Source organism: Legionella sp. 16cNR16C (genome assembly GCF_021297775.1).
GTDB classification, from domain to species: Bacteria; Pseudomonadota; Gammaproteobacteria; order Legionellales; family Legionellaceae; genus Legionella_C; species Legionella_C quinlivanii_A.
In genome coordinates this window covers 806293-863963 of the sequence record NZ_JAJTMX010000003.1, presented here as the reverse complement: position 1 = coordinate 863963, position 57671 = coordinate 806293, and the positions used below count along the sequence as shown (strand labels likewise).

Sequence of the window (57671 nt, the reverse complement as noted above, 5' to 3'; positions counted from 1 at the left end):
GCGCCAAATACCGCGGTGAATTTGAAGAACGTTTAAAGGCCGTTTTAAATGATCTCTCCAAGCAGGAGGGCCAGATCATTCTCTTCATCGATGAATTGCATACAATGGTAGGAGCGGGTAAAGCAGAGGGCGCCATGGATGCCGGCAATATGTTAAAACCCGCCCTTGCGCGCGGCGAGCTTCATTGCATTGGCGCCACCACTTTAGACGAATACCGTCAATACATTGAAAAAGACGCAGCTCTTGAGCGCCGTTTTCAGAAAGTGCTGGTTGACGAACCGTCCGTAGAAGATACGATCGCAATACTTCGGGGCTTAAAAGAACGTTATGAAGTTCATCATGGGGTTGAAATTACCGATCCGGCAATTGTTGCCGCCGCCACCCTCTCCTATCGCTATATTACAGACCGGCAGCTGCCCGATAAAGCCATTGACTTAATCGATGAAGCGGCCAGCCAAATCCGCATGGAAATTGATTCCAAGCCAGAAAGTCTGGATAAGCTCGAGCGTCGCTTGATTCAATTGAAAATTGAGCGTGAAGCCTTGAAAAAAGAACATGACGAGGCCTCCAAAAAGCGTTTACAGGATTTACAAACCAATATTGATGAGCTTGAAAGAAATTATGCTGATCTGGAGGAAGTATGGAAGTCTGAAAAAGCCTCCTTGCAGGGTGCGACCCAAATCAAGGAATCTTTGGAACAGGCCAAAGTGGAACTGGAAACGGCAAGACGTGCAGGAGATCTGACCCGAATGTCCGAGCTTCAGTATGGACGAATTCCTGAATTGGAAAAACAATTAACTAAAGTTAATGAAGCCGAAAAAACAGAAAATCGACTGGTACGCAACAAAGTCACCGAAGAGGAAATTGCGGATGTCGTCTCCAAATGGACCGGTATTCCTGTCGCTAAAATGCTCGAAGGGGAGAGAGAAAAGCTTTTACATATGGAAGACGCCCTGCACAAACGTCTGATTGGACAGAATGAAGCCGTTGACGCCGTAGCTAATGCCATCCGACGTTCGCGTGCCGGTCTGTCAGACCCCAACCGTCCGATTGGTTCCTTCTTATTTCTTGGACCTACCGGAGTTGGTAAGACGGAGTTATGCAAGGCACTGGCAAGCTTTCTTTTTGATACCAGCGATGCAATGGTGCGTATCGACATGTCCGAATTTATGGAAAAGCATTCAGTCGCTCGTCTTATCGGCGCGCCTCCAGGTTACGTAGGCTATGAAGAAGGCGGTTATCTGACTGAAGCTATCAGACGACGCCCCTACTCGGTCATCCTGCTGGACGAAATCGAAAAGGCCCATTCGGACGTCTTCAATATCCTGTTGCAGGTCATGGACGATGGACGTTTGACCGACGGACAGGGACGAACTGTTGATTTTCGCAACGCAGTAATCGTCATGACCTCCAATCTGGGTTCTCATCTCATTCAGGATATGGCTAAAAAACTGAGCTATGAACAGCTAAAAGCCGCTGTCATGGAAATTGTCACCCAGCATTTCCGCCCTGAATTCATAAACCGCATTGATGATACAGTGGTATTCCATCCCCTGAACAAAGAGCAGATAGCTACTATCGCCGCTATTCAAATCAGTTACTTACAGCAGCGCCTGCAGCAGCAGGATATTCAGCTTTCAGTAACTCCGGATGCCCTTGCACATCTGGCGGCAGCAGGCTTTGATCCCGTCTATGGAGCCAGACCCTTAAAACGGATCATTCAACAAAAGCTTGAAAACCCGCTAGCTCAGGCCTTATTAACCGGGGAATTCAAATCAGGTGATACCATTAAGGCAAGTTGGGAAGACGACAGCTTGCAATTTCATATTGCTAATTGATTTTAAGTTCTTCCCGCTCAGCGGGAAGAACTTTTGTTGATACAGGAGCTTGAACCCTAACTAGGCACCATACTGCTGCGTTTTTCCTCTGCATTTTTTCCTTGCAGCAGTAGCTGGTATTCCTCGGTCAAATTATTAAATTCATCATTGAGCACTTTTATTCCAAGCTTTTCCCAAGGTGTATTTTTTAATACTGGAGCATAGACCTCACCCAATTTACTCCTGAAAGTCGCAAAAATCTCCAGTGCATCATGAACCGATTCAGGGTCAATTAATCCAAGTCCTGAATGTATAGCATGATGGCAGAGTTTATAAAGAATGGATTCTTTGAGATCTTTTTTCTTCATTTGCTCTGAGCACATAATATAAACTGCCAATAGAGAGTGACTCAACATACCGTTCAATCGGCTAAGTATATGCTCCACAAACCTTGCCACGTTGTCAGCATCTTCTTTAAACTCAAAGCGTTCAGCACAATATTCAAACACACTCATCAATTCCCTCGGCACCAGGGTTCTAGCCCAGGCTAGTATTGCATCTTCATCGTTAAACGGACCAGCAGACGCTGCCTGAATTTTTAACTGATTAATTATTTCTGAAATTCTGGTTTGACAACTGACCAGAGAATTTTTCATGGATAACACAAAATGAACATAAGGAATCTGCTTTTTTATATCATGATAGGTTTTATCTTTATTTATTTTTTCTTTTGCGTTGGATATAAATCCCTCTAATTTGAAAAAATATTGTGCCTTCTGATCACGGACATGCGGCAAAGCTTGCCAGGTAAATTCAGTTCCTTCCGTTTTGTAGGCCTGATTTAAAAATCGATGATAGGCTTTGAGATATTCTTTCAAGGCATAAGGATGTTTCTTGAAATACTCGGACAAAGTCCTGGCATCTGTGATTGTGTTCTTTTCTATATCCAGAATTTTTCGTAATTTTGTATATAAAACACTATTTTCGCGATCCCAGAAATACCATGAACTATATCCTGTATTCATTCGAAAGAATCGATCGAATATAGCCCCCATCAAAATATCTCTGCACTCCGCCTCATATTCATCACGATCAACATTTTGCGCCTTTGCTCTCTCTTCAATTTCCTCAGGTCTGGGTAGTAAGGCCATCGTTTGGATGAGCAGCGTTACATATTCTTCATTAGTCTTATAGCTTTTAGCCGCGGCTTCCGCATAATCTTTTTTTAATTTATCTAATTGCTCAAACAAATATTGATAAGTAGGCGGAGTATAGCCTCTGGCTTTTTGAACAAAATCCTTCTTTAGCGAAGCTGTTTTCTCTAACAGATGCGATAAGGGTGGCTTACGATATCCCATGAGAGCTCCTTTTAACAATAATTAAAAATGCCGCAATTCCAGCTAATCTTTTCTTCCTCGGGCTCCGCGCATAGCAATGCATGAATTAAACTTTGGGTATCCAGTGGGAAAGCTAGCCAGGTAGGGTTTAATTCCACTGTGTTTTGATTATCATTTAGCCAGGTAAAATAATGCCGCAGGGACAGCAGTGCGCGCTCATAATACTCTTTTTCGAGGTTGTGGATGTCATCCACTCCCAGGTGATTTCGCATTGCGTTAAATAAAGATTTATCCCAAATCCACTCTACCGGATTGTCGTGACGCTCCCATATAAATATATACATGCCCACTAAGATATCGAATTTCAGCTTTTCGCTGGCGGCTTTATAAAAATTCAGGCTTTCTGCGACCAGCTTCAGAAGTTCTGCATCATTCAGATGTTGAATATTGATTCGATTTAAAGGTAAACAGGAGCCGAAAAATGTACCGAACAACCCAGTGTTATTGCTTTGAGTTAAATCCGCAGGGAGTTTTATTGCTTTTTTTTGCAGAACTTTAAAATCTGACATGGCATCCCTCCACAAGCATCCACTCGCAGCTAAAAATCAGCGACGTTGCTAATCCCAATCCATAGTTTCCTTGGGAACCTTTTTTTTTATAACAATCTGTTAAAGATTTTGCAATATAAATAGTCGATTAACTAAGTTTTTATAGGTGCAAAAAGCAAGCCAGGACTTCCGACGAACCGCTTCGCCCCACGCTTATGGGGGAACGCAGCGGTTGAGAGTTTTTGGCATATCGAACAGACAGCGTCAACCACGTTGGGCAATAGCTGCGGTCAATTGCTGATGAATATTGTCAAACCCGCGATTACTCATCACCAGAATGGCATCGCCAGACTGACTGTTAATCGCTACTTCGTTGACAATTTCAGTGCTGGTAGGAAGAATTTTATAGCTAAAATTCCAGTTTTTAACCAAACCGTCCAGATTAAAATGCTGCGGCTTTAAAATAATAACCTTGTCAGCCTCTTGTAAAGCGTCTCGAATTTTATCGCCATGTACACCCATTTTCATGGTGTAAGAAGCAAATTCCAGCACGACCGTGATGCGCTTATGGCGCTGACTGTTCTTCAAAGCCTGAATGGTTTTACTGATTGCGGTCGGATGGTGGGCAAAATCATCATAAACGGTTATGCCATTCTGATCGGATTTTACTTCAAGCCGACGCTTGACTGGACGAAATGATTCGAGTGCCCTGGCTGCAACCTCGGGATTAACACCAGTATGAGAACTGGCCGCAATGGCTGCCAGGCCATTTTCGACATTGAAGCGGCCTATCAGCGGCCAATTCACCTCTGCTACGATTTTGCCATGATGCCATACACGAAAAGCACGCCCGGTTTCCTCGAGTAACTCGGCACGCCATTGTGCATCGCCATTCAAAGCTAATTCTTCCAGTCGTGAAAATACCCCTCTTTCTACAACAGCATTCAGCGCTGCATCATCGCGAGGTTTGAGAACAACTCCTTTGGCAGGGATTGTTTTCAAATAATAATGAAATTGTTGTTGAATAGCCTCCAGATTGGCATAAATATCGGCATGATCAAATTCAAGATTATTTAACAAGGCGATTTCGGGACGATAATGCATGAGTTTCGGGCGTTTATCAAAATAGGCACTGTCATATTCATCAGCTTCAATAACAAACCATTTACCCTTGCCCAGACGATTGCTGGTATTAAAATTGGGAGCGACCCCACCAATCAGAAATCCTGGCTCCAGACCGGCCTGATCCAGGATATGAGCAAGCATTGATGTGGTTGTTGTTTTTCCATGAGTTCCTGCAACTGCAAGTACCCGATATCGGCTGAGAATATGCTCTGCAAGCCACTGAGGGCCAGAAGTGTAAGGTTTATCTGCATCGAGAATCGCTTCCAGTACAGGCATACCGCGTTTAATTGCATTTCCTATGATAATACAATCTGCCTTCAATGCCATTGATGCATCATCATAGCCCTCAACCCAGTCAATTCCTTTGGCTTCGAGCAAATCACTGATGGGCGGATAACAATTGGCGTCACTGCCAGTAACGGTAAATCCCGCTTCCCTGGCCAGTAGTGCCAAAGCACTCATAAATGTACCGCTAATACCAAGTATATGTAGATGCATTTTTTCACCGGATAAAAGAAAGAGTTAGAAGGCTGAATGCCATTAATCCAAGGCAAGCTAGAATACCATTAACAAAGCTTAAATCCAAAGCATGCCGATAGATATTGGCAGTCACTAAAAATTGCCAACCGGTTAGGAAAAGTGCCGCCACTAAGTAAATTAACAGCAGAAGCAGCATAAGAAGATTATTAATTTGCTCGCCAAGCATAATTTGCGAGAAAAAAATCAAGGGAAAGGCAAGTAAATGAATGATTAGATAGGTCACATAGAGTGAGCTGACCGTTTGGACAAGTCGTTCTGATTTTCCAGCCAGATATAAAAGAAATAAAGTATAGATAAAATAAGTCCCAAGAAGGATGGCTGCCGCCAGAAAGGGTACCTGAAAGGCCTGCTTTTTTGGGGCCACTAAAGACCACTGGACACTAACGACAATAAAAAAAAGAAGCGTCAAAATCACTAGTAAATACAATGAATACGGCGTTTGGGCCGGTGATTCTTTTAAAGTAGTTACTTTCCAATATCGCTGCAAAATATGTTTCCACATGATCATCCATTAATTCTGCGCCAAAGTCCTGATCTCGAAAAGTTTAACAGCTGAGCAGATACTTAAATTATAAGCTCTGATTAGACTATTGGGTGAACAAATCCGACTAGGCCTGTTGTTTCTTTTTTCTGAAAATTTTGTCCTGAGCGACCACCGGCTGCTTCCAGGGACCTGAAATCTTGTAGGTATAGCCGCTGATTTTCTGCATTCCCTGATTAATAATTTTACTGGCCACCCAAGTCGCCAAACCAACAACCGGCCCTCCGGCAATGGTAGCGACAATTGGCAGGCTTGCAGTGATATGCGGAGTCACCCGCAAATCGAGATTATAAAGCTGACGGGAAATATCGAGATTCCCTTTCATGCTCGCATAAGCTATGGGACCATCGATATAACTGTCCTGAGTCGTCATCATCCCCTGGGCAATGTTGAAATTGCCTTCAAATATATCAAAACTATATCCATCATTCGACAAATCACTAAAATCCAGTTTTAATCTTCTTGGTATGGTTTGCAAACTGAGAATGCTTAATAGTTTACCCAGTCCCAGTTTTTCTTCTGTATCCGAACTCAGATGAGTTATACGTCCGTTTTTGAGAATAATCGACATATTACCTTTGAGATTATCAATGGAAAAATCCTGAAAACCTCCTGTCCAGTTTCCTGAAAAGCGGATAGCTCCCTCCTGTCCCTCAACCACCGGACTAATATTAAACTGTTCCAGTCCTTTGGCCAGGTCGGTAAGTTCCACATTGCTTTGAATTTCGGTTTTACTGCCATTTTGCTGAGGGGACCATAATCCCTTTGCCGTCATTTGATAAGCAGGTGACTTCAAAGTACAAGAATCGATTTTCCAACCGGATCGTGTTGAAATCGCCTTCAAAGTCATTTTACCCAAACGCCAGTCGGCAAATCGTAAATCGTTAATGCTCAATTCCATATTGGGCATATCACTGATATCCGGATTACAGGAAGCTCCTTCAACTTTTTTATTTTGACCCAGAATCAATCGGTTGAAACTGCCTTTAATTAAATTGAATTTGGGATCATAGTTCAGGCTGGCATCCATCTCTTTCTGATTAATTCGGATAGCCCAGCTATCCTCTGGCGTTTTGCTTGCCTTGATGCCAAGATCATTATATTCATAACTACCCACAATTGCTTTTTTCAGGCGAACATTAATAAAAGTCACTAGTCCGGCTATTCCCTTTTGATTATCCGCTTTGGTTTTAGCCAACAGGTTCTGCCACTGCTGCAAATTAAACACGGGCAAAGTGCCCGCAATTTGCAGGCCATTGATCTTCTGGTCAGCACGGCCGTTGCCAAATAGAATACTACCCTTATCCAGATGAAACTCTTTTTTCTTTCCGGCAAAATTCAAACTCGCCGACAGGCGTTTGTCATAATCCATATTCAGTTTAACGGCTTTTTCAGGATTAAACTGAACATCCAGTGTAAGCGGTGCTTTACTCATCGAGGTTTTGCCGAACGGCGCAGGAAGATTAATACCAACACCCTGGAGATTTGTCTTGATTAGCAAATGATCCAAATCACTTGGATCGTCAGTAAGAGTTAGTGTACTTTCCAGCCAAAGATCACCCTGCATCAATGAAAATAAGGCCAGATTCAATTTATTTTTAAGCAATTCAATGCTCGTCTTCCCTTTCAGTCTGACTTCGGTATAAGGTTTACCCTTGCGTACGGATTTAATTAAAATACTGACCGGATTTTGTAAAAGCGAGGCTTTCAAGTTACTATCCAGAATGCCTTCCTGATCAAACTGCAGATTCCCGCTGACGCCGCTTAACTGCAAATTCTCCAGACTGTGATGAACTGTAACCTCATTATTATCAAAGTCCACATCGCCCAACACCAGGATCTCGTCATTTTCCGGATATAGTGGCGCTTCCAATCGAAAATCGAGGCTGAGATCACCGCTCATCTGCAGCATTTTCAATGTGGCGAGTTTCTTTTTAAGCGGAGAAGCCAAAACATAGGCCAATCCTTTTCTGGAATCTGAATTGACTTTGGCATGCAGGAGCAGGGTTTCCCGATCATGGCCAATATCATTGACACGAAGATTGGCCTTATCCAACATGATACCGCGCAAATTGGCATGCACTACATCGACATTAAGCGAGCGTCTGTCAATAGAAAGATAAGCCTCGACATTGCGGGTTATAGGCCAATGCCTGGCATAATACAGGTCGACTCCCCGCAGATGACCTTTAACCAGAAATTCGCCGTTATTCTGATCAAATGGAAACTCTGCGACAGGGCCATGAAGATGAACTTCAGCCACCATATGATCAATTTGTTTAATTCCCTGCTTCAGCCATAAATCCAGCTTCGGCTTTAGCTTGCCTGAGGGGATGTATTTCAACCATTGCTCACCATTGTTGCCCTCCAGCTCTGCAGTCAAATCCAGATTTCCCCTGGATTGATCACTTATCCCTGACCATTTACCCTCGAGCTTAAGCAGCAGATCAGGATGCTGCAGTACCATTCGGTCAATATCAATCGTTGTTTCCTGATCTACCGTTTTCCAGTCAAGAGCCGCATTGGCCAGCAATAATTTGACCGGAGGCTTATCTTCCACGCGTATCACCGCATCTTCACTATCCAGTTCAAGACGACCTTGTCCTGGCTGCCATTGAAGGACACCAGAAAAATTATCAATTCCAGGCACTGTTGCCGAATTTTGCCAACCCAGCTTACTAAAACGAGATAGAAACCAATCCGGTTGGCCCTGCTTTATCACCAGCTGTGTATCGCTCATAAAACCAATCGGATTATAGGATCGGATACTGGAAAACTTTTCAGTCAGCTGATTTGGCAAGCTTTCCAAAGCAGAGGCGATATTGAGCTGTTTAATATAGGTCTTATAAGCGTTACTCTGCGTATCATAGCTGATTTCAAAAGAGTTTTTTGGCCACTTAGTGCCATTTAAACGTAAAACCACTTCATCGCCTGTTAACTTCCAGCCGGACTTGGTTAATGTCCAGGCGAGGCTGGCTTTAAATTTCTGAATTGTATTTGTTTTGTCATTCAGCAGTTCTCGCCATTGAATCTGCTCTAAATTCAGTTTGGCCTGAACGGTTTGCACCTGTCCTTTTTTGATATCAATCCAGGATTTTAAATCGCCGGATCCTTTAAGGTCTTGCTGCAGATTTTGTGGCAGCAAACTGGTCCACTGTTCAAATTTCCAATCCTCTGATGCAAAATAAATTTGGCCTTCGGTTTGCGCAAGATGATAAGGATCAATGGATAAATCAGCAATCAACCGGAAACTAGTCGGCATATTCTGTTCAAGTGCCGCCTCACCGCGGATGCGGTAGCGATCTGCTTTTCTGGAAACTACCAGATTAAAGCGTTTCACTGGAATGACGCTGCCATTTTGCAGATGAATCTGGGTGGAGAAATGCTTGATAATAATTTTTTGCTGATTAAGTATCCAGGCCAGAACTGGTGTATAGACAGCAGGATCCAGTTTGAACTCTCCATTGCCCAGGTTTAAGCCTTCTATTGACCATTGATTATTGTTTTGACGGATATCCAGATTCAGATCATCGACATAGAGAACACCGGGCTGTATCTGCCAATGCCACAACGAGCCCAAAAGATTAATACCTACCAGCAGATTCTTTAAATGAATAGCCCCCTCTTTGCCATCTGAAACGCTGACCTGCTTTAATTTAATTACCGGCTCAAACCAGTACCATCCCGTCTCCATTGTCTGGATATGAACAGGTTCTCCTACCAGGGCCGACAAATGCTTCTCGACTTCTGTTTTATACTGCGAGGCCCAGGGAGTCAGAGCGCGAAACAGGCTGGATATCACTGCCGCAGCAATAATCAATATCGCCAAGGGTAAACGGCAGCGTTTTAAAAGTTTAGTCACCAGTTTTTTTTGAATGGGTTATTGAACCCTTACTATACCATTGCTTGAGCGCGTACTCATCACTTTCTTTCTGATCCAGACGTTCTTGCTCGCTTTTTTTCTCGTCATAGAGCTTTTTCAGCAGCTCAAGCACTACATCCTGTTCTGCTTTAGCCTGAAAATAGGTTTTTTCAAGTTGCGATCGCTGTTTCGCAAGAGAAGCCAGATGCTGATTCATTTGCCCTAAGGCCTGATCCAGTTGCGTGATAAATTCGATACGGTTTCGCATACGTCCGATTTCGCAACCAGCATTGCCCAACTGATGCAACTGCTCCACATAATCCTGACGATAAACCAGTAATTGCTCATGTTTGGTTTTGCCGGCATGAAACTGATCCCGAGCCAGCTGCCAGTTTTTTGCAGCTTCCAAAACTGCCTGCTCTCGGATTTTAAGAATTTGCAGCAGCTGATTTATAGGTGCCTGACTCATAGTTTATTTTTCCAAAATTGCTGCCAACTCCCTTAGCTTTGATAAACTTTCCTCTTGATTAACACACTGATTCATATCCTGAGAAATATAGTCTCTTATCTGATCGCGGCAAAGTATGGCCTTATCCAATTGCTTGTCTGTTCCCTTTGTATAAGCCCCAAGCAGGATCATATCCTTATTTTTTTCATAAATGGACAGATATTTTTTTAAAACAAGCATAGCCTTTATCTGGCTTTGCGGCACAATGTTTGGCATAACCCGGCTGATGGATGCCTCAAGATCAATTGCGGGATATTGCCCTGCTTCCGCGAGGCTTCTGTTTAATACAATATGTCCATCCAGAATCGCACGGGCGGCATCCGCAATGGGATCCTGCTGATCATCCCCTTCCGTAAGAACAGTATAGAATGCAGTGATCGAACCTCCCCCTGGCATGGCATTTCCTGCTCGTTCGATCAATTGGGGGAGTTTGGCAAATACCGAAGGTGGATAGCCTTTGGTTGCCGGGGGTTCGCCTATAGACAATGCAATTTCCCTTTGGGCCTGTGCAAAACGAGTCAGAGAATCCATTAACAACAATACATGCTTGCCCTGATCCCGATAATATTCCGCGATACTGGTAGCAACCATTGCACCATGCAGACGCATCAAGGGACTTTCATCAGCCGGTGCAGCGATCACAACTGCCCGTTTTAAACCCATTTCGCCAAGATTAGTTTCAATGAATTCTTTTACCTCGCGCCCGCGCTCTCCAATTAAACCGACCACCACCAGGTCAGCAGCAGTGAATCGGCTCATCATGCCCAGCAATACTGATTTACCGACGCCGCTGCCGGCAAACAGGCCAATTCGCTGACCTCGCCCAATGGTTAGCAAGCCGTTAATTGCTCGAATCCCCACATCAAGTACTGTATCAATATTAGCTCTTTTTAAAGGATTGACTGGGGCACTAATGAGGGGATAATTCTCAATAATTTCAAGCTTTTCCCCGCCATCAATCGCTTCTCCCGCCCCATTCAGAACTCGGCCCAACAGCTGGGCTCCTACTCTTACCTCAGCAATCCGCCCGGTGGGCGTTATGAGCATGCCAGGAGCAATTCCCTGGGTATGACTAATCGACATAAGATAGGAGGCATCATCATCAAAACCAACAATTTCTGCCTCAACACGCTCTGAAGCAGACAATTTGACCCAGCATAATGCTCCTACAGGTTGTTGAAATCCGCGGGCTTCAAGAGTTAAGCCTACCGCGCGGCTTATTCTGCCGCGTCGAAGCAAACCGCTTGCAGAGCGTTTTCTTAATCGTTTTAAAAGTGGAACCAGGCGGGATTCATAATGAATCATAGAAATCATCCAGGGAATTATCATCACTTGAAGGGATGCTCATTTCCAGACTGAACTGCTCAGAAAATAATTGTGCAAATCGCGCTTTAAGCCGCCCATCAAGCTCAGTGTAGGCACCCTTTAAATAGAAATCCCCGCGCATCAGATTAGCATCTTCTTGTAAAATATCGGTGATTACTGCTACTTTTTGCTTATCCAAATGATTTTTTAACCATTCAACGTCCAAAGGATGCATGGTCAGCTGCTTATTTCCTTTAACGGAAGGCAATTCCTTCTTAATCTCTTCAACCAGGCACAAGACCTTCTCAGGATTACAGCTCAACTCAAGCCCAATGCAGGATTCACAAATCCAGAAAATCGTTTGAACAATTTCGTCACAGACTTCCTTATCGAGCAAACGGATGGGGTTTTGAAAAAAATCAATCCATTCCAGTAATCTGGATTTGAGCGACTCTATTTCAGAAACAGCATTTGCCATGCCTTCCTTATATCCCGCCAAGCGAGCCTCTTCCCGTAAACGCTGACACTCCGCCTCAAAAATTGCCTGTGTATCAACCGGTGAGGGCGGCGACTCGGATACAGGTGCTTTTAAATCCCAGGGGCAAAATTCATTTGGACTGGCGTTTTCATGGAAGGGTTCAAACTCTTTTTCCATTCGCTGTTTTCCCTAACTCCAACAGACATGCGGGCTAGTATCACAAAAAAAACCTTTGAAAACAAATTAATTTTATTGAATGCAATTGCATGTAGGTTGTGCCCTTGGCACAACATTGAGTTCTGGAGTGGTTCAACCTTTTGCGTGGGTAAAGGGCAAAACCTATAAGGATTCCTTAACTTAATGGCAGTGAGGGTTAGGGTGAGGGGGCTATATACAAGGTCGCGTAGCGATTCATTAATCATATTTCTGTGGCGATGGTTTATTGCCACAACAAAATGGAATCACTAACGTGATAAATTTTTTAACCCCCCTCACCCTACCCTCTCCCCCACGCTGCGCGCGGTGGAGAGGGGATAACATTACTTCTTAGCCTGACGGCTATGGGACCGTGGCCCAACCTATAATAATTCCTACTTAACGAAGGAATGAATCATTTCTGATCTTTATCGAATCACTTAAGCAAATATTAAGCATTGAAAGCTTATAATAATTAGAAGCGGTTTATAAGCACTGAGGGGACAATGGCTATTACGCTCAAAAATCTTGAGTCCATTGACCAATCTATTCAAAAAGAATTTGAACAATGGATTAAAAGCCATGTGCCTGAAACTGTCAAAGATACCGACCAGATAAAAACATCCCAGTATAGCATCTTGAACTACCCTGCATTATGGTCCGGCGCACGGTTGTTTGAAACACGAATCAACGCAGCTAAAAGCAAGGAAAAACCCGCTTCTGAATCAATTGAAGAACTCATTGAAAAATCTAAAAAAGCAAACAAGAAAGACGAGAAGGCTTTAAAAGAGATCCTTGCTTTTGAAAAATTATTCAAAAAGCAATCTGAATATTTTAAAGAAAAAGCACTGATTCAATTTGTTAACAAAACCATCGATGATCTATCCATCGCCAATGACGATGCAGCCAAATCAATTAATCAGATTAAAGATAAAATACGAAATCTTTTTTCAGCCAATGCCTTACTGAAATTACAAAGACGATATGATTGCCTTCAAACGCATCGACAAATCAGTTTACTTTGTCAGGAATTGCGCACTTTTGCGGATGCAAAAAATAAAGACGCCTTCGAAACGATTATTCAGCTGGAAGTCTTGGGAAAACGAGTCATCGATGGACAATACGAACATGCCAAAAAAATGACCCTGACGGAGGCTATTGGCTACGATGTGGCTACAGCAACCTCTTTAATCGGATGGGTCACCAGCTTTCCAGCGGCCATTCTCGGTTTGGCAGGAATCTTTTTTCCACCCTTGCTTGTACCCGCCGGGATCATCGGTACTATAAGCTTCATATCCTATGCAGCCTCTATTATCTCAGTTGCCAATATGGCGCATCAGGCCTTTGCCTATGGCCGCTCTCCCCACCCCAGAGACTTTTGGTGGATGGTCATGGATGTGGTTCTGGCACCGGTAAACCTGGCCGGTGGTGCTATCTTTTCCTCATTCGCCAATTTGGCAAAACCAATTAAGCATTTACCAAATGTGATCAATGTAGTTGGCGACTGGTGGAATAATGTATTTTCCAATATTCTGCCTGATGTGTTTTTTGTTAAAGACTCCTATGAAGATAGCAAAAAGATTGGGGCTACCTATACTGCTCGCGGCCAGTTACGAAATTCGCCCACGGCCAGTTCGTGGAAGCAAATGGGAAGCGCTCTTTCGCAAATGGAAAGTGACGCAGCGTCAAAAATCCGAAATACCAAAGAAGAAATTGCTCTGGTAAAAGCAGACAGCAAACTCAGACCTGTAACGTCAGAAGTGGTTAAGGACAAGGAAGCCTTGTTAAAAAATCTCAAAGAGCAGCTTGAGGATACTCCTGATTTTAAGAATATTCATCAGGCCCTGGACGATTATTTCGGCCTGGAAAGCAAATTACCCAAGTCACATCAGTATGTTAATACTAAAGAATATCGGGAAGAAATTTATCGCAAATCCTGTGCCTTGGTTAATCTCCTGGAAGCCTGTAATCAACTGAGCAGCGGTAATCAGGAACTGGCTGAACCCCAGGGGCTTATCAATCAAATTGCTCAGAATGCCAGAGTGATTGAACAGCATTTGAATAATACTTATCAGAAATTACTGAGTTCCAGACCCACTGGCGAAACCGCAGCTCACAGCAGAGATTTTGCCTTCGTCAGATTATCCAGTCCTGCAGAAAGTCTGCAGTTTACGAAAAGTCATCAGGCGGGGATTCTTCTTTGGGATAAGGGATTCATGGGCACTAGAACCTCCAGGGAGGCTGAGGCTGTTTTAAAGGCAGTAAAAGCTTATAAAGAGTTAGATCCTGATGTGTCCAGAACTCTGCGGTTATCTGCATTAAATGCTATTGCTGAGCAATGCAAAAATTATATCGACCTCAATAAAGCTAATCCAAAGAAAGGTCGACTCCAGTATGTGGAAAAACTTGCTGAAACAGTGAAGAATGAAAAAGCAGCCCTGGAAGAGTTTTCAGCAGAAGAGCCTGTTTTGGTGGAATTTAAGGCGAAATAAATGCCTCTTCTCCCAGTGTAAGACTCTAAATCATCTCATCCCCGCCTTTCGTTCCCAGGGCAATTTTCCCTTCTTCAGCAAGACTTCGAGCCAGGGCAAGTATATCGCGCTGTGCTTTCTCGACCTCACTAACCTTAACAGGGCCTTGCATTTCCAGATCATCTCGTAATAAATCAGCAGCCCGCTTTGACATATTACCAAATATTTTGTCCTTCACCGGTTCTGTAGTGCCTTTCAATGCCAATAAAAGTTGCTCCGAGGGTATATCACGAAGAAGGGTTTGCACGCTGCGATTATCCATATCTACAAGGTTTTCAAAGACAAACATTTTGTCTTTTATCTTCTCACAGATTTCCTGATCCCAGGCGTTTATTTTTTCGAGCACTTCTTCTTCTACGGAGCCTTCCAGAAAATTGATGACATCAGCTACTGTTTTAATGCCTCCTACTGAAGCTGTTTTACTAATTTTTTGTCCGCTTAATTGCTTTTCAATCACTTTACCAAGCTCAGAAATTGCCTCTGGCTTGACGGTATCAATCGTGCACATGCGCAAAAGCACCTCAGCGCGTTTCTCGCCCGTGAAATAGCTGACCACTTCGGCAGCCTGCTCGCTATCCAGGTGAATTAAAATGGTAGCGATAATCTGTGGATGTTCGTTGCGGATTACATCTGCAATAGATCGTCCATCAAGCCATTTTAATCGGTTCAGACCGCTATCTTTATCAGAAACTAAAATCCGGTCGATAAAGGGCGTGGCTCTCTCCTCACCCAGTGCATTGATTAATACCGTACGCAGATAGTTTTCCGCATCGACGGTGAGGCTGGTTTGTTCTTCTATGGCGTTTAAAAATTCCCCCAGCACATTTTGCATTTTTGCCTTACTGACACTGCTTAAAGTCGAAATTGCCATTCCGACCTTTTGAACCTGACGAGGCTCCAGATGTTTTAACACTTCAGCAGCATTTTTTTCCCCCATGCCGAGTAATAAAATGGCCGCTCTTTCTATTCCATCCATAACATTATCCTCGATCTACCCAGGTCTTGACCACCTGCGCAACCCGCTTTGGTTCTTTATCCACCACCTGGCGCAATAAAGCCAGTTGCGTTTCATAGTCATTGGCATTTGAAGGCAGCATGCCTTGCCCCTGATAGGTCAGTTCACTTTGCTGCTCTTCCTCCACCTCTTCAGAACGGTTGCTTGCAAGGGTTTTGAATAAAGGACGAAACACTCCGAAGACCAGAGCAAGAACAAATAAGCCCCCTAAACTCTGCTTTACAATGGACCAAAATGTGCTGGTCTGCCAAAAATGGGGTTCAGGGATAGGTTCAATAGGATCAGGTTTTACAAAATTACTATTCACTACATTAAGACTATCACCTCTTTCGGTATTAAGACCGATTGCGTCTGAAACCAGCGCCTTGACCTGATCCAGCTCTTTAGCCGTTAAGGGCTTTAATACCATTTTTTTGGTTTTCGGATCCAGCACCGGGCGGTTATCAATCAACACAGCCACTGTTAAACGTTTAATACTGCCAGGCTGATTTTTGGTGTGGCTCACAGTCTTGTCCAGCTCAAAATTCTTGACTACTTGTTTCTGCATATCATGGGAATCGGCTTGCTCTTGATTAGCCGTGGTTGGGGTGTTGGGCGCATTTTTATTTTGTCCTTTGCCCTGTAGATTAGCGTTCTTAGGAGGAGAGTTAGAGAGTGAACCGGCAACCCCGCCTGCATTGGCTGTTTTGCGCTGCTCTTCTACCAGCTGCTCACTACGTACCGCACCGCCATCAGGATTATAGAGCTCCTGAGTCTGCTCGAAATCGGTAAAATCAATATCCGCTGAAACTTTGGCCTTCACTTTTCCAAAACCAAGCAAGGGAGTTAAAATGTCCTGTATTTTCTGAGCGTATTGCTGCTCCAGAGTCTGACGGTAATCAAGATATTTTTCGGAACTGCTAAACACAGAACCGCCACCGCCCTCATTTAATAATTGCCCATTTTGATCAACAACAGTCACTCTGCTTGCCGACAAGTTGGGAATACTCGAGGCAACCAGGTTAATAATGGATGCAATCGCCTGTTTTTTTAACTCCACACCGGGATAAATATCAATGAATACTGAAGCGCTGGGTTCGCGGCTATCGCGTACAAAAGCCGATTCCCGTGGAATGGCTAGGTGAACACGCGCCGATTTAATATCATGCAACTGGCTGATGGTTCTGGCTAACTCGGCCTCCAGTGCCTGTTTGTATCGGGCATTTTCCATGAATTGGCTGGTGGTAAATGTATTTCCATTAGCAAATAATTCCGAGATTGGATTATTACCACGCGGCAAGCCTTCGGCAGCCAGTTTTAAGCGGGCAGTCTGCACATCGCTGCTGGGAACCATGATGGTGCCATAGGTTTCATCCAGCTTGAAAGGAATCGCGTTACGTTGCAATGTATCCATCACATCGGTTGAATCACGCGGACTTAACTGGCTGTACAATGGCATATAACTCGGCGTGCGTGACCAGAGAACAACAGCAACACCAATTGCCACGCTCGCTGCAAGCCCAATCATCAGGCCTAATTGTTTGGCAATGGGTAAGCGGGTAAACTTTGTGGCCGCATTGGCCGCAGTATCAGCCAAGGCCATGACATACTCCTGTCATTATTTACTTACTTCCTGTATAGATTGTCCGGGATTAAACCGGCATATTCATAATATCCTGATAAGCCTGAACCAGTTTGTTTCTGACTCTGAGTGTTGCTTCAAAAGCAATATTCGATTTTTGGGCTGCTATCATAACATCCCCCAGACTCACATTGGCAGCGCCTACCTCAAACTGGTTTCGCAAATGATCAGCCGTCTGACTCAACTGATTAACCTCTCCCATCGCATTGTGAAAAATGTCACCAAAAGAGGTCGTAGCAGGAGTCAGTTCAGGGGCTTTTCCCTGCGCTTCAGCGGCCATGACTCGCATTTGATTGAACAGTGAAACCGTATTCACATCAGTCATTTCTTTTTACCTGCGTTTTTATTTAACTGATACAACCTGGGCTTGTGCCAGATTACACCTCATATCCTTCTTCTCTCATCCTGGCTAATTTGTACCTTAATGTTCTTTCGCTGACACCAAGCGCTCCAGCGACCTGCTGACGATTACCATTATAATCTTTCAATGTTTTTTCGATAAGATCATATTCGTGATTCTGAAGGTTTTTTGTCTCTGTCTTTTTAACCGGTTTGTCCTTGTTTAAATCCGGTAATTGCAGGTGAGCTATTTCAATCACCCCATGCGTTTGCAAGACAAGCGCTCTTTGCACCACGTTGTCAAGCTCTCTGGCGTTTCCTGGCCAGGAATAATGCAGTAAAGCCTGTCTTGCTTCTTCACTCAACACAGGAATTACGGGGAAGTTATCCTGACAATGGCGTCTAATCAAATAATTTGCAAGCGGAATAATGTCGCAAATCCGTTCCCGAAGCGGCAGCCAGTGGAGGGGAAACACATTCAGGCGATAATAAAGGTCTTCTCTGAAGCGCCCCGCTTTTACTTCTTCCAATAAATGACGATTGCTGGTAGCAAGCACTCTCACATCAAGATTGATCATCTTGTTGGAGCCTATGCGTTCTACCTCTTTTTCCTGCAGAACACGCAGCAATTTGGCCTGCAGAGCAAGACTCATCTCACTGACTTCATCGAGTAGCAGCGTGCCTTCCTGGGCCTGTTCAAATTTTCCGGGTGTTGATTTATAGGCTCCGGTAAACGCCCCTTTTTCATAACCGAACAAAGTAGCTTCAAGCATTTGCTCGGGAATCGCAGCACAGTTTATCGCCACAAACGGTTTTTGTGCGCGCGGTGAATGATCATGAATGAAATGGGCAAGAACTTCCTTGCCCGTTCCACTTTCTCCACTAATCATTACGCCCACATCCGACTGCGCCACGCGTAAAGCCATAGAAAGCAAGGCCTGGCTCTTAGGATCCATCGCAATGGGCTGGGAATCATCTTGCATAAAGGCTGGTTTAATATAGCGATTGATTTTTTCGGCCAGTAAATTAGCGCTAAATGGCTTTTGAAGATAATCAACGGCGCCATTGCGCATAGCACTGACCGCGTCTTCAACAGACGCATAGGCGGTCATCAGAATCACCGGAACGCCAGGATTGCGCCTTTGTATCTCCGCAAGAAGCTGCTGTCCGTCAACCCGATCCATTCGTACATCACTGAGTACAATGGCGGGACTATGTTTTTCCAGCATGGCCAGTGCTTCTTTACCGTCTTTGGCAGACAAATAGGAATGACCTGCCAGGTTCATTGTTTCCGCCAGTGCTTCCCGCAACACTGGGTCATCTTCTACAATTAACACATCGCCCATACCTATTCCTCAATTAATCGTTACCAATAAATGATGACGATATCTGTTCATAGAATCTAAACATGTCATAAAAAACAAGATGCTTCAATAACTAAATGAAAGTAATCATTATTTACCAGGGGATATCCAACTCAATCGTCGAACCCTCTCCCTCTGATGTCTGTATTGTTGCCCGCCCCTTATGAGCGGCCGCAGCTGCTTTGACAATGGCTAAACCCAGGCCTGTACCCTGAGCGCGCGTGGTAAAAAAGGGCGAAAAAACCTGAGCTTTGACTTCCTCAGACATCCCCTTACCATCATCATTTACTCTGATTACAAAGCCGGAGTTTCCTTCATTCGGCAGCATATCGACTCTAATATGCCGAGCTTCTGCCTGAAGACTGTTATTTACCAGATTTAATACAGCTCCAATCAGGGCTTCTTCGTGCAACAGACATCGGCGTGCAGGTAGTTGGTTATTTATTTTCCATTGTACCGTTTTATCTTCTAACAAGATATATATTCTTTCCTCTAATACCTTGCCCCATTGCTGAAGATCAAGAGACTGCTTTTCCAGCCGCTCTCCACGGGCAAACAGCAATAACTCCTCAATTTGCTGCTCAATAGCACTATGGCAGGCCTGCAGCCTTGATAACCACAGCTGGCTGCGCTCCTCAAGTTTTTGCGTAGTACTCAGATGTTCGGTGTATAACATTGCTGAAGCCAGAGGGGTTCTAATCTGATGGGCAAGCTGCGCAGTCATCCGTCCGAGCGTTATAAGCTGATTCTGATTTTCCCTGGCATGTTCATATTCGCGGGTAGCGGTGAAGTCGGTAAGAATAATTAACTCCCCTGGCGGGGTTGAAAGTGACGAAATGGACAGATGTACGCGGCGGCCATTGACAAGAGAGACTTCCAGGCCATCATCTTCTTTGGGGGAAAACACCTTATCGATAACACCTCGCCACTCTTGCCCGGTCATATCGGCTTCAAGAAGATCAATGGCAGCCTGATTCATCCAGGCAATAAGACCCTGACTGTTCAGAACAATTAATCCTGTAGGCACACAGGATAGAATTTCTTTGATTGAGATTTCGGATAACATGCGCTGATTTGCGTTGATGATTAATTATTGAATGTATCAAAACTTAATTAAACTAAACAGAGCTTTGGAAATTATCCTTTTTTCCTGTACTCCTCATCCAGCTGGCGGAGAAATTTAAGCTTTTCTGCGATTTTAATTTCTAAGCCTCTCGGAACCGGAACATACCAGTGCGGTTCTTTCATTCCTTCAGGCAAATAACTTTCACCTGCTGCATACCCATGCGGCTCATCATGCGCGTAACGGTATTGCTGACCATAACCGAGCTTCTGCATAAGAGCTGTGGGCGCATTGCGGATGTGCAGTGGAACTTCCCGCGATTTATCTTTTTTAATAAAATCTCTGGCTTGATTATAAGCCATATATCCTGCATTGCTTTTTGCTGCAACAGCCAGATAAATTACGGCTTGCGCCAGTGCCAGCTCTCCCTCGGGAGAACCCAGACGCTCATAAGTTGCCGCTGCGTCATTGGCAATCTGCATGGCTTTGGGATCGGCAAGACCAATATCCTCCCAGGCCATGCGAACAATACGTCTTGATAAATAATAGGGATCCACCCCTCCATCAAGCATACGGCACAACCAATACAAGGCCGCATCGGGATGAGAGCCGCGTACGGATTTATGTAAAGCGGAGATCTGATCATAGAAATTTTCCCCACCCTTATCAAAACGCCGCGCCGCAGGGGTGAGCATTCTCAGCAACTGCTCATGGTCGATTAAAGAATGGCCTTCCAGTTTGGCAGCGGAATCAATCTGCTCGAGAAAATTATACAAACGCCTGCCGTCGCCATCCGCCATTGAAGTGAGAGCCGCCAGTGCTTCTGCATCAAATTGAATCTTAATAAAGCCCTTATCCTGTGCACGCTTAACCAGCAGCCCGAGTTCCTCTTCACTTAAGGATTTCAATACATAAACCTGTGCTCGGGAAAGCAAGGCATTATTGACTTCAAACGAAGGATTTTCAGTAGTCGCACCAATAAAAGTGACCAGACCTGACTCAGTGAAAGGAAGCAAGGCATCCTGCTGTGATTTATTAAAGCGATGAATCTCATCAATAAATAAAATAGTCTGACGCTGGTGATATCGATTTCGTTCGGCTTGTTCGACTGCCGCCCTGATATCTTTCACACCGGCTAATACCGCTGATAAGGCTATCCATTCACAATCAAAGGCCTTCGCTGCGAGGCGGGCAAGGGTGGTTTTACCCACTCCGGGCGGTCCCCAGAAAATCATGGAATGCGGTTTGCCTGAGCTAAAAGCGAGACGCAGCGGCTTGCCTTCCCCCAGAAGATGGGTTTGGCCAACAACTTCTTGCCAAACTTCAGGCCTCATTCGTTCGGCAAGCGGGGTATGGGATTGCTCTGAAAATAAGTTCATTGTTCGACTACGTCAACACCTTTAGGCGGCTTAAATTGAAACAGACTGCTTGCCAAACTGGGATTATTTTTAATATTAGACAATTGAACGCTGGTGTGCTGCCCTAATTGATCAAATAATTCAATATTAGTTAATTTATCGCCCTTGAAAACCAGTTTAAGCTGTTGAAAATTCTCCTTCGGCGATTTAGCTTTAAGACTATAGACCTGTTTACTGCCGTCAACAGCGGCGCTCACATCAAAATCACGGGTAACGGTATTATCATAACCGCTTAAAAATAAACCGGCCGTACCGCCCAGCCCCTTCTGTTGTTTTTTTACAGTGACCTGCTCAAGATCGACATCATAAACCCACATTCTTTTACTGTCAGCAATGACTAACTGCTCCATTGGATCCTTGGTCTCCCAACGAAACTTGCCGGGTCTGGACAACGCCATTGTGCCAGAAGTCTGTGAAACTTCTCGCTTACCTGCTTTTACTACCTGATTAAAACTGGCGCTCATAGTTTTTAGAGCATTCAGTTTTGCCTGCAGTTCCTCACCGGGTGATTGACTAAAGGCTGTGTTCATTAAAAAGCATAATGCAATACCCATTAATTTTTTCATACTTATTCCTCATTGACAGACGATACCAGGACATCACGAAATCCCCCTTCAAGAGGACCAACTATGCCTGTTCTTTCCATTTCTTCAACCAGCCTCGCAGCCCGGTTGTAACCTATCTTCAAACGGCGCTGAACCGAGGAGATGCTGGCTTTACGGGTTTGAAGCACAAACTCAACTGCCTGATCATAGAGCGGATCAGAATCCTCTGTATTCTGACCGCCTCCTTCTTCCCCTGGCCCTTCAGAAGGATCGAAGGTTTGAGTAATTTCATCGATGTATTCCGGTTCGCCGCGTGAGCGCCAGTCATCTGCGACACGATGCACTTCCATATCATCGACAAATGCTCCATGAACACGCAGGGGTGCCCCGGTTCCAGGCGCGAGATATAACATATCCCCATGTCCCAATAACTGCTCCGCTCCCTGCTGGTCAAGAATAGTGCGCGAGTCAATTTTTGAAGACACCTGAAATGACATTCTGGTCGGAATATTGGATTTAATCAAACCGGTTAACACATCGACAGAAGGCCTTTGAGTCGCCAGAATCAGATGAATTCCTGCCGCTCTGGCCTTTTGAGCGATCCGGGCGATTAATTGCTCAACTTTTTTACCGACAACCATCATCATGTCGGCGAGCTCATCAATGACCACTACAATATAGGGCAAAGGCTGAAGCGCGGGAGCCTGTTCATCCACTGAATCGCTGGGTTTCCAGGTAGGATCTGTCAGCACTTCACCGGCTGCTGCAGCCTCAGTAAGCTTGTTATTAAAACCTGCGAGATTGCGAACGCCCATAGCCGCCATTAAACGGTAACGGCGCTCCATTTCGGCAACGCACCAGCGCAGGGCACTGGCGGCTTCCTTCATATCGGTCACCACTGGAGTCAATAAATGAGGAATACCGTCATAAACTGACAGTTCCAGCATTTTGGGATCCACCATAATGAGACGTACCTGATCGGGAGATGCTTTGAAGAGCAGACTTAAGATCATGGCATTTATTCCCACTGATTTACCTGAGCCAGTGGTTCCTGCAACCAGAAGATGAGGCATTTTTGCCAGATCTACGACCATGGGATGCCCGGCAATATCCACACCCAGGGCTAAAGCCAAAGGCGAATGAGCCTGCTGATAGGTGTCGGATATTAATACGTCAGATAAACGGACCATGTCGCGGTGCTGATTTGGCAATTCAATACCCACAACGGTTTTGCCCGGAATCACTTCAACAACCCGCACACTGGTCACTGATAATGAGCGAGCCAAATCCTTGGCCAGGGCACTCAGCTTGCTCACTTTAATGCCTGCAGCCAATTGCAATTCGAAACGGGTAATAACCGGTCCTGGGTGCACAGCAACCACATCGGCCTGAATGCCAAAATCGAGTAAATGCTGTTCTACTTCCCGGGACAATCCTTCCAGCTCCTGATGGGTAAATCCTCCCATTACTTTGCCTGGCTGTCCCTTATCCAGTAAAGATAGTGAGGGCAATCCAGGTGTAACCGGCGGTTTACTGGCCTTGGGCTCTCTGGCTGCTTTAGTCACAGGTAATGTATCCAGTGCAGGACCAGAAACTGATGCAGTGGCTGGAACAGAACTGAATGCCCCTACAGCAGCAATGGAGGGCTCGACTGGTTTTTTTTCTTCTACAGAGACAGATGACGGCATTAACACAGGTATATTTTTATCTCTGGTCTCTCTTTTTTCTTTCTTTTCTCTAATCAGAGAGCGGCTGACTACAGCTTGTCCGGCTGATTCTTCGGCTTCCTTGCGAGCGGGTAAATAGTTTGTCAGCGATCTCAGGCCGGCAATCATTCGACTGATTGCCCGACTGCTTGTACCAAGCCCTCTCACTGTTTTTCTTCCCAGCTCAAGCGTGTAATATCCCAGTGATTCTACTGTCTGAATCCAGGAAATGCCGGTGAGAAATGTAACTCCCACCAATAAAATCGCTAATAAAAGTAATGTCGCTCCATGCAAATTCAAGGCATAGTTAAACCCATCGGCAATGAAGTTTCCAAGCACGCCCCCTGCGCTTTGTGAGCCGTCAATAGCAGTAATACCGGGTTCCAGACTTAGCAGGCTGCACCCGCCAATCATCAGAAAAATCAAACCGCTGCCTCGAATCATCAGACTAAAACGGCTAATTGCTTTAAACGCTTTCTGATCCTGCATAATGGCCCAGGCCAGGTAGGCAATACATACTGGCAGGATGTAGGCAAAATAGCCAAAAAGAAGATAAAGAGTATCTGCAATATAGGCGCCTACCGTACCGCCGGCATTGGCAATCGGCACATGGCTACGGGGCACATGCGTCCAGCCGGGATCAGTCACACTATAGGTTGCAAGTGAGAGCCAGATAAACAGCGAACAGGTTAATACGAGAATAAAACTACCCTCGCTAATCCGATTTCGTATAAATGGTGGCAGGTTTTTTTTAAGGGCACCAGTTTGCCGCCCGGATTCTTGTTTTGCCATAGCTATTTTAAAATCTGTGTTTTTGTCATACCATTTGCCATCTTACCATAATTCGCGAGGAAGGCAGAGATGATTAATCGCAATCACCATCGCCTGATAATTCTTGGCTCAGGCCCGGCAGGCTATACCGCGGCTGTCTATGCAGCACGCGCCAATCTGAACCCTGTATTAATCACTGGCATGCAGCCAGGAGGACAGCTTACCACAACTACTGATGTGGACAACTGGCCAGGAGACATCGAAGGCCTGCAAGGCCCGGCACTGATGGATCGCATGCAAAAACACGCAGAGCGCTTCGACACCAAAATTATTTTTGATCACATCGTGAAGGCGGATCTTGGTCAAAAACCCTTCCTTCTCCAGGGGGATAGTGAATCCTATACCTGCGATGCGCTGATTATAGCCACTGGCGCCTCTGCCCGCTATCTGGGTCTCGAGTCGGAAAGTACCTATCAGGGACGCGGCGTTTCCGCTTGTGCGACCTGCGATGGATTCTTTTACCGCAACAAAACTGTTTGCGTCATAGGAGGCGGTAACACCGCTGTTGAAGAAGCACTTTATTTATCCAATATTGCGGCTTCTGTTACGCTTATCCATCGCCGCGACAGCTTAAGAGCAGAAAAAATTCTTCAGGATCGTCTGTTTGAAAAGGCCGAGCATGGCAATATTAAATTACTTTGGCATAACACACTGGATGAGGTTATCGGTGACGGTATGAAAGTAACCGGCGCTCGTGTCCGCAATGTCGACACCGGTGAAATTCAAACGCTCAATCTTGATGGTGTCTTTATTGCGATTGGTCATGATCCCAATACCAGCCTCTTTAAAGGCCAACTGGATATGAAAGAAAATGGGTATCTGATTATCCGCTCAGGTTTGGAAGGCATGGCCACGGCAACCTCTATTCCCGGCGTGTTTGCCTGTGGGGATGTGGCTGATCACGTGTATAGACAAGCCATTACGTCTGCCGGATTTGGCTGCATGGCGGCCCTGGATGCCGAAAAATATCTGGATGATCTGGGAGAATAATTATTTCTGATTTTTCTGAAGACGGTGAAGACTATTCATTCCCTGATCCGGAAAGCAGTGATAAACAGGGATTATTAGCAATTGGCGGCGATCTGTCGCCTGCACGATTGCTATCTGCCTATCGCCAGGGAATATTTCCCTGGTACGAACGTGGATGCCCTATTCTTTGGTGGTCTCCTAACCCCCGACTGATTCTTTATCCCCAGCAATTCAAGTTAAGCCGCAGTCTTAAAAAGAGTCTGAGACAACCCCATGAATTGAAAATTGATTCTGATTTTAAAGCGGTGATTCAGGCCTGCGCAACGGTAGAAGCTCGCGAAAATAACACATGGATAACCAAGGAGATGCAAGCGGCCTATATCCATTTGTCTGATATGGGATTTGCTCACAGTTTTGAAATCTGGCGTGAAAACCGCTTAATTGGCGGGCTCTATGGCATTAGCATTGGAAAAGCCTTTTTCGGTGAATCAATGTTTCACTACGAACAGGACGCCTCAAAAATGGCGATGTATTATCTTAGCCAGATCCTTTTAAATCAGCATTTCGATTTTATCGATTGTCAATTACCAACAGCTCATCTGATAAGCCTTGGATGCACGATTATCAGCCGCAAGGAATTTCTGCACCGGCTTAAAGAGGCCATGCAACATCCGACACTTCGGGGGAGCTGGGCTAAATTGGCCAGTAACGATTCAACCAGCCCATTTGAGTAAGGAAGAGGCATTCGCAAGCAGTTTTGATTGCCATTTTTTTTATTTTAGTGCACTATCTTGCTTTTATTTGTTTGAAGCAATTTTGAGAGACCTATGGCAAAAGAAGATCATATTGAAATGCAAGGCACAGTTATTGATACATTGCCTAACACCATGTTCCGAGTGGAGTTGGAAAACGGGCATATCGTTACGGCTCATATTTCCGGACGCATGCGAAAAAACTATATCCGTATCCTGACCGGCGACAAGGTAAAGGTTGAGTTAACTCCATATGATTTGACCAAAGGCCGTATCATTTTTCGCGATAAAAATTAGAAAAGCAGATTCGCTTCTCCAGGTAACTCCCTTCTTCTTAAAAACCTGCCTTAAATCCTCTCTCCCTCAGGGAGAGAGTTAGAGAGTGGGGGCTTAATATCAACCCTCACCCTAGCCCTCTCCCAACTTGGGAGAGGGGATTTCTATTAAAAGGAAACCTTCCTTAAATCCTCTCTCCCTCAGGGAGAGAGCTAGAGAGAGGGTGCTTAGAATATCTTCTACTTTCCAGCAACCATCATATTCTCAATTAAAATCGATCCACAACGTGTGGCAATATTCGGATTCATGTCACTGCCTACTGCCGCGATGTTTAAAAACATATCCTTGAGGTTGCCTGCAATGGTTACTTCTTCGACTGGGAATTGAATTTCTCCATTTTCAATCCAGAAACCGCTGGCTCCGCGGGAATAATCGCCAGTTAGCCCATTAACTCCCTGCCCCATCAGCTCTGTGACTAATAATCCCTTATCCATTTGCTTAATCAGCTGCTGTAAATTACCTGCAGTGGAGTCAAGCGTCAGATTATGGACGCCGCCGGCATTAGCCGATGTTTTAAGGCCCATTCGGCGAGCTGAGTAGGTACTCAGTGCATACTGTTTAACCCGTCCATCCTCAACAAACACGTTATCGCGGGTAGGAACGCCTTCACTATCAAAAGGAGAACTGCCCAGAGCACGCAAGAGATGAGGTTGTTCGTAAATTTTAAATCCTTTGGGAAAAACCTGCTGATCAATCGAGTCCATTAAAAATGAATTTTTCCGATAAAGATTTGAACCGCTGATTGCATTAATAAAACTGGATAACAGCCCGCTGGAAATACGGGAGGAAAACAGGACTGGTACTCGCTGCGTACTGATTTTCTTCGCACCCAGTCTGCTGATAGTTCTCTCCACTGTATTAGCAGCCAAATATCTGAGATCTGCAAGATCGCCAGCATGCCGGGCCGTTGTATAATCATAATCCCTTTGCATGGCTTCATTTTCCTGAGCAATCAAAGAGCAGCTTAATCCATGCCGGGTTCCAACCAAAAATCCTTCTCCGCCGTGAGAATTGGCAAAACCATGACAGAATTCATAGGTGGAGAGATTGACGCCATCTGAGTTACTGATGCGCTTATCCAGAGCTAAGGCGTGGGATTCGCAGGCTAATGCCATTTCAATAGCCTGAGCAGGCGTTATTGACCAGGGATGATGGAGCTCGAGGTTGGCATACTGATTAGTCATCAACTCGCTGTCAGGCAGTCCAAAACAGGGATCAGCCGCACTGACTTTAGCGATTTCACAAGCTGCAGCCACCAGTGAATCAAGTGCTTCAGGCGAGGTATCGGTGCTGCTTGCGCTTCCTTTCCGATGCCCGAAATAAACGACCAGGCTCACCCCTTTGTCATCATTGAAAGCGACGGTTTCAACTTCCCCCATCCGCACATCGACCGAGAATCCGTTATCGTGATTGACAGCAACCGAAGCATCAGAAGCGCCCAGGGCTTTTGCGCGATCCAGGACATCTTTCATCAACTCCGATAACTTCTCGATTGACTTTTGTTGTAATTCATTGCTATTTTGCGTTGTTATTTGCATGGCGGTTTCCACTGCTGAAAAATATTTTTGCTCACAAGGATACAAGATTACTATGCCCAGTCAAACCATTGTAAACAGAAAATGGCTGACGCGGATCTGGAAATCCCTGCTCACCGTTTCATTATTGGCCTTACTGCTTAATTATGCTCTTGCTTCCAATAACTGGCATAAACTAACATCGGGCGTTGAGTATCAGGAGCTTAAAGAAAGTTATTTAACGCCCTGGGCTCATGTGTACGCCTTCAAAATCAATTTAAAGTATAATCAACTTTCTTTAGTCTTTGCCAAAGATATGGCAGTCAAATACGCGTCAGCTGACGAATATGCACAGCATAGTAATGCCTTAATCACTATTAACGGCGGCTTTTTTGATCAGGACTTTAAGCCTCTGGGTCTTCGGATAAAAAACAGACAGTTAAAAAGCCCTCTGAAGCAAATCAGCTGGTGGGGAATCTTTTATATCAGAAACGATAAACCCTACATCACCAATGTGCGTCAGTTCAAACGAGACAGTCAGATAGAATTTGCAGTTCAAAGCGGGCCTCGCCTCTTAATTAATGGTCAAATCCCTCCGCTAAAGCCGGGACGGGCGGAACGCAGCGCCTTAGGCATTACCCGTGATGGAGAAGTTATTATACTGGTCACCGACAATGCCGCGCTGTCTACCATTGAGCTTGCGCAAATCATGAAAGCACCCCCGCTGAATTGCCTGAATGCACTGAATCTCGATGGCGGAAGTTCCAGCCAGCTGCATGCGCAAATTGATGCCTTCCGCCTGAATGTTCATGGCTTCTCCAATGTTTCTGATGCAGTGATTGTTAAAAAGAAATCCTGACCGAGTATAGCGCATCACAATACTTCGTCAGTGCCGCTTTAGCATTGGTAAAAGCAGCAGATCCACGCTGTTTATAACCCTGTGGATAAAATGTAAATATCCTCCAAAACCCTAATAAACTTCAGGCTTTGTTCTCTTGTGAATTCTGGGGATAACTTGCAGATAAACACTATATGTACTAAAATTTAATTAGCACCAACACAATATATTGGGTTTTTAACTTGAGTATGAAATTGAGTATGTTAGAATATTCTGCTCTGAAAAATAAAAACACAATAATTCTGGAGCTAATATGTCAGAACTTCTTGAGCCGGTAAAAGATGTGCCGTACATAAGTCAACTGGAATTGACCGCCAACGCCCCTGGTGCGATTAAAACCATTAAACGCAATGGGAAAGTGGTTGATTATGACGCGAGTAAAATCAGAATTGCCCTTACCAAAGCCTTTCTTGCAGAAGAAGGCGCTGCCGCTGCAACCTCCGATCGTATCCGGGAGCAAATTGAAGAACTGACTAATCAGGTTACTCAAGCCTTTAAGCGACGCATGCCCACTGGCGGAACCCTTCATATTGAAGACATCCAGGATCAGGTTGAGTTAGCCTTAATGCGCAGCAGCCATCACAAAGTGGCGAGAGCCTATGTGGTATACCGCGAGAAACACCGGGAAGCGCGTGAAGCCAAGCTGCAGCAACAGGCCAAAGACAGCAAGGTTCCTTTAATTGTCATGCCGGATGGAGAAAGCAGACCGCTTGATATGTCGCGTGTGCAGACTATTGTCGAGGAAGCCTGTCGAAATCTTTCCAACGTTCAGGCCGAGCCGGTCATTAAAGACGCTCTGCGTAACTTATACAATCAGGCTAAACTGACAGAAGTTCATAAGGCCCTGATTATGGCTGCCCGTGCGCTGGTTGAGCGTGAGCCTAATTATACTTATGTCAGCGCACGTCTGCTGCTTGACAGCCTGCGCAGTGAAGCCCTGTCTAAATTAGGTATGCAGACTGAGGCCACTTTTGATGAAATGAGCAACCTCTATCCTGCTTATTTCAAAGCCTATATTGCTCAAGGCATTAAACAAGGCCTGCTGGATCATAAACTGGGTGAATTCGATCTGGAAAAACTGGCAAAAGCCTTATTACCGCAGCGCGATATGCAATTTACCTATCTGAGCCTGCAAACGCTTTATGATCGCTACTTCCTTCATGAAAAAGGCATTCGCTACGAATTACCGCAAGCCTTTTTTATGCGTGTCGCGATGGGGCTTGCTACTCGTGAAGCCAATCGTGAAGCCAAGGCCATTGAGTTTTATCAATTGCTATCCTCATTCGATTATATGGCCTCAACTCCTACTCTGTTTAATTCCGGTACAGTCCGTCCACAATTATCGAGCTGCTATCTGACAACAGTTCCTGATGATCTGGATGGCATTTATGGCGCAATCAAAGACAATGCCTTACTGTCCAAATTTGCCGGTGGTCTGGGCAATGACTGGACACCAGTTCGTGCAATGGGTGCTCATATCAAAGGCACTAATGGCAAATCACAGGGTGTTGTTCCCTTCCTGAATGTGGCTGACGCGACCGCAGTAGCAGTGAATCAGGGCGGCAAACGCAAAGGCGCTGTCTGTGCGTATCTTGAATGCTGGCATCGTGATGTTGAGGAATTTCTTGAGCTTCGCAAAAATACCGGTGACGACCGCCGCCGTACTCATGACATGAATACTGCCCTGTGGATTCCTGATTTATTCATGAAACGTGTCCATGAAGAAGGCGAGTGGACCCTGTTTTCTCCTGATGAAGTACCCGGCTTGCATGATCTCTACGGTCAGGCGTTTGAATCAGCCTATAAAGAGTATGAGAGCAAGGCGCGTCTTGGTGAAATTCACAATGCCAAAACTGTCCCCGCGATTAAACTATGGCGGAAAATGCTTTCCATGTTATTTGAAACTGGCCACCCCTGGCTAACATTTAAGGATGTCTGTAATCTTCGCTCACCACAACAGCATGCGGGCGTCGTTCATAGCTCCAATTTGTGTACGGAGATCACTTTAAATACCTCCAATGAGGAAATTGCGGTTTGTAATCTGGGCAGCCTTAATTTACCAGCTCACATTAAAAACGGCAAAATCGATCGTGAAAAATTAAAACGAACCATTACGACTGCTGTTCGTATGCTGGATAATGTGATCGATATTAATTATTATTCCGTGCCTCAGGCTCGAAACTCCAACTTAAAGCATCGCCCAGTCGGTATGGGTTTAATGGGCTTTCAGGATGCGCTTTATGAAATGAAGCTGGATTATGCGTCACAGGAAGCCGTCCAGTTTGCTGACGAATCTATGGAATTAATCAGTTATTATGCTATTGAAGCCTCTTGCGAGCTGGCCAAAGAGCGCGGCAGTTACTCCACTTATGAAGGCTCATTGTGGAGCAAGGGCATTCTGCCGATTGATTCTATCAACTTATTGCAGCAGGCTCGCAGTAAATATCTGGAACAGGATCGCTCACAACGTCTGGACTGGGAAGGTTTGCGTGTGAAAGTCCGTACTCAGGGCATGCGTAACTCCAATGTGATGGCGATTGCTCCCACAGCAACTATTTCCAATATCTGCGGCGTTTCGCAATCCATTGAGCCAACCTATCAGAACCTCTATGTTAAATCGAATCTGTCCGGCGAATTTACCGTGGTTAACCCTTATCTGGTTGCCGATTTGAAAGCATTGAATCTCTGGGATGAGGTAATGGTCAATGACCTGAAATATTACAATGGCAGTGTTCAGCCCATCAGCAGAATCCCTGAGGAATTGAAATCCCGTTATGCAACCGCATTTGAAATTGACCCAATGTGGTTAATTGAAGCCGGTTCACGACGTCAGAAATGGATTGATCAAGCGCAATCATTGAACGTTTATATGGCAAAACCATCCGGTAAAAAGCTGGATCAGCTCTATAAACACGCCTGGTTACGCGGTTTGAAAACCACCTATTATCTGCGAAGCCTAGGGGCAAGTAACGCAGAAAAATCCACAGTTACAGACGGTGCGCTTAATGCAGTCAAGATTGATGAGCCGAAAGTATGCTCTATCCTTGATCCCGATTGCGAAGCATGCCAATAAAGGAGAACTCCATGCCAGAATTACAAGAATCATTAAACACCCCATTATCTCATATGGGGGCAACCGGCCTGGAAGCGCTGGAAATGGGTGCAGGACGCATTCATGTTGACGATAAACAAATTATTAACTGTCGGGCTGATTTAAATCAGCTCGTACCTTTCAAGTACAAATGGGCCTGGGATAAATACCTGACCGGCTGTGCCAACCATTGGATGCCGAATGAAATTAACATGAGTGCCGATGTGGCCTTATGGAAAGATCCTAACGGGCTAACCGAAGATGAGCGACTGATTGTGCTTCGCAATCTGGGATTCTTCTCAACAGCCGATTCATTAGTTGCCAATAATCTGGTATTAGCGGTTTACCGGCATATTACCAATCCCGAGTGCCGTCAGTATCTGCTTCGTCAGGCCTTTGAAGAAGCGCTGCATACCCATGCTTATCAGTATGTCATTGAAAGCCTTGGATTGGATGAAGCGGCAGTCTTCAACATGTATAGGGAAATTCCATCGGTCGCGACCAAAGCAGCCTGGGCCCTGCCCTTTACCCAAAGTCTGGGGGATCCGAACTTCCATACCGGTACGCCGGAAAATGATCAGCGCCTGCTGCGCGATCTGATCGCATTTTATGTGGTTTTTGAAGGTATCTTCTTCTATGTCGGCTTTACCCAGATCCTGTCAATGGGCCGTCGAAATAAAATGGTAGGAACCTCCGAACAGTTCCAATACATTTTGCGTGATGAGTCCATGCACATGAATTTTGGTATTGATGTCATTAATCAAATCAAAATTGAAAATCCACATTTATGGACACCCGCCTTTAAAGAAGAAATCATTCAATTGATTCGTCAGGGTGTAGAACTCGAGTATCAATATGCCAGGGATACCATGCCGCATGGTATTTTGGGAATGAATGCCGAAATGTTTGAAGAGTATCTCCACTTCATTGCCAATCGACGTTTAAGCCAGATTGGCTTGCCAGAGCAATATCCTGGCGCGGAAAATCCCTTCCCCTGGATGAGCGAAATGATGGACCTCAAGAAAGAGAAAAACTTCTTTGAAACCCGTGTCATTGAATATCAGGCAGGCGGTACATTAAACTGGGATGACGAATAACCTGCAATTCTGTGTTAATCAACTTGCTGTCCTTAAAATCCTCTATGCTATTAAGTTAAGCTTAGTTGTATATAACTGTCCTCCCCGCGAAGGCGGGGATCCATCTCTGAGCTAGCTATAATACCAATTGAGGAATAGATTCCCACCTTCGTGGGAATGACAAAATTTCCTTAACTTGATGGCAGTGAGAGCTAAAGAGAGGGGCTTCAAATTCACTCCTCATCCATTCTCAAAAAAGCTATTTTTTGACAAAATATCTTAAAAAATATAAAATCCGCGCAAATTATAAACAATATTGATTTAGAGGTAATTCGTGCAATCAACAGCAATTATTCAAGCCGCCTTAACCAAGGATAAAGAACACAAAGTGTTATCTGAAAATGATTATATGGTTTCTGTTTTTAAAAAGGCTCTTCCGAACTCGAGGGGCAATGTGTTAAATGAATTTGTCAGTTTCCTTGAGTACCGCAGGAGTGGAACCTGGCTGCTCAGAGAGAGCCGCACCCCTGGTATGATTACCCTCTCCTTCGTAATATTAAATCAGCCAGTCAAACACCAGCGCTATGCCTACTGTAATAACGAATGGGTCATTGTAACCAGCGAGTTAATTGAACAGACGAAATGCGATCCTTCTTTTAAACCGCATTACAAAGAAACCTTGGAAAAAAAAGAAACCGAAGACGGTCAGGAAAAAACAATGCTGTCCTCTTTACTGGATAAAATATTCACGAAGTTTCCGGAAATCGTCAAAGATAGATTACTTTTACCAACAGAGGAGCAAGCCTCTTCAAACTCAAACTACATTCATCAAAGCCCTTATATTAACTGGCATGAGAAAGCGATACCGAGCCCCAAAAAGTATGTTGAACCCCTGAAAGGTCTTGACAAAGCTATGAGCGTACTGCGCATGGCAACAGGAAGTATTAATTACTGGGACAAAACCAAACCCTCTCTATTTCAAAGGTATCAGGAACTAACCCTTCCCGATCTAAAACTGTTCAAAAACGCTTTAAACCAGCCCTTTCCTTATGAATCCGGGATTGCCAAAGACATGAAGGATTTATTTTCAACATGGCTTCAAATAAACCGACTAGAGGAAGATTTATTTTGCCCTGTGGAACAAGAGCTTTTTAGTGAGCCCTATGTGCTTGAATCGGGATATATCTTTAATAGCTCGGTATTATATCATAATGGAAAGCATCTTGAGAAATGTCCCATCACCCGCAAGGAAATAGAGCAAAACCCCTCGCGCCTTAAAGGATACCGCAGTAAATTGGCGGAAGCATTGCTTATGTTTTATGATGGGATCGCGGCCTATCAGAAATCTCAGAGCACTTTCCTGCCGCATCAAAGTCCGTCAGAAAATGAGCAGAAAGGACTGCCAGAGGTCGATGAAAAGGAAACTGAGAAAAACGATAGCCAATTTCGCTATTAATCGTCGACTTGCCTGTGCAATTTGTCTCCTCTAATGACAGCTTCGTAATTAATAATGGATTTACATCTATGCGGGACAGCTTTGCTGCATAAATGAGAATAATGCACAAAACTGTCTTTGCGATCGTCAGCGAAGCAATCCACTTCCAGCTTTGTTCAAGGTTCGATCTGGATCTTGCTTCGCTGACGCTCGCAAAGACGACAAGTTAGTAACAACGCCTTGCCGAGATGAGAGCATTAATACATTAACTAACTGCTTCCACTGATTTCCTATTACCCAAAACCGATTGCACTTTCCCTGCTGCTCCTTATAATAGCTTTATTCGTAAAATAAACAGGAAAAACAATGCGGGCTTCACAATGGTTTTTACCAACTCTTCGCGAAACACCGAATGACGCAGAAATTGTGTCACACCAACTGATGCTTCGTGCTGGTATGATTAGAAAACTGGGTTCAGGACTTTACACCTGGCTGCCTATGGGGCTAAAAGTGTTACAAAAAGTCGAGCACATAGTCAGAGAAGAAATGAACCGCTCACAGGCAATGGAAGTTCTGATGCCCGCTGTTCAACCAGCCGAACTCTGGCAGGAAACCGGGCGCTGGGATACTTTTGGCGGCCAGTTACTTACCATGACCGACAGCAACGAGCGTCACTACTGCTTCGGACCCACGCATGAGGAAGTCATTACCGATATCATGCGTAATGAGTTGCAATCCTACAAGCAATTGCCTGTTAATTTTTACCAGATCCAAACCAAGTTCCGTGACGAAATAAGGCCGCGTTTTGGGGTAATGCGGGCCCGTGAATTCATAATGAAAGATGCCTATTCTTTCCATCTAAGCCAGGAAAGTCTTCAAGCCACTTATAATACAATGTATCAGACTTACTGCAGAATTTTTGACCGCCTGGGCTTGCGTTATCGCGCGGTCGAGGCAGACACAGGAGCAATTGGCGGCTCCGCTTCGCATGAGTTTCAGGTACTCGCTGATTCTGGAGAAGATATTATCTTTTACAGTAACGAGAGTGATTATGCCGCCAACGTCGAACAGGCCAGCGCAGTGATTCCTGCAAAAGCAAGTCCTGATTTGGCTCATGATATTCAACTGGTTGATACCTTGAATCTCCGTACTATCGACGAAGTCGCCAGCCACTTAAAGATTCAAGCGGCTGAGATGGTGAAAACCCTGATTGTAGAGGGGCAAGAGCATCCACTGGTTGCGCTGGTCTTACGCGGTGATGACGAGTTGAACGAGGTTAAAGCTGCCAAACATCCTCTGGTGAAATCTCCGCTGCGTCTGGCTGACGATAAAATGGTAAAATCCTCACTGGGAGCGCCTGTCGGCTCTCTGGGGCCTGTGGGCTTATCCATTCCTGTTATTGCGGATCATCATGCACTGGCCTTGGCTCGTTTTGTATGTGGCGCGAACATTGAGCATAAACATTATACTCATGCCTGCTGGGGAAGAGATGCTCAGTATCAGGATGCCTATGATTTACGCAGCGTTAAAGAAGGTGATCTGAGTCCGGATGGCAAAGGCAGACTAATGTCCTGTCGCGGAATTGAAGTCGGCCATGTGTTCCAGCTAGGTGATAAATACGCAGCCGCCATGAATGCTTCCGTCATCAATGAAGACGGCCAATTACAGGTCATGCAAATGGGTTGTTACGGCTTGGGTATCTCACGCGTAGTCGCTGCAGCAATCGAGCAGCACCATGACGAACGAGGAATTTTATGGCCCCTGGCCATCGCTCCTTTCCAACTGGTGATTATCCCGATTAATGCTCAACGCTCTGAAACCGTGAGAGCTACAGCTGAAACGCTATACAGCCAATTAATCGAGCTCGGTGTGGAAGTATTGCTGGATGACCGCAATGAAAGACCAGGTGTATTATTTGCAGACTCTGATTTAGTAGGTATTCCTCACCGTCTGGTAATCAGCGAACGCCATTTAGAGCAACAGTCTGTAGAATACAAGGCACGGAATAAAGAAGAGCTTAGTATGATTCCGCTGGATGAGGTCAGTGACTTTGTGAAACGTTTATTAACTGCCAAATAAGTCAGTAGCCCGGTTGCCATGCAACCGGGTTTAATTAAACAGACAATACGCTGTTCAATAGTTTTTTTGTATAGCCTTCCCGAGGCGAGTTCATAATCTGCTCTACACTGCCTTTTTCCACCGCATTGCCATTGCGCATCACCAGAACTTCATGAGCGATATAAGAGACAACTGACATATTATGGGTGACAAACAAATAAGAGACTCCCAGTTCATATTGCAATTCTTTAAGAAGATTCAGAATTTGTGCCTGGACGGAGACATCCAGGGCACTGGTGGGTTCGTCACATATTAAAATCTCAGGTTCAGTTGCCAGCGCGCGAGCGATACAAATCCGCTGTCTTTGTCCACCTGAAAATTGATGGGGATAACGGCTTAGGCAATTGCGCGGCAGATTGACCTGCTCCAGTAACTGCTGTTGGCGGCGATGAATCAAGGCTTTGGATATTCGCTGGGCAATCATACCTTCTGCTATTATTTCGCCAATTGTTAAGCGCGGATTTAATGAAGAAAAAGGATCCTGAAATACAATTTGCACTTTCTTGCGATAAGCGCGTAAATCCCTGCCTTTAATCGCCTGAATATCTTGTTCTTTGAATCGAATTTCACCAGAAGTCACAGGCTGTAATTTTAAAATACTGCGGCATACGGTTGTTTTTCCACAACCAGACTCACCCACTAACGCCAATGTTTTGCCCTTATGCAGATCCAGTGATAAGCCATCGACTGCCTTTATCAGAGGCTGATTTCTTTTAAACAGCCCGCCTCCCACTTTAAAGTGGACTTTGAGATCACGCACTGATAAACAGACTGGCGTCTCCTTTTCCTCTATATTCCATAAGGTCTGAGAGGCATTAAGTGGAGGCAACTGCTTTAATTCGGGATAAAGATGGCAACGGATAAGATGTTCGCCCGACTCTTGTATCAGCGGAGTTTCTTTATGGCAACGTTCAAAGGCATAGGCGCAACGAGGATGGAACAAGCAACCTTCTGGTAAATTATCCAATGAGGGCACAGCGCCTGGTATAGTTTGCAAGCGGCCAAATCGTTTTTCAAACCTGGGCAAAGAGGCCATTAATTGCTGGGAATAGGGATGTTTCAAATGACTGAAGTATTCTTCAACCTCTGCCGCCTCGACTAATTGACCGGCATACATCACACAGACCCGGTCAGCGACCGCTTTCACCACCCCCAAATCATGCGTTATTAGTAACATGCTCATCTGCCGTTGCTGCTGCAGTTTTTTCAATAGCTTAAGGATTTGAGCCTGAATGGTCACATCCAGGGCGGTTGTCGGCTCATCAGCAATCAGGATGTCGGGCTGATTCGCCAGGGCCATTGCGATAACAACACGCTGCTTCTGTCCTCCAGACAGTTGATGTGGATACTGCTGCAAACGGAGTTCTGGCTCTGCAATCTCAACTTCTGTCAGTAAATCAATCAAACGTTGTTTTAAGGCACTGCCTGATAACTTCTGATAACGGCAAACGGCTTCAGCCAACTGTGCGTCAATACGAAGCACCGGATTTAAAGCGGTCATCGGTTCCTGAAAAATCATCGCCAGACGTTTCCCACGTAAAGCCCGGATTATCTTTTCAGGTAAATCAAGTATATCTTTATTGTCGATTAAAATCTGACTCTGCATGCCATATCGGGCCGTTGCCGGGAGTAAACGCATCAGGCCCAAAGCAGTGATTGATTTACCGCAGCCAGACTCACCCAGTAATGCAAGCGTCTTCCCGGGCAATAATGAAAAATCGAGTTCTTCGACCGCTCGGGTCGTTTTGGCTCGGGTTTCAAAATAAATAGATAATTTTTTAACTTCTGCCGCATCATTTAATTGATTCATAAATCAGGTCGCATTAAAGGATTAATTATCGCCTCAATCAAGCTGGCGAGTTGTTTCAAACAGTCAAGTTTTACGCTTTGTGAGCGATGAAAAAGCGCAATAGTTCGGTATGGAGCAGGTTCAGCGAAAGGAAATATTTCAAGCTGTTCTGAATTATTTCTTACAGCTAAAGCAGGCAATAAAGTAACCCCCAAACCCGCTTGCACCATTAAACGCAAAGTTTCAAGGCTGGTTGCGGTAAAGTCCACACCTGTGTTGGCTCTTGCAGTTCGACAGATATCCATCGCCTGCTCTCTGAGGCAATGTCCCTCTTCCAGCAGCAGCACTGTCTGCTCTGTTAAATCATTCAGATCGAGAGGCGCTGCTTTAGAAAATTGGTATTCCTTGGAGCAGGCGAAATAAAAAGGTTCTTTGAAAAGGATAATCGGTTCAAAATCTGCTTCCACCGGCATTGCCATTATAGCCGCATCAAGCTCACCCAGTGCCAGTTTGGAAGTCAGACGATGTGTCTGTTCTTCAATTAACCAGACACGAAGCCTGGGGAAACGTTTTTGAATCTCGGGCATTATCAAAGGTAACAGATAAGGAGCCAATGTAGGAATCACACCAAGACGCAGTTCACCCGAAAAGGGATCGGACAATGACTGGGCCATTTCCTTTAATTGTCGGGTTTCATGCAAGACACATTGAGCCTTTTCCAGGATTTTTCTACCGGCCTCCGTTAAAATCACTTGCTTATTAGACCTTTCAAACAGCAGGACGCCGAGCTCATCCTCCAATTTTTTAAGCTGCATACTCAAAGTAGGCTGACTGATATGACAAAGCCTGGCTGCCTCGCCAAAATGCTGTGTTTTTGCCAAAACGATAAAATAGTGCAAATCCCGTAAATTCATGTGCATCCAGCAAAATTAACTAATAACTCTTAGCACCAGATTATTTATTACACTAAATAGACATGGTGCAGCTCTCTGTTAAACTCTCTCTCTAACTCTCACTGCCATTAAGTTAAGGAAATTTTGTCTTTCCCGCGAAGGCGGGAATCCATTCCTTAATTGGCATTATAGCGAGCTCAGAGATGGATCCCCGCCTTCGCGGGGAGGACAGTTTATATACAACTGAGCTTAACTTAATGGCAGTGTCTCTAACTCTCTCCCGAGGGAGAGAGGACTTTAAGAATGACACACTTTAATAAATACTCGCAAAAATTCCGACTTTTTCTCGCCTTTTTTATAAAGCTGTGTCAAAATTTACGTTTTTATCCAAAAATAAACCAATGGATAAAAGCTAACCCAATTCAGAAATTCTAATAAATATAATAACGAATGAAGTCATTAACTAGTCTACACTCTCCTCGCTTTCTCATTTGGCTGGTAGGAGTCTCCTTTGTATTGTTTCAATTTTTTCTGCAATTGTCATCTGGCGTCATCATAGGTGCGATTATGCAGGAAACGCTGATCTCAGCATTTACCGCAAGCCTATTGAGCAGTGCTTTCTATTACATTTACACCAGCCTGCAAATTCCTGCCGGGATGTTGTTTGATCGCAGAAATACGCAAACCATTCTGACCACCACCGCCTTGATATGCAGTATCGGTTGCTTTATTTTTGCCAACTCAATGAATATTTATCTGCTATTTTTTGGTCGGATCATTATTGGAATGGGCTCGGCTTTTGCCTTTGTGGGTTTGTCACATCTCTTGCGCCAGCATTTTTCATTGCGGCAGTTTGGCTTTTTAATTGGCTTGTCAGAAACTCTGGGATTTGTCGCCACTATGTTCGGTATTATCGGGCTGGGTATATTAGTCAGCTATTTCGGATGGCGTGAATTCATCAATTCAGCCGCCCTGGTGGGCTGTCTGATAGCCTTTTTCGCCTGGCTTTTTATTCCGGCAACCACCTCTGTACAACCAGGCAATTATTCAATTGCTGATTCACTGAACATTATCATTCGTTGTAAAACCCAATGGGCTAACGGCTGTTTCGCCGGCCTCGGCTTTACGGTAATCACAGTCTTTGGCGCAATGTGGGCCATTCCCTTTATTCAGGCTAAACTCGGATGCAGTCTGAAGGAAGCCAGCGTCATCGATTCCATGCTGTTTTTAGGAGCAGCCATCAGTTGCCCGCTTTTTGGATATTTGAACGCCTGTTTAAAACAAAGAAAACCGCTAATGTTCGTTTCTTGCACTCTGACGGCTATCTTGCTTTATGTAACGCTTTATTTCCCATATAACGATCCGGTGTTGATGAGCGTTTTGTTTTTTATGACCGGGATTAGCTGTGGTTCTTATATGCTTTCCTATACGATCTCCAATGAAATTTCGCCCCAGGGGGCGCTGTCAACCAGCACAGGATTTACAAATACACTGGCCATGCTCACTGCCCCGATTTTCCAGCTGCTTACCGGGTTTCTTCTAGACTTGTATGGCGGTCCTGAACATCACTATAATCTTCAGGCTTATCAGATTGCCCTGGCCGTTTTGCCAGTGAATTTATTAGTTGCGAGTTGTCTGGTTTATTTTTTGCCGGAGAAAAAAGCGAAATAGATAGTCGAACCGCTCAGCTCACTGTCTTATCGACACTGACCTGACTCAAGTCATTTTTACTAATTGCACAAAACCCCGGACGCATCCCATTGGTTAGGCCCAGGATTATACGGTGATTGACAGTTTTATCGAATAGCATATCCTCCAGAGAGAGCTTCACTTTCGGAGATGAGATTTGAATTTGCCAACTGCCTTGCTTTTCCTCTTTAACGGTCACCGATTGCGTCATATTAACCGCTTCTCCCTGATCATTTCGCCAGCCAGCTACAGCCGCCTTCATCGCATCAGGCTCTTTCAAGTTAACTGAGTAAAAGGCACTTCCATCGTTAAACTGGCACAAAACCCCCATGAACAAAGGCTTGCTTGCCTCTGAAGAATCAGCCCAGACTTGCCGAAACCAGGCTTTGGACGCAGTCACAAACTCTTCTTTGTTACCGCTTCCTGTTTGTAAATGACCATTCAAATGACCAGTTTGACTAATCTGCAATTCCACCCCGCTTTGAAGTTTTTGCTGCTTTGCTGAAGAAGTCTCGGCTAAACCCAGCATATCCACTTTAAAATTAAATCCTTTATTTTCCTTGCTTTTTACACCAAAAATCCAGCTGTCGTTAATGGGATAATAATGGAGAAAGACTCTGCCGGCTTTCAGTGAGGCTTTATCAGCCGCATCGACCTGGCCATCACTTTCCTCATAAAGCACTACTTCCTTGGTTGTGCCATTTATCAATGTTGCAAAAGCATGCAGTTCTTTATCGTTACGCTGTATTTCGAGGTAATATTGATACCGCTCGTCATTCTCGTTAACCACAATACCGGCAAAAGTCCAATTGGCCTGTAAAGCATCAAGGGATGGGACCGGTTTGCTGACCGGCACTTCAGCAGTCGCGATTAATTCCGCATTGGAGCCGCTCTTTACCTCAGCCGGTTGGGTATCCGCATAAATAAGACCGGTTAAAGCCAGATAAAATCCCGGGATGTATAAAGAAGCTCGCTTCATCTCTGATAACCTTTCAAATGTTGATTCGACCACAAAGCCTGCCAGAATGAGGGAGCTAATCTGGCTTCTACCGGTAAAAAATACCAATTATCCTCAGCAAACGATTTACACTTAACCGCATCTTTTTCCGTCATGATGACGGTTTTTTCCGAAAAACAAAGATCGCTTGCATTGTACTGGAAGTGATCTGGAAAAGAATATTGCCTGCAAATGATTCCCTCTTCTTTAAGAGTAGTAAAAAAGCGGGCCGGATGTCCAATACCCGCCACAGCAGCTACAGGCATTTCCAGAGATTCCGCGTTAACGGTATGCCCGCTTGCCAGGTGCTGTATAGCCCCCGGGTGTATGCTCATCGTGTGCGCTTCCTGCCAATGACCGCCATTAACGACCACCAGATCAGCGGTTTTAAGCCGAGACGGTCTTTCGCGCAAAGGACCGGCCGGAAGACAAAAACCGTTTCCAAGCCCCCTCACACCATCAATGACTACAATTTCAATTGCCCTTCCCATGCTATAATGCTGCAAGCCATCGTCACTGATAATAATTTCCGTTTGGAATTTTTCCAGTAAATAGCGAATGGCCTCTACCCGTTTTGGTGCAATAACTACCGGGCAGGATAATTTACAAGCGAGCAGCAAGGGCTCGTCACCGACCTCACTTGCTGTATCAGCTGTTGAAACTTCATGCGGAAAAGTAGTTATTGATGCGCCATAACCACGGCTGACTACCCCTACCCGCAATCCTTTGCTCTGGAATTCGTTCACCAGCGCTACTACCAAAGGCGTTTTACCGACCCCGCCAACGCTCAGATTACCGACTACAATCACAGGCACTTCAAAATGCTGCTGTTTAAATGTCCGCAGATAGAATCGCTGCAGCATGCTCGCAAGCTGATAAAAAAGCGAAAGCGGCCAGATTAACCAGCCGAATCGTTTTGAACCATACCACATTTTTTCCAAACAGGACTGTATCAAACTAGCATTTCCTCTTCATGGTTTACACCAAGACCCTGGGCATTGTAAAGCTGTGCATAGTGGCCCTCTTTCGCCAAAAGCTGCTGGTGAGTACCCTGCTCTACTATTCTTCCCTGATGCATCACGATAATCTTGTGCGCTCGTTGTATGGTTGATAAACGATGGGCAATAATTAATGTGGTTCTATTCTTCACCACCTCATTTAAGGCTGCCTGAATAGCCCTTTCCGATTCACTATCCAATGCGGAGGTCGCCTCGTCAAGAATCAGAACAGGGGCGTCTTTCAAAATGGCTCGAGCGATGGCAAGACGCTGCCGTTGGCCGCCCGATAAGAGGATACCGTTTTCACCGACCCGAGTGTTATAGCCTTCAGGCAATAAACGAATAAATTCATCGGCATAGGCTTTTTTTGCAGCCTCAATAATTTGCGCCTCAGTTGCCTCAAAACAGCCATAAGCTATATTATTCGCAAGGCTGTCATTAAACAAGGTAACCTGTTGACTTACCAGGGCAATCTGTTTTCTGAGACTGGCAAGGCTTATGTCCTTCAAAGACACACCGTCCAGCAGAATACGCCCCTGGTTCACTTCATAAAAACGCGGCAGCAAACTGGCAATAGTCGATTTACCACTCCCCGAATGACCTACCAAAGCGACGGTCTCGCCCGCATTGATTGTAAAACTGATTTCATGTAATACAGGAGAACCCTGACGATAGGCATAACTTACCTTGTCAAAAACAATATTTCCCTTGGCTCCTGCGCATAAGGTTTTACCCTTATCCGATTCAATTGGTTTGTCCAGCAAGGAGAACACACTTTCAGCACCCGCGAGGCCCCGCTGAATAGTGGCATTCAATGTCGTCAAGGTTTTCATGGGTTTTATCAGTTGCAGCATGGCCGCAATAATTGCCAGGAAGGACCCGGCAGAAATGGTGATTACGGTAGTAAGCTGAATGGCAGCCAGAATAATCAATGCAATTCCAACGGCAATAACAAACTGTACTCCAAAAACATTGATTGCTTTAGTGACAGCAACCTTCATATCATTTTGACGAGAGAGCTCCGTTGCCCGATTAAACTTTCTGGTTTCATAGTCTTCACCGCCAAAAATGCGTACCACGCCATAGCCATCAATTGCCTCAGCGGCAATTTCTGTAACCAGGCCCATCGTTTTCTGTAACTTATGGCTGATTCGGCGAACCCGCTTATTGGTAAAATTAACAATTATGCCAACGAAAGGAATCGTCAGTAAAAACATCAGGGAGAGTTGCCAGCAGATAATCATCATCACCGCCAGCAAACCAATAACCAGACAGGTATTCTGCACAAAGTCAGTCAGGGCGTCCGCGCTGACCTGAGCTACCTGCTCCACGTCATATAATATCTTTGATAAAAGCTGGCCGGAGGTGGCTTCATCATAATAATCAGCAGGCAACCTTAATATATGGGAAAAGACTTTCTGCCGTAAAGCCTTTACTACCGAGCGCGCTACCCAGGTCATGCAATAACTGCCCAAAGAGCTCATCAGACCACGTACAGTAATACCGACTAAAATAATCAGCGGAATCTTCTTGACAAAGCTCATATCAATATCAATGAATCCTTTGTCAAGAAAGGGACGCAGCATATATGTGAGACCCGCGTCAACCAGCGAATAGATAATATTGGCGGCAATTCCAAGTAACAATACTAGCCAGAATGGTTTAACGTCTCTCATTAGGCGACGGTAAAGGGAACTGGTGCTAGTGGTCAATTTTTCGGTCATAAATAAAACTGAATAGCTTTAAACAAGGGCAAATTGTAACGCCATTTGCAAGAAGTACCAAATTTACCTGCAGAAGAGCATTCAAAAGCCGCCCCATTACTTTTTATCTTTTTTTAATCCTTTAACCAATTGAGAGATCAATTGAGGGCCTTTGTAAATTAACCCGGTGTAAACTTGTAGCAGAGAGGCCCCGGCATTGAGCTTTTCCTTAGCGGCTTCCACAGATTGAATGCCGCCAGCGCCAATGATGATCAACTGGTTGCCAATGGCTTCTTTAAGAACCCGAATGCATTGTGTTGAGCGCTCCTGTAACGGTTTTCCGCTAAGCCCCCCCATCTCTTTGCTTTCCGGAAGATTCTCCACACCCACCCGGGTACAGGTGGTGTTTGTTGCGATAATTCCGGATATCCCGCATTGTGCGGCAACATTGGCAACAATCTTTAACTCTTCATCGCTTTCATCCGGAGACAGTTTGATCACCAGAGGTACAAAGCGCTGATGCTGATCTGACAATCTTTTTTGCTCATCCACAATACTGGTCAGTAATTGAGTAAGCAGCATTTCCTGATGGAAAAGGCGCAAATCAGGAGTATTGGGTGAAGAAATATTAATCGTAATATAGGATGCGCAGGTGTAAATTCTTTTCAGGCAAAACAGATAATCATTAACCGCTTTATCCATTGGAGTATCTTTATTTTTGCCAATATTGATACCCAGGATCCCTCTGTAAGAGGATTTCTGAATGTTATTAACTAATACATCGACTCCCCGATTATTAAACCCCATGCGGTTTATCAGTGCCTCTGCATTGGGCAAACGAAAAAGACGCGGCTTTGGCATTCCTGCCTGCGGACGCGGTGTAACCGTTCCTACTTCGACAAATGAAAACCCCAGTTTAGCCAAACCATCAAGATGCGATGCATTTTTATCCAGTCCGGCAGCCAAGCCTACAGGATGATTAAACCGCATCCCCAAAACGTCAACAGGTAAGGAAGGAGCTTGTCTGAAACAAAAAGCAGGCAGCGAATCAAGTAGAGCCAAAGTCATGCGATGCGCTTTTTCGGCATCCATAGAAAACAATAACGGACGAATCAGTGAGTACATTCCCTCTCCTTTCAGAAAATCAGGGTAACTGCTTTGGATGCTAACCAGTGTAATGATCTGAACCCTGAATGGGGTTAATCTGGCCTCACTGCTATTAAGTTAAGCTCGCTTTAAATTGAACTGTCATCCCCGCGAAAGTCTTGTTGCGTAAATGAAGACAGGTGCACAAAAAAACCGTCTTTGCGAGCTTTAGCGAAGCAATCCAGCTCCTTACTTTGTTCAAGTTTCGATCTGGATTGCTTCACTTCGTTCGCAAAGACGACAAGTTAGTTGCTTGGTTCTATTTACACAACAACGCCTTCGCGGGAATGACAAAATTTTCGTAACTTAATGGCGATGAATCTGGTCTGCACTATTAATGTTTCCCTAGATTAACATTCTTTCATCGTCCATGAAATCATGACTGCTCATCCATTGCTGTTATTTAAAAATCATTGCTATGATATTCAAGTGTAGTACAGCCCTTTGACATATTGGATTCTTGTCAAGCCACAGCACGAACCAGCCTTACCTAGTTTATCAGTTAATTGACAAAAGGAGTTGTTAATGATTGAGATTGATCCTGCTAATTTGGACGCGCTGTCCAAGCCTTTTATGAGAATTTTGCTCGCCTCTACAAACGACCCGTTGTTTGGGCAGGGGGTCCACTATATTCCATTGTATAGCAACCTGCTTCCTGAAGGCGAAAACCAGGTCACTATTCCTGTTCTGGTTAAAAAAGCCTTTCTCGCTAAACCCAGTAAACAATATCCCGGTGAGTTCACCCTTGATATTTTTTCGGATCAAATAGGCTCAGGCACTTTCGCGAAAGTTTATGATTCAGAGGGTAAAGTGAAAACTCGTCTGGATTTCAAGTTCCTCAAAAAAGAAGGTGACAATGAAAATGTCATTAAAGCACTTCATTATACTGAAGATGACCGGAAAAAAATTACAAAAGAAGCCCAGAGAGCCAGTCTGGGTGATGAAATAAAATGCAAACCGCCATTGTTCAGCAATCAATGGGCCTTTTTAGTAATGAGTAAAGCCAAGGGAATTCCGCTCTCTCGTGTGATTGATAAGATGAAAATCGGTGAGATCAATCCTACCCTGCGCCAGATGATCCTTGCAACCAAGTCAATTTTAATGCAGGTCGATACAGTTCAGCAAAAAAAATACGGACATCGTGATATTAAGCCTGCTAATATTTTACTGGATCTGTCCAAAGGTAAGGCGACATTGGTCGATTTTGCTTTTGCCAAAGAACTGAAACATCCTCAGACGTATTGTAAAACAAATAAAGGAACCCCTCTTTATCTTGCCCCCGAGGTGTACAGGCATGGTTATATAACCTCGCAATGTGATGATTATTCCGCAGGTCTTTGTCTCGCCGAGCTATGGGGGGACACACTTCTCGATCTCATTTCCATTAGTGGCGACGCAAAACGCCTATATCGGCGAAATCGTGAAGAAAAATTTAAAGATCTGTACGCTCGAATGAACTTGTCAGAAACTGCAAAAATCCTTCTGGACACTCTGATTTATGGCTTGACCCGATATAATCCAAAATTTCGACTGACAAGTAAGGATGGGATGGCGTTATGTGACCAATTGCTGCAAGAGGCTAATCTCGATGAATTGATTTATACCCCTCCTACCCCTGAAGAAAGAGAGCAGGAATTCGAGGACGAATTGATAGACAATTTGTCAGACTGTGTCATTGATATACCGGAAGACTGTGATCTGTTCGGTTATGGATTATCTCATTAAGCAGCCAGAGCCACTTCTGCGGTGGCTCTGTCAAACTTTATAATTCGCATTCCTGCGCATAGATACGCAGCATTACATTGCCCTTCTCCTGCAGATGATAGGCGACTGTGCGTAATTCAACACCATAATTTTTCTGCTGTAATACTAACAACACCGGGCCCAGTAACGGTGAAGGAGTACCAAAGCGATCAATAAGAGGAAATACTCTCAGCTCTTTAGCCACTCGAGTCAACTCCTGAATTACTTCAATATGAAAATCAAGACCCTGATCGTCCAGTCCAGCAAACAGATAATGGGAACTCAGGGCCAAATCAAAATGAAAGCTGTCAAAAGGTAAATGGATCTGTTGAATTCCCTGATAACGTTTGTCATGCTTCCCTTTCTCATAGTCTGAAAAAAAAGCCTCCATTCCCTGCCGTCTTTTTTCAACCAAACCATCCAAACCGCCATAATCAGCAAAATCGTATTTGTCGTGATCCTGTTTAACACGTGCAATCATATCCTCAAATACCAGGGAAGTTTTGGTTTTTAACGTGGAGAGATCCAAAGAAAACAGGGGATCACAGCTTACGCAGGAACTGGTATAAGCCTGAACCTCTGTATTGAAAGCGCTGGGGCCACAACCGAATTCGAGTATATTGGATTTCAGATCGTCATCACTTAAATCAAACATCTCACGATAATCATCAATATGATGTCCCCAAAGTACCAGTTTGCTCATTTACACACCTCTTCTTCTTTTTGAACGCATTGGATTTTGCTGCGATGATTTACTGTGCTAAGCTAAAAATCTCAATAGGATGCGTTTAACAAATAAAATCAGGTTGAAAGTTAAACTTGATTGGGTATAGTCTAGCTCATTTGCTCCATGAATGTGAGTGCTGAAAAAACAAACAGGAAAAACAAGCCACTGTTTTTTTATTCATTGACTTGAGCATGACCTAAGTGATTATTGCTAGGACAGCTCCTTACTACAGGAAAGTCATCATGTATACTGGTTTACAATTTCAGTTAGGCGAAACAATTGATTTATTACGTGACAGTGTTTACCAATTTGCCCAAAAAGAAATTGCGCCTTTGGCTGCCCAAATTGATGAGGAAAACAAGTTTCCCCATTTTTTATGGCGTAAATTAGGGGAAATGGGCCTGTTAGGAATCACCGCCGGTGAAGAATATGGCGGAGCCGATATGGGTTATCTCGCTCATGTTATCGCTATGGAAGAGATCTCGCGCGCATCTGCCTCAGTCGGTCTAAGCTTCGGTGCCCACTCCAATCTTTGCGTCAATCAAATATCCTTAAATGCCAGTCCGGCACAAAAAGAAAAGTATTTACCCCGGCTGATAAGCGGCGAGTTTGTAGGGGCATTAGCCATGAGCGAAGCCAATTCCGGCTCGGATGTCATGAGCATGCAATTACAGGCGAAACGTTCCGGCGACCATTTTATCTTAAACGGCACCAAAATGTGGATTACCAATGGGCCCGATGCCGATGTGCTGGTTGTCTACGCCAAAACAGAGAAAGATGCGGGAAGCAAAGGCATCACTGCATTTATTATTGAAAAAGGCTTTCCAGGATTTAAAACAGCACAGAAATTAGACAAACTGGGAATGCGCGGCTCCAACACCTGCGAACTGGTTTTTAATAATTGTGAAGTTCCCGCTGAAAATATTCTTGGCGAACTGAATCAGGGAGCCAGGGTATTGATGAGCGGCCTGGACTATGAGCGAACCATTCTTTCCGCGGGCCCTGTAGGTATTATGCAAGCTTGCCTCGATGTGGTTTTGCCTTATGTTCATGAGCGTAAGCAATTTGATAAACCTATTGGTGAATTTCAGTTTATTCAGGGCAAACTGGCTGACATGTATACCCAGCTTAGCGCAAGCCGGGCTTATGCCTACGGTGTTGCCGCAGCCTGTGACAAACATCAGGTGAGCCGCAAAGATGCAGCCGGAGTGATTTTATACACCGCAGAAAGAGCAACACAAATGGCATTGGAAGCCATTCAGATTTTAGGTGGGAATGGTTACATTAATGAATACCCGACCGGACGACTGCTGCGAGATGCCAAACTCTATGAAATAGGCGCTGGCACCTCGGAAGTCAGACGAATGTTGATTGGTCGTGAACTTTTTAAAGAAACTGAATAAGGAAAAATTCAAATGGATCAAAATGATGTTGTCATTATTGCCGCAAAAAGAACCCCAATGGGAGGAATGCTTGGTTCTTTATCCAGTTTAACTGCACCTGAGCTGGGAGCAATTGCTCACAAGGCCGCAATGGAACAGGCCAATATTAATCCTGCAGAAATTGATCAGGTCATTTCCGGTTGTGTATTACAGGCAGGGATTGGACAAGCTCCGGCCAGACAAGCAGCGATTAAAGCAGGCATACCCCATTCAGCAGGAGCAACCACGATTAATAAAATGTGCGGTTCCGGTATGAAATCCATTATGCTGGGTCATGACATGATCAAGGCAGGTTCCGCAAATGTAGTTCTGGCAAGCGGTATGGAAAGCATGAGTAATGCCCCTTACTTATTGGCTAAAGCCCGCTCTGGCTATCGCTTGGGCCATGGCGAACTGAAAGATCATATGTTTCTGGATGGTTTGGAAGATGCCTATGAGCGTGGACAATTGATGGGCTGTTTTGCTGAAGCGACTGCTCGTCATTTCCAATTCAGCCGAAGCCAGCAGGATGAATTTGCAGTACGCTCTTTAACTCGCGCCTTGCAAGCTCAGCAAGATAATGCTTTTCTGGCAGAAATTACAGCTGTGACCATTGCCGGACGCAAGGGTGATACCATTGTATCCATGGATGAAGGCCCGGATGAAAGCAAACTTTCCAAGATTTCACAATTGAAACCTGCTTTCAAGGCAGATGGAACAGTGACGGCAGCAAACTCCAGTTCTATTTCCGATGGAGCAGCAAGCATCATTATCACAAGCGCCGGTCACGCGCGAAAATTAGGCATCAAACCGATGGCGCGTATTGTTGCTCAGGCTACCCATTCTCAAGCTCCCGAATGGTTCACCACAGCACCTGTTGACGCAATCCGCAAGGTTATGAATAAAGCAGGATGGCAGCATCAGGATGTTGATTTATTTGAAATCAATGAGGCTTTTGCTGTAGTGGCTATGGCGGCTATCACGCAACTGGAACTCGATGATTCCAAAGTTAATATTCACGGCGGCGCCTGCGCCCTGGGGCATCCTATTGGAGCATCCGGCACACGCGTGATGGTGACTCTGTTGCATGCTCTGCAAAGACAGCAAAAATCACGAGGTATTGCAGCGCTTTGCATCGGTGGAGGCGAAGGGATAGCAATGGCTATTGAGCTGGTGTAATAACCTGCAGTTTAAGAATCTGTCATCTTCTGTGAACGCAGGATGACAGATTCGCCTTCATGTGACTATTTGTCAAACCCTTTTGTTGTTTTAAATGGAGAGTTATGCTTAGACAAAGCCTTATTTATCTGGTTCTAACCATTTTGGTTGTCGTATTCGCCAAATTTGCACACACCCTGATCCTTTATATCGATTTGTTTTATACCTACATCAATATAAAACTTAGCCCTTTGTTCACTCATACCGGAGTGGGTGTATTAATTCGCAAAATTATTCTGCTGACTTTTATACCAATTATTATTGCATTGGTTCCCGCCTTGATTTATCGTCCAATTAAGGGAAGACCAATGCCTTATTTTCTCGAATTGACCTGGTGTTTATGGCTCGTCATTGTACTCAGCAACATTTTGATACGTTAAGGTAAATCAATGTCAAAGTTAAGCAGTCAAATTAACCCTGCAAGCAAGGATTTCAGAGAAAATGCCGCCGCGATGCAATCGCTGCTGGACAATTTGCAGAATACAATCCGCCAGATTGCTCTGGGGGGAGATGAAAAGGCAAGACAGCGCCATTTAGAGCATGGAAAATTATTACCACGTGAGCGCTTGCAGCAATTACTTGATCCAGGCAGCCCCTTTCTAGAATTATCACAACTGGCCGCCTATCAGGTCTACAATGATAATGTTCCCGCAGCCGGCATCATTACCGGCATTGGTCGTATTCATCAAACTGAATGTATGATTGTGATTAATGATGCCACCGTTAAAGGAGGCACTTATTATCCTCTAACAGTAAAAAAACATCTGCGCGCCCAGGAAATCGCTGAAAAGAATTATCTGCCCTGTGTTTATCTGGTGGATTCGGGAGGTGCTTTTCTCCCGCGTCAGGATGAAGTCTTTCCTGATCGCGATCATTTTGGTCGTATTTTTTATAATCAGGCCAATCTTTCAGCGAAAAACATTCCGCAAATAGCGGTTGTAATGGGTTCCTGTACCGCAGGGGGTGCTTATGTACCCGCAATGGCGGATGAATCGATTATGGTTAAAAATCAGGCCACTATTTTTCTGGGCGGCCCTCCCCTGGTTAAAGCCGCAACCGGCGAAATAATCAGTGCCGAGGAGTTGGGAGGTGCCGAGGTGCATTGCAGGCAATCGGGGGTCGCCGATCATTATGCTGATAACGATGCACACGCTCTGCATTTGGCACGGGTCGCTATCAGTCATTTGAACCGGCAAAAACCGCGCGTACTCCAGCGAAGAGAAAGCATCGAACCACTTTACGATAGCAGCGAATTAAATGGGATTATTCCAACTGATCTCCGCAAACCTTTTGATATTCGCGAGATCATCGCCCGAATTGTGGATGGTTCAGAATTTGATGAATTCAAAGCATTGTTCGGGACCACATTAATATGCGGTTTTGCCCATTTATATGGCTATCCGGTGGGTATTGTGGCTAATAATGGAATTTTATTCGGTGAAAGTGCTTTGAAAGGAACCCATTTTATCGAGTTATGCTCTCAACGTAATATTCCCCTTATATTCCTGCAGAATATCACTGGCTTTATGGTCGGTAGTAAATACGAAGCAGCCGGAATTGCCAAGCATGGCGCAAAAATGGTTACCGCAGTAGCCACCACTCAGGTGCCCAAATTTACTGTGATTGTCGGCGGAAGTTTTGGCGCTGGAAATTATGCCATGTGCGGCCGTGCTTATGATCCGCGTTTTTTATGGTCCTGGCCCAATGCACGAATTTCAGTCATGGGTGGTGATCAGGCTGCGAATGTTTTAGCTCAAATCAATCGCGATAAACACAGTAAACATGCCACCGAATGGCCGCCTGAGCAGGAAGAAGCCTTCAAAGCCAGTTTACGGGCGCAATACGAAGCACAGGGGAATCCCTACTATGCAAGTGCCAGACTATGGGATGACGGCGTCATTGCCCCTTCAGACACTCGCCGTATTCTGGGCTTAAGCTTGTCGGCAGCTCTAAACGCCCCCGTTGACCAAACCCGCTTTGGCATATTCAGAATGTAAGGATAAAAATGAGCGACCTGGAATGTGAATTAAAAGGACAGGTTTTTGAAATCAGTCTGAATCGAATCGAAAAGAATAACGCCTTTGATGATGAATTATTAAGAATAATGCAAAGCAGTCTGGAAAAAGCAATCCAGGATCCTGCAGTTTCTGTGATTTTACTGCGCGCCAATGGCCGCCATTTTTCAGCAGGTGCTGATTTGCAGTGGATGCAGCGAATGGCTCAGTTCACGCAAGAGGAAAATCTGGCCGATGCCATGATTCTCGCAAAACTTATGAATACTCTGTATTCCTGCCCTAAACCGACAATCGCCGCGGTACAGGGAGCCGCTTATGGCGGCGGAGTAGGACTAGTGGCTGCCTGTGATATTGCTATTGCCGGCCATTCCGCGCGTTTTTGTTTTTCTGAAGTTAAGCTAGGCCTTATACCTGCTGTGATTAGCCCCTATATAATCAAAGCAATTGGTGAGCGATTAACCAAATGGCTGTTCATGAGTGCTGAAGTATTCGATGGGGAACAAGCAAAACAATATAATCTGGTTCATCATTATATTGATGATTATTTACTGGATTCATTTGCGCTGGATTATGCCAGCAAACTCAGCCATCTCGCACCCCAGGCTATTATTGATTGTAAATCGCTGATTGAGCGGGTGGCATCAAGACCCATTGATGAGCAGCTTATTGAAGAGACAGCTGCCATTATTGCTGCAAAAAGGGTTTCTGAGGAAGGACAGCGCGGCCTGCATGCGTTTTTAAATAAAGAACCCCCTAACTGGAACTAAGGATTTTCATGTTTAATAAAATTCTTATCGCTAATCGCGGTGAAATTGCCTGTCGAATCATTCGCACGGCAAAAAGCATGGGAATTACCACTGTTGCCATTTATTCAACAGCGGATAAAGAGAGCCAACATGTCAGGCAGGCTGATGAAGCCTATTGGGTAGGAGACTCCCCGGCCCTGGCAAGCTATTTAAATATCCATGCGATCATAGACATCGCAAAAAAAGCGAAGGCAGAGGCTATTCATCCCGGCTATGGTTTTTTATCAGAAAACCCACAGTTTGCAGCAGCCTGTGAAAAAGAAGATATTGTTTTTATCGGCCCTACTATTAAAGCGCTTGAAGCAATGGCTTCAAAACAGTTAGCCAAGCAATTACTGGAGGGAAGCGCTGTTCCATTAACTCCAGGTTACCACGGCGGCGATCAGAGCGATGAGCGTCTTAAGGAAGAAGCAAACCGTATCGGGTTCCCCATTCTGCTAAAAGCGGCTGCCGGAGGCGGAGGTAAGGGAATGCGGGCAGTTCATGAGCTTGCTGAATTTGATTCTGCATTGGCAGGAGCCCGGCGTGAAGCCAAGGCAAGTTTTGCTGATGATACCATGATTATTGAAAAGCTGGTTTTGAACCCACGTCATGTGGAAGTACAAATCATGGCCGATCAGCATGGAGAGGTTGTTCATCTCTTCGAGCGGGATTGTTCCATCCAGCGTCGTCATCAGAAAATTATTGAGGAAGCCCCTGCTCCCGGTTTAGATACAGAACTAAAACAAGGTCTTGCGGAGGCTGCCTGCGAAGTAGCCCGTTCAATTCAGTACCGCGGCGCCGGTACAGTCGAATTTTTAGTCGCTGGAGATAATCAGTTTTATTTTATGGAAATGAACACTCGTCTGCAGGTGGAGCATCCCGTAACCGAAATGATCACCGGACTTGACTTAGTCGCCTGGCAAATCAAAATTGCTGCTAATTTACCCCTGCCCCTTAAGCAGGAGAATATTCAGGCGACAGGCCATGCCATTGAATGCCGGGTTTACGCTGAAGATCCGGCACAGAACTTTATTCCTTCCATTGGAAAAATCAATTTTTTGAAAGAGCCTTGTGGAGAGGGTGTGCGCATTGATACAGGCGTAAGCACTGGCTCAACAATTAGCCAATATTACGATCCGATGATTGCAAAGCTGATCGTCTGGGGAGAAACACGGCTTGAAGCAATTCAACGTCTGCAGCAAGCTCTTAAATCTTATGCTGTGGGCGGTTTAAAAACCAATATCGGCTTCTTGCAGGCCATTTGCAATCATCCTCGGTTTATCAAGGGGGATTTGGGCACTGATTTTCTTAGCCGTGAAACGATTGAAATAGAAAAGTCTGATGAGCAGGAGTGCTTATTATTTTCTGCGGCTTATGACTATTTAAGATTAGTCAACCAGGAACAGGATCCATTATTTCGTGAGAATTTTGCCTGGCAGCTGAATTTGGAAGGCTTCTGGTTTTTCCGCTATACACTGGGGGAGGAACTTAAAGAAGTTAAAATTATTGCCGTCAATGGCCAGGAATTTATTGCCCATATTCAGGACAAAACCTGGAATCTGTCTGCCTCCTATCAAAATCAGCGTTTAACAATCAATGATGGTCAACAACGGCGTTCTGCCTGGGTTGTAGACAGAGATGGTCAGATTGAAATCTACAATACAACAGCTAATGTACAAATTGAACGCTTTAGCTGGCAAACAAGTCATGCCGACACAGCTAATCAGGGTGGCCGTTTAACAGCGCCGATGCCCGCCACCGTAGTTGCTATTTTAAAAAATGAAGGAGATGTGGTAAAAAAAGGAGAGCAATTACTGATTTTGGAAGCCATGAAAATGGAACACAGCATCCGCGCTCCCAAAGATGGGGTTATAACGGAATTATATTACAGCATCGGCTCCCAGGTGAATGAAGGTGAGGAATTGCTGAAGCTTACATGATGCAAGTGCACATCTGCGCGAAATACAGAAAACCATTCGATAAACAGTTTCGGCGAAACGATAGGAATAGACTGAAATGAGCTATCCACAACAAGTTACGATAGTAGAAGTAGGCCCGCGTGACGGCTTGCAGAATGAACAAGTCTTTGTGCCTACGGCAGCCAAAATCGAACTGATTAATTTACTCAGTGAAAGCGGCCTTCGTTTTATCGAAGCAACCAGCTTTGTATCAGCTAAAGCCATACCACAGCTCGCAGACTGCGAAGAGGTTTTCAAATCAATTAACAAATCCGATAACATTCATTTATCGGCTCTTGTGCCTAACATGAAAGGCATGGAAAAAGCTTTGAGTTGCGAAGTTAAAGAAATCGCGCTCTTTACTTCCGCCAGCGAAGCTTTTAATCAATACAATATCAATTGTTCAATTACCGAGAGCATTCGCCGTTTCGAGCCGGTAATGGATATCGCCAAAGAACGAAAAATGCCGGTCAGAGCCTATATTTCCTGTGCGCTTGGCTGTCCTTACGAAGGCACTATCGTCCCGGCGCAGGTCGTCAGCGTTATGCGAATGCTGCTTGAGCTTGGAGCAACCGAAGTCTGTCTGGGGGATACAATTGGCGTTGGAACACCTAAACAGACACACCGATTGATTTCAGAAATTCTTGAAATTTTACCCCGACACCAGCTAGCCATGCATTTTCACGATACCTATGGGCAAGCAGTTGCCAATATTTATACCTCACTGCAGTTGGGGGTTAGCCGCTTCGACAGCTCCGTGGCCGGACTTGGCGGATGTCCATATGCGCGCGGTTCAGCCGGAAACGTTGCGACTGAAGATGTGCTTTATCTCATGCACGGATTAGGAATAGAAACAGGGGTTGATATCTATAAAATTGTGGCTGCCGGCGATATGATTTGTAAAATCCTGGGTAAAAAAAATCAGTCCAAAGTCGCTACAGCACTTTTGGCAAATCCTTAAAAAATTGTATGTTTTTTGAAAAAAACCGAGATTCCCCGCCCTATCTCAGACTACAGGATATATAATTACTAAAAGAACCGAACACAATTGCCAGTCAGCAATGCAGGCGCAGCAAACTTACGGAGCTTTTTATGGATAACAGAAATAAAATTATTGGCATTATCAGCCTGCTTATCATTATACTTATAGCCGCCCTCGCCTTTTATAATTACAAGGGTTTTCACTCCGTTGAAACAGGCTCAACCAATGCTTCAGTACCGACAGAAGTAGCAAGCCCTCCGGAAGGCGGCAGCTAGTCAAGAGCTCAATTGATAAAATCGTCCTCAACGTCATCCTGAACGTAGTGAAGGATCTCCTGAATCTGGCTCAGCTCTAAGCAGTTTCAGATCCTTTGCTACGCTCAGGATGACGCACTGGGGAATTACAAATTTTTTCATTCCTTTAACGATTCTTTACTGTATGAATTTCTAAAAACCGGTGTAATATTCACACTTATTTTTTCTAACTCTCAACGAAGTCAGGTGAAAAAGTGGATAGTAAAAAATTAACAGTAGGATTAGTTCAACAGCAGTGGTATCCAAATACTGACAAGCACAAGGAAGAATTGAGTAAAGGTATTCTTCATGCGGCCAGACAAGGAGCTAAACTGATTTGTCTGCAGGAATTAACCCTGTCCCCCTACTTCTGTACCAGTCCTTCTGTTGATCCAGAACCCTATATGGAAGATATCAAAACAGGTCCCACCGC

45 protein-coding genes (2 of these 45 only partly in view) are annotated in these 57671 nt (G+C 44.8%); 21 read left to right on the top strand and 24 right to left on the bottom strand.

The window, feature by feature from the left end; genetic code table 11:
• Positions 1–1838, top strand: partial view of an ATP-dependent chaperone ClpB gene (gene clpB / locus LXA66_RS13930; RefSeq protein ID WP_112218243.1) — the 3' portion only. Its footprint begins 742 nt before the window's first position; the window shows 1838 of its 2580 coding nt (coding positions 743–2580); its start codon lies beyond the left edge, outside the window; its stop codon occupies positions 1836–1838.
• 56 nt (positions 1839–1894) lie between these two features.
• On the opposite strand, the gene LXA66_RS13925 is transcribed toward clpB, so the two are convergent.
• The 8 genes from LXA66_RS13925 to LXA66_RS13890 form a co-directional block, all read right to left on the bottom strand.
• On the bottom strand, positions 1895–3175 hold the full coding sequence (locus LXA66_RS13925; protein ID WP_233013640.1) for a hypothetical protein: 1281 nt from the start codon (positions 3173–3175) through the stop codon (positions 1895–1897).
• An 11-nt stretch (positions 3176–3186) separates the two neighbouring features.
• Positions 3187–3723 carry a hypothetical protein gene (locus tag LXA66_RS13920; protein ID WP_233013639.1) on the bottom strand — a complete coding sequence of 179 codons (537 nt, stop codon included), beginning with the start codon at positions 3721–3723 and terminating at the stop codon, positions 3187–3189.
• A gap of 243 nt (positions 3724–3966) precedes the next feature.
• On the bottom strand, positions 3967–5325 hold the full coding sequence (gene mpl / locus LXA66_RS13915; protein WP_233013638.1) for a UDP-N-acetylmuramate:L-alanyl-gamma-D-glutamyl-meso-diaminopimelate ligase: 1359 nt from the start codon (positions 5323–5325) through the stop codon (positions 3967–3969).
• A gap of 4 nt (positions 5326–5329) precedes the next feature.
• Entirely contained in the window at positions 5330–5869 is a 540-nt protein-coding gene (locus LXA66_RS13910) for a hypothetical protein (protein WP_112218247.1), read from the bottom strand.
• Positions 5870–5975: 106 nt separating this feature from the next.
• Positions 5976–9770 carry a YhdP family protein gene (locus LXA66_RS13905; RefSeq protein ID WP_233013637.1) on the bottom strand — a complete coding sequence of 1265 codons (3795 nt, stop codon included), beginning with the start codon at positions 9768–9770 and terminating at the stop codon, positions 5976–5978.
• A complete protein-coding gene (locus LXA66_RS13900) occupies positions 9763–10239 on the bottom strand; it encodes a flagellar export protein FliJ (RefSeq protein WP_112218249.1) in 477 nt (158 codons plus the stop codon). The genes LXA66_RS13905 and LXA66_RS13900 overlap by 8 nt, the downstream gene beginning before the upstream one ends.
• A gap of 3 nt (positions 10240–10242) precedes the next feature.
• Positions 10243–11583: a flagellar protein export ATPase FliI gene (gene fliI / locus LXA66_RS13895; RefSeq protein ID WP_233013636.1), complete on the bottom strand. Its 1341-nt coding sequence runs from the start codon at positions 11581–11583 to the stop codon at positions 10243–10245.
• A complete protein-coding gene (locus LXA66_RS13890) occupies positions 11570–12238 on the bottom strand; it encodes a flagellar assembly protein FliH (RefSeq protein WP_233013635.1) in 669 nt (222 codons plus the stop codon). The genes fliI and LXA66_RS13890 overlap by 14 nt, the downstream gene beginning before the upstream one ends.
• Positions 12239–12762: 524 nt before the next feature.
• Here LXA66_RS13890 and LXA66_RS13885 point away from each other — a divergent pair.
• Complete coding sequence (locus LXA66_RS13885) at positions 12763–14748, top strand: hypothetical protein (protein WP_233013634.1); 1986 nt, start codon at positions 12763–12765, stop codon at positions 14746–14748.
• Positions 14749–14773: 25 nt separating this feature from the next.
• Here the strand turns inward: LXA66_RS13885 and fliG are convergent, their stop codons facing one another.
• The 8 genes from fliG to LXA66_RS13845 form a co-directional block, all read right to left on the bottom strand.
• Entirely contained in the window at positions 14774–15763 is a 990-nt protein-coding gene (gene fliG, locus LXA66_RS13880) for a flagellar motor switch protein FliG (protein ID WP_058507509.1), read from the bottom strand.
• Positions 15764–15767: 4 nt separating this feature from the next.
• Positions 15768–17384 carry a flagellar basal-body MS-ring/collar protein FliF gene (gene fliF, locus LXA66_RS13875; RefSeq protein WP_233013633.1) on the bottom strand — a complete coding sequence of 539 codons (1617 nt, stop codon included), beginning with the start codon at positions 17382–17384 and terminating at the stop codon, positions 15768–15770.
• 49 nt (positions 17385–17433) lie between these two features.
• The gene (fliE, locus tag LXA66_RS13870) at positions 17434–17748 is read right to left on the bottom strand and encodes a flagellar hook-basal body complex protein FliE (protein WP_058507511.1); all 315 of its coding nucleotides are present in this window, start codon (positions 17746–17748) and stop codon (positions 17434–17436) included.
• Positions 17749–17800: 52 nt separating this feature from the next.
• Complete coding sequence (locus tag LXA66_RS13865; RefSeq protein WP_233013632.1) at positions 17801–19108, bottom strand: sigma-54 dependent transcriptional regulator; 1308 nt, start codon at positions 19106–19108, stop codon at positions 17801–17803.
• 112 nt (positions 19109–19220) lie between these two features.
• On the bottom strand, positions 19221–20192 hold the full coding sequence (locus LXA66_RS13860; protein WP_233013631.1) for a PAS domain-containing sensor histidine kinase: 972 nt from the start codon (positions 20190–20192) through the stop codon (positions 19221–19223).
• Between the two features lie 71 nt (positions 20193–20263).
• A complete protein-coding gene (locus LXA66_RS13855; RefSeq protein ID WP_233013630.1) occupies positions 20264–21568 on the bottom strand; it encodes a replication-associated recombination protein A in 1305 nt (434 codons plus the stop codon).
• A complete protein-coding gene (gene lolA, locus LXA66_RS13850; protein WP_233013629.1) occupies positions 21565–22173 on the bottom strand; it encodes an outer membrane lipoprotein chaperone LolA in 609 nt (202 codons plus the stop codon). Before lolA ends, LXA66_RS13855 begins: the two co-directional genes overlap by 4 nt.
• 2 nt (positions 22174–22175) lie before the next feature.
• The gene (locus LXA66_RS13845; RefSeq protein WP_233013628.1) at positions 22176–24650 is read right to left on the bottom strand and encodes a DNA translocase FtsK; all 2475 of its coding nucleotides are present in this window, start codon (positions 24648–24650) and stop codon (positions 22176–22178) included.
• A gap of 69 nt (positions 24651–24719) precedes the next feature.
• On the opposite strand from LXA66_RS13845, the gene trxB reads away from it, so the two are divergent.
• The 3 genes from trxB to infA all read left to right on the top strand — a co-directional run bounded on the left by trxB (position 24720) and on the right by infA (position 26707).
• A complete protein-coding gene (gene trxB / locus LXA66_RS13840) occupies positions 24720–25679 on the top strand; it encodes a thioredoxin-disulfide reductase (protein ID WP_112218259.1) in 960 nt (319 codons plus the stop codon).
• Between the two features lie 2 nt (positions 25680–25681).
• Entirely contained in the window at positions 25682–26392 is a 711-nt protein-coding gene (gene aat, locus LXA66_RS13835) for a leucyl/phenylalanyl-tRNA--protein transferase (RefSeq protein ID WP_233013957.1), read from the top strand.
• A gap of 93 nt (positions 26393–26485) precedes the next feature.
• Positions 26486–26707 (top strand): translation initiation factor IF-1, encoded by a 222-nt coding sequence (infA, locus tag LXA66_RS13830; RefSeq protein WP_025386155.1) that lies wholly within the window; start codon positions 26486–26488, stop codon positions 26705–26707.
• Positions 26708–26925: 218 nt separating this feature from the next.
• Here the strand turns inward: infA and pmbA are convergent, their stop codons facing one another.
• A complete protein-coding gene (gene pmbA, locus LXA66_RS13825; RefSeq protein WP_233013627.1) occupies positions 26926–28284 on the bottom strand; it encodes a metalloprotease PmbA in 1359 nt (452 codons plus the stop codon).
• Between the two features lie 52 nt (positions 28285–28336).
• On the opposite strand from pmbA, the gene LXA66_RS13820 reads away from it, so the two are divergent.
• From LXA66_RS13820 to LXA66_RS13800, 5 genes are all read left to right on the top strand, one after another.
• Positions 28337–29119 (top strand): phosphodiester glycosidase family protein, encoded by a 783-nt coding sequence (locus LXA66_RS13820; RefSeq protein WP_112218262.1) that lies wholly within the window; start codon positions 28337–28339, stop codon positions 29117–29119.
• Between the two features lie 292 nt (positions 29120–29411).
• The gene (locus LXA66_RS13815) at positions 29412–32231 is read left to right on the top strand and encodes a ribonucleoside-diphosphate reductase subunit alpha (RefSeq protein ID WP_233013626.1); all 2820 of its coding nucleotides are present in this window, start codon (positions 29412–29414) and stop codon (positions 32229–32231) included.
• Positions 32232–32242: 11 nt separating this feature from the next.
• Positions 32243–33346 (top strand): ribonucleotide-diphosphate reductase subunit beta, encoded by a 1104-nt coding sequence (locus tag LXA66_RS13810; RefSeq protein WP_112218264.1) that lies wholly within the window; start codon positions 32243–32245, stop codon positions 33344–33346.
• Positions 33347–33659: 313 nt separating this feature from the next.
• The gene (locus tag LXA66_RS13805) at positions 33660–34781 is read left to right on the top strand and encodes a hypothetical protein (protein ID WP_233013625.1); all 1122 of its coding nucleotides are present in this window, start codon (positions 33660–33662) and stop codon (positions 34779–34781) included.
• Positions 34782–35126: 345 nt separating this feature from the next.
• Positions 35127–36839, top strand: a complete 1713-nt coding sequence (locus LXA66_RS13800; protein WP_233013624.1) for a proline--tRNA ligase — start codon at positions 35127–35129, stop codon at positions 36837–36839.
• Positions 36840–36873: 34 nt separating this feature from the next.
• On the opposite strand, the gene LXA66_RS13795 is transcribed toward LXA66_RS13800, so the two are convergent.
• Positions 36874–38688 (bottom strand): dipeptide ABC transporter ATP-binding protein, encoded by a 1815-nt coding sequence (locus LXA66_RS13795; RefSeq protein ID WP_233013623.1) that lies wholly within the window; start codon positions 38686–38688, stop codon positions 36874–36876.
• Entirely contained in the window at positions 38685–39581 is an 897-nt protein-coding gene (locus LXA66_RS13790; protein WP_233013622.1) for a LysR substrate-binding domain-containing protein, read from the bottom strand. Before LXA66_RS13790 ends, LXA66_RS13795 begins: the two co-directional genes overlap by 4 nt.
• A 495-nt stretch (positions 39582–40076) precedes the next feature.
• On the opposite strand from LXA66_RS13790, the gene LXA66_RS13785 reads away from it, so the two are divergent.
• On the top strand, positions 40077–41231 hold the full coding sequence (locus tag LXA66_RS13785; RefSeq protein ID WP_255665373.1) for an MFS transporter: 1155 nt from the start codon (positions 40077–40079) through the stop codon (positions 41229–41231).
• A 13-nt stretch (positions 41232–41244) separates the two neighbouring features.
• Here the strand turns inward: LXA66_RS13785 and LXA66_RS13780 are convergent, their stop codons facing one another.
• From LXA66_RS13780 to LXA66_RS13765, 4 genes are all read right to left on the bottom strand, one after another.
• Positions 41245–42228 carry a hypothetical protein gene (locus LXA66_RS13780; protein WP_233013621.1) on the bottom strand — a complete coding sequence of 328 codons (984 nt, stop codon included), beginning with the start codon at positions 42226–42228 and terminating at the stop codon, positions 41245–41247.
• Positions 42225–43178, bottom strand: a complete 954-nt coding sequence (gene lpxK, locus LXA66_RS13775; protein ID WP_233013620.1) for a tetraacyldisaccharide 4'-kinase — start codon at positions 43176–43178, stop codon at positions 42225–42227. The genes LXA66_RS13780 and lpxK overlap by 4 nt, the downstream gene beginning before the upstream one ends.
• A 20-nt stretch (positions 43179–43198) precedes the next feature.
• Positions 43199–44968: a lipid A export permease/ATP-binding protein MsbA gene (msbA, locus tag LXA66_RS13770; protein ID WP_233013619.1), complete on the bottom strand. Its 1770-nt coding sequence runs from the start codon at positions 44966–44968 to the stop codon at positions 43199–43201.
• A gap of 96 nt (positions 44969–45064) precedes the next feature.
• Positions 45065–46072, bottom strand: coding sequence for a quinone-dependent dihydroorotate dehydrogenase (locus LXA66_RS13765; protein ID WP_233013618.1), 1008 nt, complete (start codon positions 46070–46072; stop codon positions 45065–45067).
• A gap of 546 nt (positions 46073–46618) precedes the next feature.
• Here LXA66_RS13765 and LXA66_RS13760 point away from each other — a divergent pair.
• Entirely contained in the window at positions 46619–47818 is a 1200-nt protein-coding gene (locus LXA66_RS13760; RefSeq protein ID WP_233013617.1) for a protein kinase, read from the top strand.
• Positions 47819–47855: 37 nt separating this feature from the next.
• On the opposite strand, the gene LXA66_RS13755 is transcribed toward LXA66_RS13760, so the two are convergent.
• Positions 47856–48539 (bottom strand): hypothetical protein, encoded by a 684-nt coding sequence (locus tag LXA66_RS13755; RefSeq protein WP_233013616.1) that lies wholly within the window; start codon positions 48537–48539, stop codon positions 47856–47858.
• A gap of 266 nt (positions 48540–48805) precedes the next feature.
• On the opposite strand from LXA66_RS13755, the gene LXA66_RS13750 reads away from it, so the two are divergent.
• The 9 genes from LXA66_RS13750 to LXA66_RS13710 form a co-directional block, all read left to right on the top strand.
• Positions 48806–49966 carry an isovaleryl-CoA dehydrogenase gene (locus LXA66_RS13750; RefSeq protein ID WP_255665372.1) on the top strand — a complete coding sequence of 387 codons (1161 nt, stop codon included), beginning with the start codon at positions 48806–48808 and terminating at the stop codon, positions 49964–49966.
• A 12-nt stretch (positions 49967–49978) separates the two neighbouring features.
• Positions 49979–51163 (top strand): acetyl-CoA C-acyltransferase, encoded by a 1185-nt coding sequence (locus tag LXA66_RS13745; RefSeq protein ID WP_233013615.1) that lies wholly within the window; start codon positions 49979–49981, stop codon positions 51161–51163.
• Between the two features lie 104 nt (positions 51164–51267).
• Complete coding sequence (locus tag LXA66_RS13740; RefSeq protein WP_112218278.1) at positions 51268–51582, top strand: hypothetical protein; 315 nt, start codon at positions 51268–51270, stop codon at positions 51580–51582.
• Positions 51583–51591: 9 nt separating this feature from the next.
• The gene (locus LXA66_RS13735; RefSeq protein ID WP_233013614.1) at positions 51592–53199 is read left to right on the top strand and encodes a carboxyl transferase domain-containing protein; all 1608 of its coding nucleotides are present in this window, start codon (positions 51592–51594) and stop codon (positions 53197–53199) included.
• Between the two features lie 8 nt (positions 53200–53207).
• Positions 53208–53984: an enoyl-CoA hydratase-related protein gene (locus tag LXA66_RS13730; protein ID WP_233013613.1), complete on the top strand. Its 777-nt coding sequence runs from the start codon at positions 53208–53210 to the stop codon at positions 53982–53984.
• An 8-nt stretch (positions 53985–53992) separates the two neighbouring features.
• A complete protein-coding gene (locus tag LXA66_RS13725; protein WP_233013612.1) occupies positions 53993–55945 on the top strand; it encodes an acetyl-CoA carboxylase biotin carboxylase subunit in 1953 nt (650 codons plus the stop codon).
• Between the two features lie 76 nt (positions 55946–56021).
• The gene (locus tag LXA66_RS13720) at positions 56022–56924 is read left to right on the top strand and encodes a hydroxymethylglutaryl-CoA lyase (protein WP_233013611.1); all 903 of its coding nucleotides are present in this window, start codon (positions 56022–56024) and stop codon (positions 56922–56924) included.
• 131 nt (positions 56925–57055) lie between these two features.
• On the top strand, positions 57056–57220 hold the full coding sequence (locus tag LXA66_RS13715; protein ID WP_233013610.1) for a hypothetical protein: 165 nt from the start codon (positions 57056–57058) through the stop codon (positions 57218–57220).
• A 233-nt stretch (positions 57221–57453) separates the two neighbouring features.
• Positions 57454–57671: the 5' end (the start) of a carbon-nitrogen hydrolase gene (locus LXA66_RS13710; RefSeq protein WP_233013609.1), read on the top strand. The gene runs 646 nt beyond the window's last position; only the first 218 of its 864 coding nucleotides appear in the window; the start codon lies at positions 57454–57456; the stop codon falls past the right edge of the window.

Coding starts and splice junctions, on each gene's coding strand:
- LXA66_RS13845 (WP_233013628.1), bottom strand. CDS start 24,650: ATGGCAAAACAAGAATCCGGGCGGCAAACTGGTGCCCTTAAAAAAAAC.
- msbA (WP_233013619.1), bottom strand. CDS start 44,968: ATGACCGAAAAATTGACCACTAGCACCAGTTCCCTTTACCGTCGCCTA.
- LXA66_RS13735 (WP_233013614.1), top strand. CDS start 51,592: ATGTCAAAGTTAAGCAGTCAAATTAACCCTGCAAGCAAGGATTTCAGA.
- LXA66_RS13810 (WP_112218264.1), top strand. CDS start 32,243: ATGCCAGAATTACAAGAATCATTAAACACCCCATTATCTCATATGGGG.
- LXA66_RS13800 (WP_233013624.1), top strand. CDS start 35,127: ATGCGGGCTTCACAATGGTTTTTACCAACTCTTCGCGAAACACCGAAT.
- LXA66_RS13910 (WP_112218247.1), bottom strand. CDS start 5,869: ATGTGGAAACATATTTTGCAGCGATATTGGAAAGTAACTACTTTAAAA.
- LXA66_RS13720 (WP_233013611.1), top strand. CDS start 56,022: ATGAGCTATCCACAACAAGTTACGATAGTAGAAGTAGGCCCGCGTGAC.
- LXA66_RS13815 (WP_233013626.1), top strand. CDS start 29,412: ATGTCAGAACTTCTTGAGCCGGTAAAAGATGTGCCGTACATAAGTCAA.
- LXA66_RS13890 (WP_233013635.1), bottom strand. CDS start 12,238: ATGGAAAAAGAGTTTGAACCCTTCCATGAAAACGCCAGTCCAAATGAA.
- LXA66_RS13755 (WP_233013616.1), bottom strand. CDS start 48,539: ATGAGCAAACTGGTACTTTGGGGACATCATATTGATGATTATCGTGAG.
- infA (WP_025386155.1), top strand. CDS start 26,486: ATGGCAAAAGAAGATCATATTGAAATGCAAGGCACAGTTATTGATACA.
- LXA66_RS13745 (WP_233013615.1), top strand. CDS start 49,979: ATGGATCAAAATGATGTTGTCATTATTGCCGCAAAAAGAACCCCAATG.
- LXA66_RS13765 (WP_233013618.1), bottom strand. CDS start 46,072: ATGTACTCACTGATTCGTCCGTTATTGTTTTCTATGGATGCCGAAAAA.
- LXA66_RS13740 (WP_112218278.1), top strand. CDS start 51,268: ATGCTTAGACAAAGCCTTATTTATCTGGTTCTAACCATTTTGGTTGTC.
- fliI (WP_233013636.1), bottom strand. CDS start 11,583: ATGATTCATTATGAATCCCGCCTGGTTCCACTTTTAAAACGATTAAGA.
- lpxK (WP_233013620.1), bottom strand. CDS start 43,178: ATGTGGTATGGTTCAAAACGATTCGGCTGGTTAATCTGGCCGCTTTCG.
- lolA (WP_233013629.1), bottom strand. CDS start 22,173: ATGAAAAAATTAATGGGTATTGCATTATGCTTTTTAATGAACACAGCC.
- LXA66_RS13760 (WP_233013617.1), top strand. CDS start 46,619: ATGATTGAGATTGATCCTGCTAATTTGGACGCGCTGTCCAAGCCTTTT.
- LXA66_RS13900 (WP_112218249.1), bottom strand. CDS start 10,239: ATGAGTCAGGCACCTATAAATCAGCTGCTGCAAATTCTTAAAATCCGA.
- LXA66_RS13885 (WP_233013634.1), top strand. CDS start 12,763: ATGGCTATTACGCTCAAAAATCTTGAGTCCATTGACCAATCTATTCAA.
- pmbA (WP_233013627.1), bottom strand. CDS start 28,284: ATGCAAATAACAACGCAAAATAGCAATGAATTACAACAAAAGTCAATC.
- fliE (WP_058507511.1), bottom strand. CDS start 17,748: ATGACTGATGTGAATACGGTTTCACTGTTCAATCAAATGCGAGTCATG.
- fliF (WP_233013633.1), bottom strand. CDS start 17,384: ATGGCCTTGGCTGATACTGCGGCCAATGCGGCCACAAAGTTTACCCGC.
- LXA66_RS13925 (WP_233013640.1), bottom strand. CDS start 3,175: ATGGGATATCGTAAGCCACCCTTATCGCATCTGTTAGAGAAAACAGCT.
- LXA66_RS13725 (WP_233013612.1), top strand. CDS start 53,993: ATGTTTAATAAAATTCTTATCGCTAATCGCGGTGAAATTGCCTGTCGA.
- LXA66_RS13820 (WP_112218262.1), top strand. CDS start 28,337: ATGCCCAGTCAAACCATTGTAAACAGAAAATGGCTGACGCGGATCTGG.
- LXA66_RS13855 (WP_233013630.1), bottom strand. CDS start 21,568: ATGAACTTATTTTCAGAGCAATCCCATACCCCGCTTGCCGAACGAATG.
- LXA66_RS13865 (WP_233013632.1), bottom strand. CDS start 19,108: ATGGGCGATGTGTTAATTGTAGAAGATGACCCAGTGTTGCGGGAAGCA.
- LXA66_RS13750 (WP_255665372.1), top strand. CDS start 48,806: ATGTATACTGGTTTACAATTTCAGTTAGGCGAAACAATTGATTTATTA.
- LXA66_RS13795 (WP_233013623.1), bottom strand. CDS start 38,688: ATGAATCAATTAAATGATGCGGCAGAAGTTAAAAAATTATCTATTTAT.
- LXA66_RS13790 (WP_233013622.1), bottom strand. CDS start 39,581: ATGAATTTACGGGATTTGCACTATTTTATCGTTTTGGCAAAAACACAG.
- LXA66_RS13715 (WP_233013610.1), top strand. CDS start 57,056: ATGGATAACAGAAATAAAATTATTGGCATTATCAGCCTGCTTATCATT.
- LXA66_RS13920 (WP_233013639.1), bottom strand. CDS start 3,723: ATGTCAGATTTTAAAGTTCTGCAAAAAAAAGCAATAAAACTCCCTGCG.
- mpl (WP_233013638.1), bottom strand. CDS start 5,325: ATGCATCTACATATACTTGGTATTAGCGGTACATTTATGAGTGCTTTG.
- LXA66_RS13730 (WP_233013613.1), top strand. CDS start 53,208: ATGAGCGACCTGGAATGTGAATTAAAAGGACAGGTTTTTGAAATCAGT.
- LXA66_RS13860 (WP_233013631.1), bottom strand. CDS start 20,192: ATGTTATCCGAAATCTCAATCAAAGAAATTCTATCCTGTGTGCCTACA.
- LXA66_RS13780 (WP_233013621.1), bottom strand. CDS start 42,228: ATGAAGCGAGCTTCTTTATACATCCCGGGATTTTATCTGGCTTTAACC.
- fliG (WP_058507509.1), bottom strand. CDS start 15,763: ATGGATGGAATAGAAAGAGCGGCCATTTTATTACTCGGCATGGGGGAA.
- trxB (WP_112218259.1), top strand. CDS start 24,720: ATGATTAATCGCAATCACCATCGCCTGATAATTCTTGGCTCAGGCCCG.